This window comes from Frankia sp. R43 (genome assembly GCF_001306465.1).
GTDB classification, from domain to species: Bacteria; Actinomycetota; Actinomycetes; order Frankiales; family Frankiaceae; genus Parafrankia; species Parafrankia irregularis.
In genome coordinates this window covers 576,499-634,169 of the sequence record NZ_LFCW01000007.1, presented here as the reverse complement: position 1 = coordinate 634,169, position 57,671 = coordinate 576,499, and the positions used below count along the sequence as shown (strand labels likewise).

At 68.9% G+C, this 57,671-nt stretch carries 53 protein-coding genes and 3 pseudogenes (2 of these 56 only partly in view); 25 read left to right on the top strand and 31 right to left on the bottom strand.

Annotated elements, in window-relative coordinates; translation table 11 throughout:
• Positions 1–340, top strand: partial view of a PolC-type DNA polymerase III gene (locus tag ACG83_RS30075; protein WP_054569580.1) — the 3' portion only. It extends 329 nt beyond the left edge of the window; the window shows 340 of its 669 coding nt (coding positions 330–669); its start codon lies off the left edge, out of view; it ends in the stop codon at positions 338–340.
• Between the two features lie 11 nt (positions 341–351).
• Here the strand turns inward: ACG83_RS30075 and ACG83_RS30070 are convergent, their stop codons facing one another.
• Positions 352–840, bottom strand: a complete 489-nt coding sequence (locus ACG83_RS30070) for an NUDIX domain-containing protein (RefSeq protein WP_054569579.1) — start codon at positions 838–840, stop codon at positions 352–354.
• 169 nt (positions 841–1,009) lie between these two features.
• On the opposite strand from ACG83_RS30070, the gene ACG83_RS30065 reads away from it, so the two are divergent.
• The 3 genes from ACG83_RS30065 (at position 1,010) to ACG83_RS30055 (ending at position 4,563) form a co-directional block, all read left to right on the top strand.
• On the top strand, positions 1,010–1,894 hold the full coding sequence (locus tag ACG83_RS30065; RefSeq protein ID WP_054569578.1) for a hypothetical protein: 885 nt from the start codon (positions 1,010–1,012) through the stop codon (positions 1,892–1,894).
• Complete coding sequence (locus ACG83_RS30060) at positions 1,881–3,539, top strand: PEP/pyruvate-binding domain-containing protein (protein WP_054569577.1); 1,659 nt, start codon at positions 1,881–1,883, stop codon at positions 3,537–3,539. The genes ACG83_RS30065 and ACG83_RS30060 overlap by 14 nt, the downstream gene beginning before the upstream one ends.
• A gap of 250 nt (positions 3,540–3,789) precedes the next feature.
• The gene (locus ACG83_RS30055; protein ID WP_054564425.1) at positions 3,790–4,563 is read left to right on the top strand and encodes an IS5/IS1182 family transposase; all 774 of its coding nucleotides are present in this window, start codon (positions 3,790–3,792) and stop codon (positions 4,561–4,563) included.
• Between the two features lie 167 nt (positions 4,564–4,730).
• Here the strand turns inward: ACG83_RS30055 and ACG83_RS30050 are convergent, their stop codons facing one another.
• The 8 genes from ACG83_RS30050 to ACG83_RS30015 form a co-directional block, all read right to left on the bottom strand.
• Complete coding sequence (locus ACG83_RS30050; protein WP_200931402.1) at positions 4,731–5,045, bottom strand: 4a-hydroxytetrahydrobiopterin dehydratase; 315 nt, start codon at positions 5,043–5,045, stop codon at positions 4,731–4,733.
• 12 nt (positions 5,046–5,057) lie between these two features.
• Complete coding sequence (locus ACG83_RS30045; RefSeq protein ID WP_054569663.1) at positions 5,058–6,569, bottom strand: helix-turn-helix transcriptional regulator; 1,512 nt, start codon at positions 6,567–6,569, stop codon at positions 5,058–5,060.
• Between the two features lie 372 nt (positions 6,570–6,941).
• A complete protein-coding gene (locus ACG83_RS30040) occupies positions 6,942–7,340 on the bottom strand; it encodes a hypothetical protein (RefSeq protein ID WP_054569576.1) in 399 nt (132 codons plus the stop codon).
• A gap of 128 nt (positions 7,341–7,468) precedes the next feature.
• Entirely contained in the window at positions 7,469–7,816 is a 348-nt protein-coding gene (locus ACG83_RS30035; RefSeq protein WP_054569575.1) for a hypothetical protein, read from the bottom strand.
• Positions 7,809–8,840, bottom strand: coding sequence for an ATP-binding protein (locus ACG83_RS41695; RefSeq protein ID WP_063793238.1), 1,032 nt, complete (start codon positions 8,838–8,840; stop codon positions 7,809–7,811). Before ACG83_RS41695 ends, ACG83_RS30035 begins: the two co-directional genes overlap by 8 nt.
• 161 nt (positions 8,841–9,001) lie before the next feature.
• A complete protein-coding gene (locus ACG83_RS30025; RefSeq protein WP_054569574.1) occupies positions 9,002–10,216 on the bottom strand; it encodes a hypothetical protein in 1,215 nt (404 codons plus the stop codon).
• On the bottom strand, positions 10,213–11,022 hold the full coding sequence (locus ACG83_RS30020) for an SAM-dependent methyltransferase (RefSeq protein WP_054569573.1): 810 nt from the start codon (positions 11,020–11,022) through the stop codon (positions 10,213–10,215). Before ACG83_RS30020 ends, ACG83_RS30025 begins: the two co-directional genes overlap by 4 nt.
• 393 nt (positions 11,023–11,415) lie before the next feature.
• The gene (locus ACG83_RS30015) at positions 11,416–12,306 is read right to left on the bottom strand and encodes a class I SAM-dependent methyltransferase (RefSeq protein WP_083473677.1); all 891 of its coding nucleotides are present in this window, start codon (positions 12,304–12,306) and stop codon (positions 11,416–11,418) included.
• 338 nt (positions 12,307–12,644) lie between these two features.
• Here ACG83_RS30015 and ACG83_RS30010 point away from each other — a divergent pair, with 338 nt between their 5' ends.
• The 4 genes from ACG83_RS30010 to ACG83_RS29995 all read left to right on the top strand — a co-directional run bounded on the left by ACG83_RS30010 (position 12,645) and on the right by ACG83_RS29995 (position 16,422).
• Positions 12,645–13,748, top strand: coding sequence for an IS630 family transposase (locus ACG83_RS30010; RefSeq protein ID WP_054569572.1), 1,104 nt, complete (start codon positions 12,645–12,647; stop codon positions 13,746–13,748).
• A gap of 511 nt (positions 13,749–14,259) precedes the next feature.
• Positions 14,260–14,634 carry a hypothetical protein gene (locus tag ACG83_RS30005; protein ID WP_054569571.1) on the top strand — a complete coding sequence of 125 codons (375 nt, stop codon included), beginning with the start codon at positions 14,260–14,262 and terminating at the stop codon, positions 14,632–14,634.
• On the top strand, positions 14,631–15,011 hold the full coding sequence (locus ACG83_RS30000; RefSeq protein ID WP_054569570.1) for a hypothetical protein: 381 nt from the start codon (positions 14,631–14,633) through the stop codon (positions 15,009–15,011). The genes ACG83_RS30005 and ACG83_RS30000 overlap by 4 nt, the downstream gene beginning before the upstream one ends.
• Positions 15,012–15,309: 298 nt before the next feature.
• Positions 15,310–16,422 (top strand): glycosyltransferase, encoded by a 1,113-nt coding sequence (locus tag ACG83_RS29995; RefSeq protein ID WP_200931401.1) that lies wholly within the window; start codon positions 15,310–15,312, stop codon positions 16,420–16,422.
• Positions 16,423–16,556: 134 nt separating this feature from the next.
• Here ACG83_RS29995 and fxlM read toward each other — a convergent pair whose 3' ends face one another.
• Positions 16,557–17,780 carry a methyltransferase, FxLD system gene (fxlM, locus tag ACG83_RS29990; RefSeq protein ID WP_054569569.1) on the bottom strand — a complete coding sequence of 408 codons (1,224 nt, stop codon included), beginning with the start codon at positions 17,778–17,780 and terminating at the stop codon, positions 16,557–16,559.
• 397 nt (positions 17,781–18,177) lie between these two features.
• Here fxlM and ACG83_RS29985 point away from each other — a divergent pair, with 397 nt between their 5' ends.
• The 6 genes from ACG83_RS29985 to ACG83_RS29960 all read left to right on the top strand — a co-directional run bounded on the left by ACG83_RS29985 (position 18,178) and on the right by ACG83_RS29960 (position 24,582).
• Positions 18,178–19,446, top strand: a complete 1,269-nt coding sequence (locus ACG83_RS29985; protein ID WP_063793237.1) for an MFS transporter — start codon at positions 18,178–18,180, stop codon at positions 19,444–19,446.
• A 266-nt stretch (positions 19,447–19,712) separates the two neighbouring features.
• Positions 19,713–20,201: a hypothetical protein gene (locus tag ACG83_RS43050; RefSeq protein ID WP_083473676.1), complete on the top strand. Its 489-nt coding sequence runs from the start codon at positions 19,713–19,715 to the stop codon at positions 20,199–20,201.
• A gap of 9 nt (positions 20,202–20,210) precedes the next feature.
• Positions 20,211–20,567: a hypothetical protein gene (locus ACG83_RS29975; protein ID WP_054569567.1), complete on the top strand. Its 357-nt coding sequence runs from the start codon at positions 20,211–20,213 to the stop codon at positions 20,565–20,567.
• A gap of 195 nt (positions 20,568–20,762) precedes the next feature.
• Entirely contained in the window at positions 20,763–21,824 is a 1,062-nt protein-coding gene (locus tag ACG83_RS29970; protein ID WP_054569566.1) for a hypothetical protein, read from the top strand.
• Positions 21,821–22,477 carry an ABC-three component system middle component 2 gene (locus ACG83_RS29965; protein WP_054569565.1) on the top strand — a complete coding sequence of 219 codons (657 nt, stop codon included), beginning with the start codon at positions 21,821–21,823 and terminating at the stop codon, positions 22,475–22,477. The genes ACG83_RS29970 and ACG83_RS29965 overlap by 4 nt, the downstream gene beginning before the upstream one ends.
• A complete protein-coding gene (locus ACG83_RS29960; RefSeq protein ID WP_200931400.1) occupies positions 22,474–24,582 on the top strand; it encodes a hypothetical protein in 2,109 nt (702 codons plus the stop codon). Before ACG83_RS29965 ends, ACG83_RS29960 begins: the two co-directional genes overlap by 4 nt.
• A gap of 71 nt (positions 24,583–24,653) precedes the next feature.
• Here the strand turns inward: ACG83_RS29960 and ACG83_RS29955 are convergent, their stop codons facing one another.
• The 3 genes and pseudogenes from ACG83_RS29955 to ACG83_RS48110 all read right to left on the bottom strand — a co-directional run.
• Positions 24,654–25,796 carry a hypothetical protein gene (locus ACG83_RS29955; protein WP_054569564.1) on the bottom strand — a complete coding sequence of 381 codons (1,143 nt, stop codon included), beginning with the start codon at positions 25,794–25,796 and terminating at the stop codon, positions 24,654–24,656.
• Positions 25,797–26,162: 366 nt separating this feature from the next.
• Positions 26,163–27,152: a Gfo/Idh/MocA family protein gene (locus ACG83_RS29950; RefSeq protein ID WP_235498274.1), complete on the bottom strand. Its 990-nt coding sequence runs from the start codon at positions 27,150–27,152 to the stop codon at positions 26,163–26,165.
• 555 nt (positions 27,153–27,707) lie between these two features.
• Positions 27,708–28,262 (bottom strand): annotated as a pseudogene (locus ACG83_RS48110) (hypothetical protein); the annotation flags it as partial.
• 115 nt (positions 28,263–28,377) lie between these two features.
• Here ACG83_RS48110 and ACG83_RS29940 point away from each other — a divergent pair.
• From ACG83_RS29940 to ACG83_RS29925, 4 genes are read left to right on the top strand one after another with little or no spacing between them, the layout of a single operon-like run.
• A complete protein-coding gene (locus ACG83_RS29940; protein WP_054565389.1) occupies positions 28,378–29,484 on the top strand; it encodes a site-specific integrase in 1,107 nt (368 codons plus the stop codon).
• Complete coding sequence (locus ACG83_RS29935; RefSeq protein ID WP_043591750.1) at positions 29,481–29,819, top strand: hypothetical protein; 339 nt, start codon at positions 29,481–29,483, stop codon at positions 29,817–29,819. Before ACG83_RS29940 ends, ACG83_RS29935 begins: the two co-directional genes overlap by 4 nt.
• A complete protein-coding gene (locus tag ACG83_RS29930; RefSeq protein WP_051623938.1) occupies positions 29,816–32,080 on the top strand; it encodes a site-specific integrase in 2,265 nt (754 codons plus the stop codon). The genes ACG83_RS29935 and ACG83_RS29930 overlap by 4 nt, the downstream gene beginning before the upstream one ends.
• Entirely contained in the window at positions 32,070–32,519 is a 450-nt protein-coding gene (locus ACG83_RS29925) for a DUF6262 family protein (RefSeq protein WP_023841883.1), read from the top strand. The genes ACG83_RS29930 and ACG83_RS29925 overlap by 11 nt, the downstream gene beginning before the upstream one ends.
• 91 nt (positions 32,520–32,610) lie before the next feature.
• Here ACG83_RS29925 and ACG83_RS47090 read toward each other — a convergent pair.
• Positions 32,611–32,928, bottom strand: a pseudogene (locus tag ACG83_RS47090) (hypothetical protein); the annotation flags it as partial.
• Positions 32,929–33,685: 757 nt separating this feature from the next.
• Here ACG83_RS47090 and ACG83_RS29920 point away from each other — a divergent pair.
• Positions 33,686–34,324 (top strand): phosphotransferase family protein, encoded by a 639-nt coding sequence (locus ACG83_RS29920; RefSeq protein WP_054569562.1) that lies wholly within the window; start codon positions 33,686–33,688, stop codon positions 34,322–34,324.
• Positions 34,325–34,375: 51 nt separating this feature from the next.
• On the opposite strand, the gene ACG83_RS29915 is transcribed toward ACG83_RS29920, so the two are convergent.
• The 3 genes from ACG83_RS29915 to ACG83_RS29905 all read right to left on the bottom strand — a co-directional run bounded on the left by ACG83_RS29915 (position 34,376) and on the right by ACG83_RS29905 (position 36,416).
• Positions 34,376–35,251, bottom strand: coding sequence for a toll/interleukin-1 receptor domain-containing protein (locus ACG83_RS29915; protein WP_054569561.1), 876 nt, complete (start codon positions 35,249–35,251; stop codon positions 34,376–34,378).
• 93 nt (positions 35,252–35,344) lie between these two features.
• Entirely contained in the window at positions 35,345–35,557 is a 213-nt protein-coding gene (locus ACG83_RS29910; protein ID WP_054569560.1) for a hypothetical protein, read from the bottom strand.
• Positions 35,558–36,071: 514 nt separating this feature from the next.
• The gene (locus ACG83_RS29905) at positions 36,072–36,416 is read right to left on the bottom strand and encodes a hypothetical protein (protein ID WP_083473673.1); all 345 of its coding nucleotides are present in this window, start codon (positions 36,414–36,416) and stop codon (positions 36,072–36,074) included.
• 1,008 nt (positions 36,417–37,424) lie between these two features.
• Here ACG83_RS29905 and ACG83_RS29900 point away from each other — a divergent pair.
• The gene (locus ACG83_RS29900) at positions 37,425–37,760 is read left to right on the top strand and encodes a helix-turn-helix domain-containing protein (protein WP_235498280.1); all 336 of its coding nucleotides are present in this window, start codon (positions 37,425–37,427) and stop codon (positions 37,758–37,760) included.
• Between the two features lie 458 nt (positions 37,761–38,218).
• On the opposite strand, the gene ACG83_RS29895 is transcribed toward ACG83_RS29900, so the two are convergent.
• On the bottom strand, positions 38,219–38,428 hold the full coding sequence (locus ACG83_RS29895; RefSeq protein ID WP_054569558.1) for a PIN domain-containing protein: 210 nt from the start codon (positions 38,426–38,428) through the stop codon (positions 38,219–38,221).
• Entirely contained in the window at positions 38,428–38,685 is a 258-nt protein-coding gene (locus ACG83_RS29890) for a hypothetical protein (protein WP_054569557.1), read from the bottom strand. The genes ACG83_RS29895 and ACG83_RS29890 overlap by 1 nt, the downstream gene beginning before the upstream one ends.
• 338 nt (positions 38,686–39,023) lie before the next feature.
• On the opposite strand from ACG83_RS29890, the gene ACG83_RS29885 reads away from it, so the two are divergent.
• From ACG83_RS29885 to ACG83_RS29875, 3 genes are all read left to right on the top strand, one after another.
• A complete protein-coding gene (locus ACG83_RS29885) occupies positions 39,024–39,614 on the top strand; it encodes a TetR/AcrR family transcriptional regulator (RefSeq protein ID WP_054569556.1) in 591 nt (196 codons plus the stop codon).
• Positions 39,615–39,758: 144 nt separating this feature from the next.
• Positions 39,759–40,469, top strand: coding sequence for a type 1 glutamine amidotransferase domain-containing protein (locus ACG83_RS29880; protein ID WP_054569555.1), 711 nt, complete (start codon positions 39,759–39,761; stop codon positions 40,467–40,469).
• Positions 40,466–40,801: a TfoX/Sxy family protein gene (locus ACG83_RS29875; RefSeq protein WP_054569554.1), complete on the top strand. Its 336-nt coding sequence runs from the start codon at positions 40,466–40,468 to the stop codon at positions 40,799–40,801. Before ACG83_RS29880 ends, ACG83_RS29875 begins: the two co-directional genes overlap by 4 nt.
• Positions 40,802–40,862: 61 nt before the next feature.
• Here ACG83_RS29875 and ACG83_RS29870 read toward each other — a convergent pair whose 3' ends face one another.
• The 4 genes from ACG83_RS29870 to ACG83_RS29855 all read right to left on the bottom strand — a co-directional run bounded on the left by ACG83_RS29870 (position 40,863) and on the right by ACG83_RS29855 (position 45,856).
• Complete coding sequence (locus ACG83_RS29870) at positions 40,863–42,398, bottom strand: MFS transporter (RefSeq protein ID WP_083473672.1); 1,536 nt, start codon at positions 42,396–42,398, stop codon at positions 40,863–40,865.
• An 85-nt stretch (positions 42,399–42,483) separates the two neighbouring features.
• Positions 42,484–43,407 carry an SDR family NAD(P)-dependent oxidoreductase gene (locus tag ACG83_RS29865; RefSeq protein WP_083473671.1) on the bottom strand — a complete coding sequence of 308 codons (924 nt, stop codon included), beginning with the start codon at positions 43,405–43,407 and terminating at the stop codon, positions 42,484–42,486.
• A 46-nt stretch (positions 43,408–43,453) separates the two neighbouring features.
• A complete protein-coding gene (locus tag ACG83_RS29860) occupies positions 43,454–44,701 on the bottom strand; it encodes a pyridoxal phosphate-dependent aminotransferase family protein (RefSeq protein ID WP_054569656.1) in 1,248 nt (415 codons plus the stop codon).
• 27 nt (positions 44,702–44,728) lie between these two features.
• A complete protein-coding gene (locus ACG83_RS29855; RefSeq protein ID WP_054569552.1) occupies positions 44,729–45,856 on the bottom strand; it encodes a sulfotransferase in 1,128 nt (375 codons plus the stop codon).
• Between the two features lie 314 nt (positions 45,857–46,170).
• On the opposite strand from ACG83_RS29855, the pseudogene ACG83_RS29850 reads away from it, so the two are divergent.
• Positions 46,171–46,383 (top strand): annotated as a pseudogene (locus tag ACG83_RS29850) (hypothetical protein); the annotation flags it as partial.
• 162 nt (positions 46,384–46,545) lie between these two features.
• On the opposite strand, the gene ACG83_RS29845 reads toward ACG83_RS29850, so the two are convergent.
• Entirely contained in the window at positions 46,546–50,805 is a 4,260-nt protein-coding gene (locus tag ACG83_RS29845; RefSeq protein ID WP_083473670.1) for a TIR domain-containing protein, read from the bottom strand.
• Between the two features lie 442 nt (positions 50,806–51,247).
• On the opposite strand from ACG83_RS29845, the gene ACG83_RS29840 reads away from it, so the two are divergent.
• Positions 51,248–51,496: a hypothetical protein gene (locus tag ACG83_RS29840; protein ID WP_054569550.1), complete on the top strand. Its 249-nt coding sequence runs from the start codon at positions 51,248–51,250 to the stop codon at positions 51,494–51,496.
• A gap of 113 nt (positions 51,497–51,609) precedes the next feature.
• Here ACG83_RS29840 and ACG83_RS29835 read toward each other — a convergent pair whose 3' ends face one another.
• The 7 genes from ACG83_RS29835 to ACG83_RS29805 form a co-directional block, all read right to left on the bottom strand.
• On the bottom strand, positions 51,610–52,176 hold the full coding sequence (locus ACG83_RS29835; protein ID WP_054569549.1) for a dihydrofolate reductase family protein: 567 nt from the start codon (positions 52,174–52,176) through the stop codon (positions 51,610–51,612).
• Between the two features lie 109 nt (positions 52,177–52,285).
• Positions 52,286–54,142 (bottom strand): WD40 repeat domain-containing protein, encoded by a 1,857-nt coding sequence (locus tag ACG83_RS29830; RefSeq protein ID WP_054569548.1) that lies wholly within the window; start codon positions 54,140–54,142, stop codon positions 52,286–52,288.
• A gap of 167 nt (positions 54,143–54,309) precedes the next feature.
• Entirely contained in the window at positions 54,310–54,600 is a 291-nt protein-coding gene (locus tag ACG83_RS29825) for a hypothetical protein (protein ID WP_083473123.1), read from the bottom strand.
• A 35-nt stretch (positions 54,601–54,635) separates the two neighbouring features.
• Complete coding sequence (locus tag ACG83_RS29820; RefSeq protein WP_054565812.1) at positions 54,636–55,535, bottom strand: IS5 family transposase; 900 nt, start codon at positions 55,533–55,535, stop codon at positions 54,636–54,638.
• Positions 55,536–55,544: 9 nt separating this feature from the next.
• Positions 55,545–56,309 carry an ATP-binding protein gene (locus tag ACG83_RS29815; protein ID WP_054569547.1) on the bottom strand — a complete coding sequence of 255 codons (765 nt, stop codon included), beginning with the start codon at positions 56,307–56,309 and terminating at the stop codon, positions 55,545–55,547.
• A gap of 82 nt (positions 56,310–56,391) precedes the next feature.
• On the bottom strand, positions 56,392–57,090 hold the full coding sequence (locus ACG83_RS29810) for a toll/interleukin-1 receptor domain-containing protein (protein ID WP_063793236.1): 699 nt from the start codon (positions 57,088–57,090) through the stop codon (positions 56,392–56,394).
• 46 nt (positions 57,091–57,136) lie between these two features.
• Positions 57,137–57,671 carry the 3' portion of a cadmium resistance transporter gene (locus ACG83_RS29805; protein ID WP_054569654.1) on the bottom strand. It continues 65 nt past the right edge of the window, so the window shows 535 of its 600 coding nt (coding positions 66–600); the start codon falls outside the window, past its right edge — the gene reads right to left on this strand; the stop codon is at positions 57,137–57,139.

Genomic DNA, 57,671 nt, shown 5'->3' with positions numbered 1-57,671 from the left:
CGAGGCAGGTCTGATCGCACGCCAACACGAGCACTGCCCCCGGCTGGCCGCAACACCGCTGCTGTGCACCGTCCGCCTCGCCCGAGTCGCCTACCCCGAGCTGCGGTCCCACAGCCTGGACACGGTGCTACATCACCTGGGCATCCCACTGCCCGCGAACCGACACCGCGCCCTGCCCGACGTGGAACTGACTGTCGCGCTGTTCGGACGACTGCTCACCGACGGCGCCGCCACCGACCGGTGGTCCACCCTCGCCGACCTCGACCGCCTCGGCGGCATACCACCCAAACGAGCAACGCAGGTACCGGCGGACACCAACACGCAACAGCCGCTGTTCTGACGCGGACTGTGTTAGCTGTGCGCGAGTTCCTCGCCTTCGCTGAAGCGGGCGAACAGTTCCTTGGCCTGCAACCGGGAGTCCTCGGCGATGTCCGCCCCGTCGGCGAGCTCCTGCTCGTCGAACCAGCGCACCCTCGTCTCCGGGGGCTGCACGTCACCGTCCCAGAACGCCACGAAGACATGGTCGACGTGGACGTGCCGTTCGCTGGTGTGACTGTCCGGGCTCGCGGCCATCTCCACGATCCACCAGGGCGCCACTACAGGCGTGTGCGGAAAACCGTCCGGCAGCGGGGTCGCGGGACCGGCAACCAGGCGCACGCGGCATCCCAGCTCCTCGACGACCTCCCGGGTCGCGGCTTCCGCTGGGCTCTCGTCCGCCTCGACGTGACCTCCCGGCGGAATCCACCCCTCAAACCGCGGATGCCACATCATCGCCACCCGCCAGCCCGCCTCCTCGCTCTGGCGGAAGACGAAGACCGTCGCCGTCGCCTCTTTGATCATCGCCTGTGTCTCTCCGCTCCCGCCTTCGCCGGCGCCCTCGCAGGAATGGCGCGAGCCTCCCATACCGCTCCCAACCGAGCCCGACACGACACCCCACACCCACGCCAAGACACCAGTACGTGCCAGCGCCCATAGGGCGTGCGTACCCGGACGAGTACGGGAGGTGGCCATGGAACCCGTCTGGAACGGGGTCCTGACCTGCGACTACGAGCGAACCCGCCCCCAGGCCAGCCACCTGGAGTGGGATCTCTACACCGAGGCCCTCATCCGGTGGCCACTGATCCTCATGGACGACCCCACGCCGTATGGCCAGCTCCGCCGCACGGGCATCGTCGACATCCCCGAGCCAACCCACCGCGACCTGACAAGCACCTGGCACCGCCAGCTCGCCAGCCTGGACTACACCGTCAACCTGATCACCCGCGCCACCCATGACCGGGACGTCGCCGGCGCCGCCCTCGACCGCGTTGACGCCGCCAGGCGGCGAGGCGACGTCGGCGATCTCACGCGAGTGCTCGCGGCAGCGACCGCGGCGTTCACCAGGGTCAACGCGACGCACATCGTGAACTGGCTGCTCCCCGAAGACCACTGGGAACGCCTGCTCACCGACTTGTTCGGCTCCCGCGACGCCGCGCTCACCTGCCTGTCGGCGCTCCAGCTTCCCGCCACGCCCGGACACATCCTGGCCACCCAGATACAGCTCACCCACCAGTCGGAAGAGGCGATCGCCGCGGACATCGAGGCGGTGGCTCGACAGCAGGAACCGAGAACCCCGGCCGCTGACCTGATCGCACAGCGCACGCGGGCCGCCCGCCGGCGCGAAGCGTGGACCACCGCCGCCCTCCTCGCGGCGGCCGGCAACGACCAGGTCGTCACGGAGATCCGCGCCATGGCCTTGCTCCTCGGGTGGGCGGCCGACAGCGAGGAGCGCCGTAAGGAACTACGCGAACGCTTTCTGACCGCCGCACACGCCTGGTGCGACCTCATCGACACCGATCCGAGTCGGATCACCGCAGCCGACCTCCAAGGAGAGGACCGCGATGCACTCCGTTGAGGTCATCAGACTGGCCGACGCCATCGACCCCGCCCTGCATGGCGGTAAGGCCACCGCCCTCGCGACACTGATCCACCACGGGCTACCCGTACCCGACGGACTCGTCCTGCCGGCCGATCTCCCCGACGACCAGCTCACGAGCGCGGTCTCCACCGTGCTGGACTGGGTAACCTCCGTCGACACCCGCTATGGCATCGTCGCCCGCTCCTCAGCACCCGCGGAAGACGGTCCCGAGGCGTCCTTCGCCGGTCTCCACACCTCCCGCTTCACCCCCACGCATCCCGAGGCGCTCCTCGCCGCCGTCCGCGAGGTGCGCGCCTCCGCGATGACGCCGGCACTCGCCGCCTACTCCGCGCGTCGCCACGTACGCCCGACCCCACACCTCGCGGTTCTCGTCCAACCAGCCATCCGTCCGCACGCCGCAGGGGTACTGGCCGCCTCCGCCCGCGACGCCGGCGGCCTTCGGTCGTGGGCCCTCGACGCTGTCCGCGGCCTCGCGCTACCGGTGGTCGACGGAAGCCAGCGCGGCGAACGCCACCACAGCACCCGCGACAACCCGACGCCGGCCGAGCAGGATGTGATCCTTCTACCCGGAACCGCCGACGAGCTCCGCCAGCCACCCGGCGAATGGATCGCGCTGCCCGCAGTCCACGGACAACCACGACAGCACGCCAAGATCCAGACCTCGGCAGCCGGCTTGCTCCACCTCTACACTCCCGCGCCGATCTCTGACGCCCGCCTGCTCACCACCTCGACGCGGAACCGCCTTCTCCGTCTTGCCGGCCGCGCCGCCGCGGTGCTCAACCTCGACCGCATCGACATCGAGTGGGCCGTGACCGCCGACGACACCATCCACATCCTTCAAGCACGCCCGCTCACCAGCCCCGTCCCCGACTCCGCTCCCCATGCGCTACCTGGCGACAGCTCGGTCTGGCACGGCATCCCCGCAGCACCTGGCCGCGGCACCGGCCCCGCCCATCACCAGCATTCCGACGCCATAGCCCCCACCGCCGAAACGCCCGCCGGAGCCGTGCTCATCTGCGACAACATCGGCCCGGAAGCGCTCCCGGCTCTCCTGGCCGGCCCAGCGGCGATCGCCGCGACATCCGGAGGGCCGCTCTCTCACGCCGCCATCGTCGCACGCGAAATCGGTATCCCCTGCGTGACCGCCTTGCCCAGCGAGCTCCTCAAGGTCAAGCCCGGCACCCATCTCACCGTCGACGGAACAGCGGGCACGGTCCGACGCGCCGTCACGGCCGAAGAACGGCCACACCGACAACCACCAGCACTCACCGGCGCAGCCGTCGTCACACCGACACGACCGGCAGCCATCCCCTCCGATGAACGAGCGGCCACTCTCCTTCTCCATCTCCCCGGCGATGAACTACCGCTCCTCCGCGACGAAACCGAAGCCGCCTCACATCCGACAGAACCACCCGTCGGCGTTTTCCAGCCCAGCGAAGAGCCAGCACTCCCGCCACTGCCGACCGGCTACCAGGAACACCACCTTCCGGGACTCGGCAGAATTGCCTGGCCTACCGATGCCGGCCCCCTCCCCGGCCGTCTGGTCGCCCTTGAGGGCCGGCAGACCATTCACGAGCGGCCGACCCGCCCCGTCAAACCCACCCGACCCATCGGCTCATGATCGCGTACAAGGGGGCCGTAGGAAGAGGACTGTGTGGGATTATTGAGCCTTTTCAATCTTGGTTTGTCTGATTCTCCCGGCGGTTAAGGGTCACCAATTGACGAATTGAACGGGAACCGGCTCGGGCCGTTCCATCATCTGGCGACGGCAATAGTTGGTCGGGCGGCGGGCGGAGGGATGCCGTAAATAGAGAAGTCCCCGGTAGATCACAGGGTTCCTACTCCACTGTGCCCTTGACCGAGGACTTCCGTTGCTAACCTACCCCGGTGTCGTCGACCTGCCCGAGTCGACCCTGACCTTCCTCACGGGACTGCTGGCCGAGGACCGCGCCCAGCGCCGGACCTGGCGCAAGCTGCCCCCACGCGAGCAGGCACTCCTGGTGCTCGCCCACCTCCGCAAGGGTGAACGCTACGAGCACCTCGCCGAGGGCTTCCAGGTCAGCGTCGGCACCGTCCACAACTACATCCGCGAGGCCGTCGGCCTGCTCGCCACCCACGGCCGGACCCTGCTCGCCGCGGTCTGGACCTTCGCGTGGACCCAGAGCAACTTCCTCATCCTCGACGGCACCGTCGTGCGTACCAACCGTGTCCGTGCGCACAACAAGCTGTACTACTCGGGCAAGCACAAGTACCACGGCATCAACCTGCAGGGCCTCACCGACCCCTACGGTCGGCTGCTCTGGATCTCCGAAGGACTTCCCGGCTCCGTCCACGACCTCACCGCGGCCCGGATGCACGACGTCCTCCATCTGATCGACCGCTCGGGGCTCTACCTCTACGCGGACAAGGGCTACGTCGGCGGCGAGGGTGACCGCCTCCTCGTCCCGGTCAAGAAACCCAAGAACAGGGAACTCCCCGACCGCGACAAAGAGACCAACTGGACCCACGCCACCACCCGCTCGCAAGGCGAACGAGGATTCGCGGTCCTCAAGAACTGGCACATATTCGACCGTTTCCGCGGCTGCCCACGCCGCGTCGGCATCTTCGCCCAGGCCGTCCTCGTCCTCTCCAGTGAGGGCCTTTAGGAAAATCGACTTTGAAAAGGCTCATTGAAAAGGCTCGCGAGCTGGCCGGAACGCCTCCTGCGGCGGAAGGAGCGCGACGTCTACCCAGAGTTCTGACCTTCAGGGGAATTTGACAGCGACGGGCCCTCGGCAATGCCGGTCACCAAGGCGCGATCCTGGCAGGGGTGTCAAAGCGGTTCTGCGCTGTGGGTTTGGGCGATGGTGTCGATACGTCGCGCGAGATCGAAGTCAGCCGCGGTGATCCGATGCCCGGCGTCGTGGGTGGTGATCCCGAAGCGGATGCTGTCCCAGCGCAGGTCGATATCCGCATGATGGCCGATGAGCCGCTCGATGTCGGCGACGTGCACGATCAGGGCGACTCCGCCGTGGTAGCGGATGCGGAAGGATTTGGTGATCTCCTGGCCGACGCGGGTCCAGCCGGGTAGCTCGCGCAGCCGGGTCTCGATCTCGTCGTCGGCCAAGGGCACGGGAACGTCCGGCACGTCGGGTCTCCTTTAGAGCGCGAAGATCTCGTCGAGGTCGCGGCCGAAGGCCGTGCCCTTCCAGGGTTCTGCGGCTTGCTGTAGGCCGGCGAGCTCACGGCGAATCCGCACCGACCCAGTTTCCACCGCCACGTCCGCCGCGAGCTGTCCGGCCTCGACCGCGCGTCCCAGATCTCCGTTCTGGACACACGCGGTTGCCTGACGGGCGAGATACACGCCGCGATCCCGCCGGGCATGGGCAGGCATCGTTGCGAGGACCTGCTGCCACAGGCCGGCGGCGGCCGTGGCCAGTCCCAAACGTCCGTAGCAGGTCGCGCGTTGTACCTCCAGGTAGGCCGGCGTGCGCCGGCAGGCGTTGCCCCATGGCATGCCGTCGTCGCATCGCTCGACGAGCGGGGCCGCCTGGTCCAAGACGGCGTCGACGGTCGCGCGATCTCCGACGAGCGACGCACCGTGGGCCTGCTGCTGGAGTGCCAGGACCCGCATCTTCGGGCTGAGTCGACCGGCGTCGGCCAGGACCGCGCCACACAGGTCGAGTGCGCCGAGGCCATCGGCGAGATCTGTGCGAACGGATGCGTGGTTGAGCAGCGCGTAGGCGACGAGCTGGTGGTCCCGGGAGCGTTGTGCGGCTTCCAGCGCGACGCCCCGCCAGACGGACGAGCTCGCAAGGTCACCGGCGTCCTGATGGAGCCAGCCGATCAACGAGGCGTAGGCCGCGCTTGCGCCCAGGAGGGGCCGCCGTGTGTCCCCGTGGGCGGTCGCCACCAGATTGCCGATGAGCGTGTGCTGGGCGGTGACGGTGCTGATCAGCTCGCTGGGGCCGAGCATCATGTCCGCTCGGTAGTGGCCTTCCAGCTGCTGGTTGAAGTAGTCGATGAGGGCAGGGTCTACGTTCCGCAGGGCGGGCCTGCCGAATGTGAGCACGGTGGCCGTCGCGGTGACGAAGTCTCGTCGATCGAGGTCGGGCATGACGGCTCCCGTAGCATCTGCGGGCCTCATGACTTGCGGTGTTGGTACGGCTGGCATCGTGATCTGTCTGCCTCTGCGAGGCTGGCCTGAGTCGTCCGCGAGCACAGGAGCCGGTGCTGATCCACGTTGCGGGTCCGCCGCGGGGTTCCCCCGCGCGGTGTTGATGAGGAGCATGTCGGTAGGGGGAAGGTGTTCGCGGTCGTCGAGGTCGATCAGGTTGTGGATGCTGGTGTCGTAGACCTCGGCGAGCAGGGCGAGGAGCTGGGGGGTGGGCCGGCGGCGGTTGTTCGGTAGCGGCCAGTTCTCCAGTTCCGACAGCTTCGGTGCGGTCATGGGCGCGGTGCCCTGGGGGCCGAGGCCGGTGCGGGTGGTATGGGTGTTGATGTGGTTGGCGGCCTGTTGCTGGGTCCAGCCGTGCGCGATCCGGTGGGCCGCTCGGGGGCGCAGCTTGTAGCGGCGGGTGAACTCGATGGCGATCTCGTCGTGCGACATGCCCACGGCGCGCATCCGCGCCCGCAGCTCATCCTGCTCCACGCGCAGACTGTGCCTACTCACGTCACGTCCCTTCCCGATAGGGTCCGGCCGGGCGTCCGTCACCCGAAGCATCAAGATTCATGTGGTGATCCGCCGCTGTCGGGTCAGAACTGATCGTTTACCTGTCGCCCACGGCGCTATCCGCCCCACCGGGTAGCCACGCGACCATGATGATCAGCCTTCTGGTCGCGCCTGTCATTCCCCCCATGACGAACATTTTCTTCGACCGTTCTCAGGCCGCTGACCTGCGGGAATGGTGTGAGACGGTGCGATCCGTTCGACGCGTGGCCTCGCATCGCTTCACGCGGCGGGTGGGAGTACAGGTGCTCGCCGTCGTCGCCGGCAGGCAGCGGGCGTGCGATTTCGTGGTGGTTGGCGCGGTATGCAGGGCGTCTATCTGACCGCTCGGTGCTCGTGGAGGCCGCTGCCCGGTTGGGGGGCATCGCTGTCGTAGCGCAGGTGGAAGATCATGGCGGCGGTGTCGACCTGGTTGCGGGCCTCTTCGGTGCTCAGGCCGAGCTGTGCCGCCTGGTCGTAGGCGTCCAGAGCCGAGCACAGGTCGGTCCACTCCGGGGCGGTCGGCGCGGTCGGCGGGACGAAGGTCGCGAGCAGGCTGGCCAGCTGAGTCGGCGGGAGTGCGTCGCGCATTCTGGCGAGCAGAACGATGGTGCGGAGCGCGGGCGGGACGGTGTAGCTGCGAGGTGGCATGCGGGCCGTTTCGTCGTCGGAGGTCTGCGGTGGTGAGGACGCGTCGCCGGCGGAGGCCAGGGCCTTGATCAGGACCGCCGCCATGCGAAGTTCGGTGAGGCACTGACAGAGGCAAGGCGTGCCCCGCCCGCCCGCACAGCTCGGACCGCACTTGGCCGCCGGAAGAGCCACTACGGGTCCGTCAGGGTCACGCCGCGCGGAGTTACCCGCGGTCATCGTCCTTCGGTGGGCGGCTGTGTCTGGGCGTTGCGGGCGGCGGCGACGGCGCGGGTGAGGGTCGCGGCGAGGGTGTCGGCTTCGTCGAGGGTGAAGGCTTCGCTGTCAGGGTCCTCTTCTCCGGCGCCGAGGGAGATCATCGGCTGGTAGGTGGTCGTCGCGGTGACGTACTGCTCGATCGAGACCTGGATCGCTGTCTGGTCGCGGACCCCGGGGATGGGCGGCAGGTCGATCACGGTGAACTCGGAGACGTGGTAGTCGCCGGGGCCCGCGGGCACGACGTCGAGATGGCCGGCGGGCTGCTCGCACCACGACGGGCAGGAGCTGGTAGCAGGGTCAGGCATGGCGTTCCCCTCTCGGGTCAGGTGGCTGGGGCGTGGCGGCCGGAGCCCGTGGGTGTGGGGCGTGCCGGGTGGTGTCGAGGGTGCGTAGGCCGTCACGGACCCGGTGCAGCAGGTCGAGGTCGAAGACGTCCGGGGCGGGCGTGGTCGCGGCGTGGGCGGCGAAGCGTTCACGCCGCGGCAGGCCGTCGGTCGGGGTGGTCGGAATGCGGTGAGGGAGAGGGGTGTGGTGGGGTAGGGCGGCCCAGACGACCTTGCCTCGCTCCTGGTGGCTGCCGTCGGGGGTGTGGACCCGAGCCTGGTAATAGCCGGTGCGCGGGGTCAGGCTGGTGATCAGGTGCAGGCCGCGGCCGTCCTCGGCGTCGAGGCCGGTGGCCCTGCGGGTCGGGTGGCCCGGTCCTCCGTCCCAGACCTCGACGATCACATGGTGATCGCTGTAGGTCAGGCGCATCGCGATCTGGGACGTCAGGTCGTCGTCGCCGTGCAGGCTTGCGGCGAGCGCGTTGGTGACGAGTTCCGTGGTCAGCAGGGTGATCGTGTCGATCACATGGTCAAGTTTCCACTGGTGGAGTTGCCCGGTGACGTCGCGGCGGGCGGCGCTGGCGGACTGGGGTCTGGTCGGGTAGTGCCAGACGTGGTGCGGGAGCAGGTGAACGGCCGGTTCGGGTGCGCTGGCGGTGGTGATGGCCACGGCGGTGGTCATGCGGCTCTCTCGACGGCAGGGGTCTGGGCTGGTCTCGCCGTCGCGTCGAGGGGGCGCGGGCGGGTGGGACGAGATGCGGATGGCCGCCGCCCGTGGTGTGACGGCCGCGCGGCCGGGGCTGGCGGAGGCGAGTGGGGCGTCGTGGACAAGCGTGAGGTTGTTCTCGGCGAGCACCACCACGCGGCACGGCCAGGCGCATCCACACTTCTCGCACAGACCGTTGCGTTGGACGTGCCGGTCCAGGAGGCGCACCGCGCTGCCGCGCAGCAGCTCGAACGCACGCTCGGGCGGCTGGGCGGTCGCCTTCGGACCGAGAGCGATCAACGGGTCGGTGGATCGGCCGCGAACGGCAAGATCCTGACCGGGCGGAGAAGCGGGGGCGGAAACAGGCGGCGCGGGAGGGGCGGGGTGTGATCGGCTGCCCGGTGGCCGGCTCAGGCTGATAGCCATGGACGTGCACCTTCGGTCTACGAACGGGTGAGTGATCAGTGGTCAGCGGAGTCGAGCTGCCGTGCTGGTCGGTCGGCCGGGCTGTCGGCGAGGGCTGCGAGGGCGGCGTTCAGCGCCGCACCAGCGCCGCGTCGGCGCAGCTCGCGGGTGAGCGCGTCGAGACCGGACAGCGCCGCCAGTGGTGGGGCCGGCGGATCGGCCGCCGTCGGGCCGAGCCGGAGGGCGACCGCTGGCAGCGTCAGTGTGGTGATTGCCTGGTCGTAGACGGTGGCCGCCCAGACGGTCAGGACGGCGTGCAGCCAGTCCCGCCAATGGTCCCGGCTGGCGGCCAGCCGACCGGACAGCCACGCCTCGACACCGTCGACGAGTTCCGCTCGGACCGGTGGCGGGCAGCCGAAGATCAGCAGGTACAGATGGCCGAGCAGTGTTCCGGTGTCCACGAGGTCTCCGCCGGGTTCGAGCGCGGGTGACACCAGGACCGCCCGTGACGATCCTTCCGGATACAGGACGCCGCGTGGGTTGAGGTTCCCGAACGCGATGCCGCCGCGGCTGAGCAGCATTGGGTCCAGCTGGGTGGCCAGCCGGCCGAGCCGCGTTGACAGGCTGCCCGCGAGCGCGCGGAGCTCTCCGATCTCGCCTGCCGTCGTGTCGTCGGCGTGGAGGTGGTCCACCGGATGGCTCAACGCTTCGGCGACGACCCGGGGCAGCACGCGGGTCGTCGCAGCGGCCTCGGACAGTTGCGCGGGTGGATTCCGGTGCAGGTCGCTGAGGTCGTCCATCAGCGCCGTCATCACGCCGGTGAACTCCCTCGGCCGGGCCCGGAGCCGGGCGGCCAGCGTGGCGCCGTCCTCCCAGGGGGTGAACATCACCCCCTGGGCACAGGCGATCGGGGAAGCCACCCAAAGGCGGGTGTAGGCCGCCAGCGCCGTGAGCTGCTCGGCCTGGCCGGCGATCGCGGTCGCCGCGTCGCCGTTGGCGTCGGCGAGCACGGTGGCGAGATCACCACGGTCGCCGCGGACGAGGCGTGACAGCGTCCGGCCTGCCGGACGGACCGTCGCGCACAGTGCCACCCCGCCGGCGCGGACCTGGCGATACAGCGCCCCGCCCGCCGTGGCGATCGGCCCGAACGTCGGCTCGCTGTGGGGCCATCGCTGGGCGGTCGCGGTGGCGATCCACTCGTCCGTGTGGGACAGCAGATCGCGGGCGTCGCCGTCGCCCCAGCAGGTCGAGCAACCCGGACGCGGGCTCACCGGACGCGGCCGACACCGGCGTAGACCGGCAGCCGACCCTCCACCGTCGTCGACCGGCCTCGCCGACGGTCCTGCTCCCAGCCCGGGAGCTGGACCAGGCCGGGGTCGACCAGCGTGCAGTCGTCGAAGAACGACAGCACCTCGGTGCGGTCGCGCAGCTGGAACGGCGCGGTTGTGCGCCGGTACACCTCAGCGGCTTCGGTGACCTGCGGGGACTGTCCGTCGCCGGTGGCGTGGGTCACGACCAGATGACTGCCCGCGGGTAGGGCGTCGCGCAGCTGGGCGACCAGGTGTCGGGGGTCGGTGTCGTCGGGGAAGAAGTGCAGGACCGCGACCAGGAGCAGCGCGACCGGCCGCCCCCGCTCCAGCAGCCGCGACACCTGCGGATGGTCCAGGATCTCGTCCGGCCGTAGCAGATCCGCCTCGATGGCCACGGTCTGCGGGTTGGGCGCGAGCAGGATCTGGCTGTGCGCGACGGCGACCGGGTCGCTGTCCACGTAGACGACCTGGGCGTCCGGGGCTAGCTGCTGGGCGACCTCGTGGACGTTGCCCATCGTCGGCATACCCGACCCGATGTCGAGGAACTGGCGGATACCGACCTCGCCGGCGAGGTGGCGGACCGCCTCACCCAGGAACAGCCGGTTGACCCGGGCGGTGTCGCGGATCTGCGGCCATGCCTGCTCGACCTGCGCCGCCGCTTCCCGGTCGGCCGGGAAGTTGTGCGCGCCGCCGAGGAAGTAGTCGTAGACCCGTGCCACGTTCGGCCCCTCGGCTCCGGCCGCGGTGACGCTGTCCGCCCCCCTCACGGCCGCCCCCGTGACCAGCGCGCCGTGGTGGCGACACCGCTTCGCGGCGGACGCGGCCGGTCCGACCGTGTGACCGGGCCGGGTCTCGTCCCTGGGGGGTGGTCACGATGCGTCGAACAGGCGATCCTCATCATGGGAACGGTCCTTACTGACGGTAGGCAAAACGGAACCGTTACACCTTCGTCCTAGCGGCGTCGGGTGGTCATCCCCCTCACCGCGAAGAAGCCGTTCACCCGTCCGGACCCCGCCTGAGCTGGGAAAACACCGAGGGGAACGGGTATCTCTTCGCTCGTTGCCAGCCCCTATCTCCCCGGAGTGTGATCGTTTCCCTACGGTGGTGCGTGAGGCGTGAGGTCTCGGGAAGCGGTGGCGGCGACCGCGCGGCCGGAGGGTTCAGGGGGAGACGTCCGGTTTGATCGCGGTGATGTAGGCGATGGAGGTATGCAGGAGGATGGGGCGCCGGCGGGCGGTTGAACGCCACGCCTCGGAGTAGCGACGGGCGAACGCGGCGCCCAGGGTCCGGCCGATCACCTGATAGGTCGACTCGCCGGCCGGGCCCGGGGCGTGCAGCGCGGCTTCGGCGGCGCTCACATTCTCCAGCGGGGCGGTAACCGTGTCCTCGGTGTACTCGACCTCGGTGAGCCCCGCGAGGCGCGCGTTGCCGACCGCATGGGCCGGAGTGAACGCGTAGGCGGCCGGCCGGACGGCGGCCATCGCCTTCTCCACACGGCTGACGTCGTGGGCGCTGAGCCCGTCCAGCTCGATGGGCTGACGTCGGGCGAGCACGAGCTCGCAGACCGACAGACGCCCCCCTGGTCTGAGAACCCGCCTGATATCGACCAGCATGCGGCGGGGATGACGCAGCGGCGCCAGGACACTGAAGCCGATGACCGCGTCGAAGCTGGCATCGGGCAGAGGCAGGGGCCGTTCCGCGAGATCCCATACCGATCCCCACGTCTGGCCGTTCTCCGGGGTCGGCCGGATCTGGCTCAGCGCCGCACGGGTCGGGGCCAGGGTCGTGACGCCGCCGCCCGGCACCACGGCCGCGAGCGCCGCGGACGTCAGCCGCGCGCCCAGGCTCAGATCCAGCAGGTCCTGCCCGGGACGCGCAGCGGCACCGTCCAGCACGACGGCCGCCAGCGCGGAGGGTCGCTGACGGGGATCGCGCCGGTCGGCGCGGTGCACGGTCAGCAGATCGGAATCGACATGTTCGCCGGCGGAGCGGCCAGACCGGATCTGGGGCCGGCCGGCGCGTGCGGTCTTGGTCGGATGCTGGGACGTCACGAATCACTCTTCTGGTCGGTGGTGCTACCCACTCAGGTGACGTGCGGGCAGCGGTCGCAACGATCATCACGATCGTCGACCGGGCCGTCATTCCCGCAAGCGGGAACGATTCGTTCACCCTGCCGCGACCGCCGTGAGCTGCGAAGACAGGTTGGCGCCGCCCCCACTCGTTCGGCATTGGGCCTGTCGGATGCTCACAGCCGTCTGTCCCGCCCGGCGATCACGCCACGCCAACCGAACCGCTGCGGGAGTCCGCCAGGCCGCTCGTGCCAGGAGCGGTCTAGTGTCTTGTGATTCTGTTTCCTTTACGTTGGCGGGTTGCCGGATAGAGTGATCTTGTGGAGCTGGGAGAAGCGGAGCACACGGAACTGTCCGTGCTGATCAACGGTCGGGATGTTCCCGCGAACGTGGGCACACGGGCACGGATCGTGCTGTGGCACGCGGAGAACACGCCGAAGGCGCGGATCGCCCAGCTGGCGGGGGTGTCGCGACCCACGGTGGATCTGTGGCTGCGCCGGTACGAGCAGAACGGGGTGGCCGGTCTGGTCGACCGGCCGCGAGGCGCCCCGCGGGAACAGGTCCCCGCCGCGGTACGGGCCCGGATCGTCGCGTTGACCCGCACCACACCACCAGCGGAGACCGGACTGTCGCACTGGTCGAGCAGGGAGATGGCCCGCTACATCGGCCGCACCGGACCGACACCGGTGTCCTGGCACTACGTGGCGAAGGTGTGGCGGGAAGAGGGGCTGCGTCCCCACCGGTCCGGCACGTTCAAGCTGTCTCGGGATCCGGACTTCGCTGTCAGGGTCGCCGACATCGTCGGGCTCTACCTGCACCCACCCGGCGGCGCGGTCGTGCTCTGCGTCGACGAAAAAACCCAGGTCCAAGCCCTGGACCGCACCCAACCGCTGCTCCCGATCAGTTTCGGACGCACCGAGAAACGCACCCACGACTACGTCCGTCACGGCACCACGAACCTGTTCGCCGCCCTCAACGCCGGCACCGGGGAAGTCTTCGCCTCCTGCCATCCCACCCGTAACGGCGCCACGTTCCTCGCCTTCCTGAAGGACGCGGTCGCCCCGCACGGGGGCCGGGAGATCCACGTCATCCTGGACAACCTGTCCACCCACACGACTCCCGACGTACAGGCCTGGCTGGAGGAGAACCCGCACGTCCGCTTCCACTTCACCCCCGTCGGTTCGTCCTGGATCAACCAGATCGAGACCTGGTTCGGGATCATCACCCGTCAGGCGATCCGCCGCGGCACCTTCCCCTCGGTCCACGCCCTGACCCGCCAGATCCGCGACTACATCACCCACTGGAACGCCACCGCCCAGCCGTTCACCTGGACCGCCACCGCCGACGAGATCCTCGCCAAGGTCCGCCTCACCCAGACCAGCATCCGCAAACTCGTCGACAACAACCGAAACCGCAGCCGGTAAGCAAACAGGATCACGGGACACTAGAACGTGGCGGACCGAGCCAGATCAATCGGCAGGGGCGGCCTCCCACAGGCTGTTGTGACACGTCGACCCCGGCGGTCTTCATCGCTACCGACACTCTGGCCGACGACGGTGACGAACAGGGGCCCAGGCACCGCGTGGGCCCTGGGAATGGGCAGTCACCGCCGAAGCGAGAGTCCGCCTCCCGCACATCCGCGCAGGTCAGACGGGCAGCGCACCCCGAACAGATTGTTCGTCAGCGAGGGAATGACGTCCGGCCTCCGTCCAGGCGATGGTGTGACGGTTCCACCTCACCCGCCAGGAAGGACCACCGGCACCCGCAGACATGGACCGGCGCCCCTGCCACGGCGGCACCCCGCTGCTCTCCCACGGAGCCGGCGGAACCCCGACCAGCCCCGGTCTCGGCCCGCGTAGGAACCGTTACCGAAGGTCGACGTGGTCGCACGAGCGCGCCGTCTTCCCAGCACTATCCGGAAAGGAAACGGGCCACATGACCGTTGAGCCCCGTACCCAGCCCGACGATCGTCTCCGGGCTGATCTGGCCTGGCTGGGCGCCATCCAGGACACCCCCGGCGTGCTGGAGACGTTCGTCGCCGGACATGCGCCTCGCGTGTTCGCGCTCGTCGAACAGGACGTCGGCATGTTGGAGGACAGCGTGTTCGGCTGGGGACTCCAGTTCAGCGACCACGCTGTCGTCGTCGCGCGCGGCGGGACGTTCTCCACGGTCTGCTCCCACGCGGACGACGCCGTGAAGATCTTCGCCGTCGCCGGACGGAACCTCCGTCTCGTCTGGCACACCCCTCCCACCCCGACGTCCTCCGCCGGTGGCCGCGACATCCTGAAGCGTCGGCGGGCCATCCGATGACCGCCAGCGACACCTGCCCCGTCTGGTGCCAGCTGCCCGCCGGCCATCTCCGTCCCGAGCCAAACGGCCCTGGCGATCACCACATCGGCGAGATCGCGCAGATCGACCTCCCGGAGCTACCTGGGCTGCGGTCCGCGGTGAGCGGTCCGCTGCGTGTGCGGGTCGAGCAGTATGTGACGGCGTCCACCGTCTACCCAGCGGTCGTCAGCGTCGACTTCGGTGACCGCGTCCCTACCCGCAGCGGCTACGAATACGTCACTTCTGGAGAAGCTCAGGCTCTCGCCTGGATGCTGATCCGCGCCGCAACCGCTCTCGACGCCGAAGACTGGGCCAAGGCGCTCCACCACCAAGAACCCGGCGAAGGAGACCACGCGTAGAAGCGGACCGGTGGCGACAGTCTCCGGTACTCGCCGACGCTCACGCTGGAGCTAGAGGCCGGGCGCTTGCCGGACTCGCCGCTGGAACTGGTATTACGGGCCGGCTCCGACAGGGCCCGAGAGCAGCCGGTCGGTTGTCGAGCGAGGCCGTCAGCACGGGCAGGATGGGCATGCCCCGGCCGCGCTCCCGCGTCGAGCGAGATCCAGCTCGGCGCCGGCCGGGAGCTGTGGTGACTGACGCTATTGGGACGCGATAAACCTCCATCAAATTTCTGTCGGCGGTGAAAGAAAGCTTCCTGTGTTCGCCGTCGATGTTCCAGTCGGGAGCCTCATGAAGATCGACATCGTGCATCCGGGATACTTCTCCGTACAGCCGTCAGACCTAACCATGAAGGGTCTAGGTGGGAATGAGACAGGTATGGTCTTGTCTGCTCGTGGCCTCGCCGTCCGACGGCATGAGGTGCGGGTATATGCCGACTGTCCGCGCGTAGACGATTTCGGAGTGCAGTGGTTGCCTCTCGCGGAGCTGACCGAGGAAGAATATCGGGACGTCATCATATTCTGGGTGCGGACCAAAGGAATAGAACCTGGCCGGTTTAATGCTCCGGTACGAGCAGTGAAGCTAGGGCTGAAGACGCCCAACGGCAGCCTTCTTGGCCAAGTCGCCGCCGGCGACATCAATCTCCTCATCGCCTTCTCTGATTTTCAACGCAACCTCTATATTAACGACTTTGGTTACCCGGCGGACGCCGAATGGGTTGTCACCGCAGACGGTCTTGACACGTCGGACTACGCCGAACAGCCACCCAAGACGGCGGGCCGGTTTCTGCACGCTGCGAACCCGAGACGTGGCCTGGAGTCGCTGCTGGACATGTGGCCAGCGATCCACGATGTGCATCCGGACGCCGAGCTGTTCATCGCATCGAGCCACCTACTGCGAGGCATAACAGTCGAGGAGGACCTGCGCCGTGCTGGCGCACTGTACGAGCAGGCAAAGGCGATGGCATCCGACGGCGTGCACTACCTGGGCCGCTTAGCCAAACCCGACCTCATTAGGCTCCAGCTGACTGCGCAGTTCTACCTGTATCCCACGACGTACCCGGAGACTTGCTGCATCGCGGCAATGGAGGCCGCTGCCGCCGGCGCCGTGATTGTCTGTTCGTCGGCCGGCGCATTGCCGGACCGGGTCATCGACGGCGTCACCGGCAGCCTGATCGCGGGAGACCCAGCAGACGCCGTCGTGGCCCAGACCTTCGTCGAGAGAATCACCGCGTTGAGATCGGACCCGACTCGGCTGCTACGTATGGGACAGGCGGCAAGAGAGCTTGCTGCCACCAGTGACTACACGAAGGTGCTCCCCATTTGGGAGGACGCCTTTGGTCGGGTCCTAGCCTCTACGCCTCCCGGCTGAGCTCAACAGTTCAGGAGTGTTCGAGGGGGTGAGGGTCGAAGGGTGCGCTCTCGCGTGTCCAGCGGCATCCGGGCGAGGCTGCCAGCACCGACAGGGCGGCGTGTCCCCGGCTGGGGTCCCACGTCCCGCGAGATCTAGCTCGGCGCTGGCCGGGAGCCGTGGTAGGTGGCGTCCGGGTCGGTTGGATGGGGCCAGGTGATGGTGATGCGGGTGTGGGCTCGGTCGAGGGTCCGGCCTGGTGGCAGGTCGTGGTCCGGGGTCCCGAGGGGGTGGGCGGTGATGCGGGGGTCGGGGCCGGTGCGGTGGTCGCGTTCCCAGATGCGGACCTGGTCGGCGAGGTCCTCGGCGAGGGTGGTGGCGTTGGGGCCGAAGGCGTGGACGCGGAACTCGTACAACGATTCGGCGATCTTCGGGCAGGTCAGGTAGGCGACGTTGGCATCGTGGACGACGGCGTCGCCGGGTGGGCGTCCGGCGGGCGCGAGGGACTCGGTCGCCGCGTCCTTCGCGACGTCGAGCTGGCAGTAGCCGTCGAACACGGTCGCGAGCCAGAGCTTGAGCGTGTCGAACGGGGTCATGGGCGGGATGTGCACCCCGGTCCAGACATCGACGCGAGGGGTGTCGAGGATGCCGTCGAACAGCTCGGGCTTCGGAGGGTAGTTGCCGTCGAACCGCAGGGCGATCTCGTCGTCGCGCAGTGCGAGGCGTCGCATCGGGTTCGCGCCGGCGCCCTGCATGCGGACGAAGCCGCACATCTGCGTCTCGCGGCTGATGAGCCGGCCGCCGTGACGTTCGAAGGCGACCCCGCGGCTGAGACCGCGCAGCCGAAGCGGGATGACCAGCCGGCCACCGTCGACCAACTGGTCAACCCAGGCTGGTGCGATGTCGACGGCCTGCGCCGTGACGACGATGGCGTCGAACGGGGCGTGTTCGGCCGCGCCGTGCCAGCCGTCGCGGGTCAGGACCCGGACCTGGTCATAGCCCGCCGTCGCGAGGAAGCGCGCGGCCCGGTCGGTGATCTCCGGGTCGATGTCGACCGTGGTCACCTCGCCCGTCGGGCCGACGAGCTCGGCGAGAAGCGCCGCGTTGTATCCACCCGAGCCCAGTTCCAGGCAGCGCATCCCGGGCGCCAGACGTGCCTGCTCGATCATCGTCGCCTGCAACCAGGGCGCGGACACCGAACTGATCGCTACGCCGTCGGCGTCGAACTTCGTCCGCACGACATCGTCGGCGTACGCCGCCTCCAGCGACGCTTCGGGTGTGAACAGATGCCGCGGCACCGCCCGGAACGCCGCCTCCGTCTCTGCTGTCCGTATCCATCCACCCGAGAGCAGGCCGTCGACCAGCCGAGCACGCAGCACGTCCGCTTGCTCCTCGTCGAGGACACCCGCCGCCTTATCCTACTGAACCACATCCACGGGCAACATCCCTACTACAGATCGTGATCGCCGGTTGGTCGCTATCACCATGCCTGATCGCAACGCGCTATACATCCCCCGGATGGCGAACATTCCGTTCACGTCCCCGGACAGCCCTGACCAGCGACGACGACCCGAATCAGGCCCGCGTGTTCGTGTAGCTGGCTGATCAGCTGCCTGGCTCGCTGCCCTCTTCTGCTGCGTGACCGCTGGTGCCGTCGCCCGCCCAGCCGACGCCAGGCGATCATCTGGGCGGGCCGCGTGATCCGCATCGAATTCTGCGTGTTGCACTGCACGGCGGTTCAGGCTGCCGGAGGATCATGGGTGGTACCGTGCGCCGGTGCGGGACCGAGATCGCCGCAACCTGCTCCTCGCGTACGCCGTGAGTGCGGCGGGCAGCGGCGTCGGGTCCGGGGCACTGCCGATCGTCGCCGTCGTCGTCCTACACGCCTCCGCGTTCGAGGTGTCGATGCTGTCCGGCCTGGCCGGGCTCACTGCCGCGGCGGTTCTGCTGCCACTGGGCGCTGGCATTGAGCATCGACGCAAACGCCCCGTGATGATCGCGGCGGATCTGGTGCGGTTCGCCGCGCTCGCCAGCGTGCCCGCCGCTGCCGCGCTGCATCTCCTTACCTACCCGCAGCTGGTCGCGGTCGGGGCGATCTCCACGGTCGCGTCGATCGCGTTTGCCGCCGCTAGCGGGGCGCACCTGAAAGCAATGACGGACCCGGCGGGACGCCTGGCGGCGAACAGCTGGTTCGAGACCGCCGACTGGATGGCGAGTACGGCGGGTCCCCCGGTGGGCGGGCTGCTCATCGGCGGCATCGGGGCCACCGTGACGATGGCCCTCGACGCCGCGTCCTACCTCGGCTCCGCCCTGGGCGTGCGGCGCATCCGCGCGAGCGAACCGTCGCCGCCTGAGCGCTCCGCCGACTCCGGCATCCGACCGGGTTGGCGCTACATCTTCGCCCACCCCGGATTGCGGCCACTGTTCTTCAACGCGATGCTGTTCGGCGGCCCGGTCGTCATGACCTTTCCGCTGCTCGCGGTCCTCATCCTCGACGATCTCGACCTGTCCGCGGCGGCCTACGGGCTGTCGCTGGGCCTGCCGTGTCTCGGCGGGATCGCCGGCTCAAGGCTCGCGCCCGTTCTGGCACGCAGGTTCGGGCAGCGCCGTGTCCTGCTCGTCGCCGGTGTGGCGCGCGCTCCCTGGCTGCTGCTGTACCCGCTCGCACCCCACGGCCTGACCGGACTAGTGATCATCATGCTGGCGGACACGGCCCTGCTGACCTGCGCAGGGGTGTTCAACCCGGTGTTCGCGACCTACCGGATGGACGTCACCGCCGACGCCTACATGGCCCGGGTACGGACTGCCTGGGGGATCAGCGCCAAGACCGTGCAGCCGCTGTTCATCGTCGCCGGCGGCGGACTCGCCGCGCTCACCGGCGTCAGGACCACGCTGCTCATCGCAGGACTCGCCTGCACGGCCAGCGCCGCACTGCTGCCGTACCGGACACCGTCGCGAGAGGCCGCAGCCTTCGGCGCGCCCCTCCCCGAAGCACGGCATGCCCACCAAGGGCCCCAGCGGTCTGACCCTCGGGTGCGGTCATGAGCAGACCATGGGATCACATCATTCGATCTTCACCGCAGCCAGACAAGGGACGAGTCGCCGTCAGGCCGGTGGCAGAAGCGTCTCCACCGTCAGAGCGGGGCGTTGCACCCCTGCGACCGTCGTCATCGGGCCGAGACCGTCGCCACCAACGCAGGATTCACGGTGGAGCCGGCGATATGCGACCGTGGACTACCGATCCCGCCAGACCACTATCGATCTTGACGGATTCTTGTACGTCCGGTCTCGGACCGTGATCCGATGGGGGTGTGACCGACGACCACGAGGCCGCCCGGCACCTCGCCACCCAAGCCCACAAGGTCGGCCGCGTATCCGGGCGAGACCCCTGGCGCGACACCCTCCGGTGGCTCAGCCGCGGACGGTTCGGACGGCGCACCGGCTGGCCCCGCGTCCTCCGGATCGACGCGCCCTGGCAGGACACCCTCTCGGGCGAGCGGGGTGGCTGGCGCGAGCGGGCAGCGAACCTGCACGGCCAGCAGGCGTTCGCCGTCGACTATCAGATCTGCCGCCATTGCAGACTCGGCTGGGTCGAACAGCCCTACACCATGGAGAAATACCAGCGGTGCGGGCTGGCCAGCGCCGGCCTCGCCGCCCTACGGGCCGACCATCCCGGTCTGTCCTGGCACACCCTCGGCGGCCACGCCCGGTCCTCCCAGCCGTTCTGGGCCGCCGTCGCCACCGCCGTTCCTGGCGGCTACCAACAACGCGGGGTCTGCCCCCACGTCACCACGGGCTGAGTAGACACCGTGTCACCCGAGACTGCCGCCGACGGGCAGCGGTGTCCCGCACTGGCCTGGCTTCCCGCCGCGACCCTGAGACGGCTCAGCGCTCTGGAGGACGGCGCCTACGTGGTCGTCAATCCCCATGTCTGCATGCTCCTCACCGGCCACACCGGTGACCATCTGGCCCTCGTCCAGTTCGCGGGCGAGACGGGGCACTGGGCAACCTGGACCATCCCGGCCGGCCCCGTGTCCGTCGAAGCCGCCGAGTTCTGCCCGGCCTGCCTGCCGGCGACCGACGCCGGCGACAACCTCTACTGCCACCTTCCGATCGGGCACAACGGTCCCCACGGCCCCGTGCCCGCGGGCGGGGCGACAGGCTGAGGTCCCTGTCCCTGACACCGTCGGTCAACGATCTCAGTCGTCCAAGGTGACAGGACGAGTCGCGAGCAATGGAACATGGTCGTGACGGCAACGCCATGCCGGTACGCTCACGTACGTCCCGCCTGGGGGTGCGCGGAAGCCGCGCGACACCGTGGGGCACAGGGTTCATCGAAGGGTGGATGGAGGCGGCGGCCGGTGCTACAGGACACCATCCCGGTGGTCGCGCTGCCAGTAGCCGGGGTGTCGGCTGGTGAGGCCCCCATCAACTTCGAGACGCACCGGGTCCGTGCCAACTCCGCCGGCGCCCGTCACGACTTCGAGCTGATGATCGGCCAACTCGTCAGAGCGGTTCTGCCGGGAGTGGCGGTCAGGTCGGTCGACGCGAACCCTGGCGACTGGGGGATCGACGTCTTCATCGGCGACCTCAGTGGCTCGACGAGCATCTGGCAGGCAAAGTACTTCATCGACGGAATCGGCGATAATCAGAAAGGGGATATCCGCGACTCCTTCGCGTCCGTCGTCAAGAACTCCGCTGAGCAGGGCTTCACCGTGGAGCAGTGGGTGCTCTGTATTCCCAGGAGCATGGACGGCCCGACGACCAAGTGGTGGGACGGGTGGAAGCGGAGGAAGACCCGCGAGACCGGCATCTTGATCGAGCTGTGGGACGAGACCGAGCTGCGCGGACTGCTGAACACTCCCGACGCGGACTCCGTGCGCCGCGCTTACTACGGTCCGCGGTCCACCCGATCGGAAGCCGCACTCGTCGATCTTGACGATGGAGACGCAGCGAGGCTGGAGACGGCCCTGTTCGTCCGCCAGCTGCGCGCAGCGGGGCAGGTGGAGGTCACCGCCTCCAAGCACCAGTTCTTCAACGCCGAGCTGATGGCACGCGAGATCGTCGACAAGGGCGTGCCTACCGAGGTCGCGGCTCTCGCGGCAGCCGATGCCGTCGTCCACGGCGTGTGGGAGGAGCACTTCAACGAGGCGTGTGAAGCCCACGAGGGGCCACGCCTCCCCGGCTTGCACCTGACAGTCATGCGGGAGGTGCGCGCCCAACACCCAAACCTGAGTACGAACCTGCCCGCTTCTCCCGTGCACACCTGCGGACTGATGCACCGCGTGGTCGACAACCGCCGGGCAGGCTGGGTACGGAACTGGCGTCAGGTAGCCGTGGAGGACGTCCAGGCTGAAGCAGCCCAGGGTTCAGACGCCGAGAGCGCTGCCTCCGACCCGGCAGCCGAGGCGCGCACAGCATGATCGCCCGACCTCCCCTCGTTCGCGAAGACGGCGATTCGGCGCCTGTCGTCGTGCCGGAGGACGACGTCATCTTCCGCTTGGCGCAGCTCCTCCTCCTCCTCGCGGCCCTCGATCGCCTGGAGCATCCCGGGCTTTCCCTCGAACGCCTGGGCTGCTATGACTTCTTGGTCGCCAACCCGCTGCTGGTTCTCACCGACGAGATCGACCCAGACCGCAAGCGTCTGCTGATGGCAGGCTTTGACGGCCGAGCACTGAGCTATGCGAGTCCCGCGCATCGCTTCACCACCCGACGAGAACGCCTCCGACACGACCTGGCGCTTCTGGTCGCCTACGGACTCGCTGCGCCCACCGTCGACAGAAGCGTCCTGTACGCGGTCACTCCCGCCGGCGTGGAGCTCGCAAGCAGGTTCACGGCGGTCTACGCACGGTCCTACCGCCTCTCGGCGGAGATCGTCGTCCGCCGTCTCCGGCGCCTGTCCGACCAGAAACTTCGCGAGCAGGTCCACGCCTGGACCACAGTGGGACATGGAAGTCCTCGACCCGAGGCACTCGATCTCCTCGACGCCATCGACCTCCTCAAAGCGGACCAGGCCGGCGACCCCTGGCTCGACACGCCACCAGTACCCACGCCACCTGACGGGCAGTCCGTATGAGCCGTGCGGACAAACCGCCCGTCGACTCTTCGCAGGAGCGACCGGCGGAACCTGAGGCCGTTACACCGGCCACGGAAGCGCAGGAGGCGCCCCGGCGGGGCATCCGCATTCTCCGTCTTCGCCTGAAAGGCGTGGATCGAGACTACGAGGTCGACTTCCGGGACAGTCAGGACGAGCGGCCACGCTCGCTGTCTGTCATCGCCGGAGCGTTTAGCACCGGCAAGTCCTCCGTGCTGGAGTTCATTGCCTACTGCCTTGGCGCTGCGAAGCATCCTCGGCACCCCGAGATCCTCCGCAAGGTGCGGATCGCGTTACTCGAAGTCGAACTCGGCGGACAGCAGCATGTGATCGAACGGGCCGTGGGTGAACCCTCGACCGTGGCGTACATCCGTCCGGGTGGTCTCGGGGAGACCGAACCGCCGCCGCTGGAGAGACGCCTGATCAAGCCGCCCGGTGACCCGGCGAGCCTGTCCAGCCTGCTGCTGTCCTACTGCGGTCTGGAGGGGGTGGAGCTCAAGGAGGCCCCGACACAAGCGGAGTCGGGCACCGACCCGTTGAGCATTCGCGACCTGCTGTGGCTGTGCTACATGCCCAACGAGCGTCTCGACGACAAGAACCTTCTGTTCGAGAGCGCGCGGATGAAGCGGCTCAAGCTGGGCCAGGTCGTCGACGTCGTGTTCGGTATCCAGGACGACAGAGCCGTCGATCTTGGCCGGCGGATCAAGGAACTGGAAGGGAGGCTCGCTCGCGCCCGCGCCGAGTACCGTGCGACGCAGGAGTTCCTGGACGAGCAGAATCTCGGAAACCGCATCCAGGTTGAACTCGCACGCGACCAAGCCGAACGAACATCCGCTGAGGCCGACCGAGCGCTGGCAGACCTGAACAACCAGATCCGCGCGACATCGACCTTCGCCGCTGAGTTGCGTAACCGGCACCGTGATGCCGCCCGTCGCGCCCAGCAGGCCGCCGCGCTGCTCCGGGACCGGGAAACCCAGCTCCGCAGATTCATCCCATTGCGCGCCCAGTACGCCGACGACATCACCAAGCTCACGATGCTGGCCGAGGCACGCAGGCTGTTCGATCCTCTCCAGGTCAAGGTCTGCCCAGCGTGCCTGACGACCCTTCGGGAAGCCCCCCACCTCGCCGAGGGTCACTGCACTCTCTGTAACTCTGATGTCACGGATTCGGAGAGGGTGCATCCCGAGCCGGTAAGCACCCGAAACGGCAGCGCCCCCGCCGCGGAATCGGATGGTCCAGCCACCGATGCGACGTTCGACGTCTCGTCCGAGCTGAGAGCGACCAAGGCCCGGCTCGCGGAAATCACCCGGTACGTCGAGGAACTCGACGCCGAGATAGCCCGCCTACGGGCGGCCTCGAAGGAGGCCGACGCGGAGGAGGCCGACCTCGCTCACGCCGTCGACTCTGCTACCAACGAGGCCATCAGCCCCTTCTTGACTCAACGCGACGACGTGATGGGCCGACAGCGCATCGCGGCAACCGAGCTGGAACGAGCCCGCACTGCCATCAAGATGCTCGACAGTCTCGACCGCCGTGGCGCCACGGTGACCCGCGTGGACGCGTCCCTCAAAGCGCTACGCAGCGAACTGACCGAAGCCAGCGCACAGCCAGACCGCGACGCGGTCATCCGCGAGGTCAGCAATCGCTACGCCGCCATCCTCACGGGCTGGCGATACCCCAAGATCGCGGATGCGTCCATCGATAAGAGCCTTGTTCCACAGATGCGCGGTTCCAGCTATATCGAGGCATCCTCGGGCGGGCGCACCCTGATCTCACTTGCCTGGATTCTTGCCATCTTCGAGATTGCCTGGGAGCGCGGCAGCGCCCACCCAGGATTCCTCCTGATCGACAGCCCCCAGAAGAACCTCGGCCAAGGAGGAGACCGCGACGCGGAGTTCGCCGACCGCGTCGCTGTCGCAGACTTCTACAGACACCTCCATGAATGGCTTGCAGGCCAAGGTCAAGGCGCACAGATCATCGTCGTCGACAATGCGCCACCCACATCGGTCGACAGTAACGTGGTAGTGCGCTACTCACGCCGAGTAGGTCAGTCCCCCTACGGTTTGATCGAGGACGAGGTGTCGTGAACGTCGACGACAAAAGCGCGACCATCTCGCAAGTCCGCTTTCCAAACTGCTCACGTGCTCGTGCTACGTGATCAGGGTATGGAGCGCCGCGCGGCATGTAGGACCGCTGCGATGATGCAAGCGGAGATGAGCAGGCTGGTGGCGAGCAGGGCCATCCGGCCGATCGCGTCGCCCAGGGCAGACGTGGTCGTCAGGCCCACGGTGAGGGCCACCATCAGCGCGACGATGACCGGCGCCGCGAGCAGCGGGAGCACCCACCGCGGTGCTGGGCGCTGGTCAGGCGCCGTCCAGGGTCCCCTCGCCGCCATCATGGTCACGATCTGGTCACGTTCACCCAGATAGCGCTCCTGGAGATGCTCATGCGCGGTGCGGGCCCCCTGCGCGGGCAGGCAGCCCAGCGCCGTCTCGATCGAGACCAGCGCGGCGTCGAAATCGCCGCACCGACGCTCACCGCGGGCCCGCCGATACCACCACAGATGCGCCCGCGGACTCGTGGCCACGGCCTCCTCCGCGTAGCGGCGCAGCAGCTCGCTCTGACCGTCGAACGGCGCGGCGACGTCGATCGCGTGCAGACAGATGTCGGTGACTTCCCGGCTGCGCGGCTCGGCCGCCCACGCGGCCTCCACCAGCGCCGTCCCCCGCGCGGTGTTCCTCATACCGCAGGCGGCGAACGCGCGCAGCGCCGTGAACAGCGGACCGTCCCGGTAGGGGCCGGCGGCCACCGCCAGCATCGAGGACGCCACGAACCGGTCCAGATCCTCGAACCAGAAGTCGGCGCGTAGCTTCGCCGCGTGATATAGGGCGGTGAAATACGCCGCCTCAGCCGAGCCGGCACTGTACTGAAGAACTCTGCCCGTGGCTGTGGTGACCTCCGCCGCCGGCTCGACCGTGTCCCGCGTGATGAACCCGTACCCGAGAGCCCACTTCTCGATGATCTCCGGACGGACCGCCGGGTCGGCGTGATCGACCAGCCAGCGGGCACAGTGGGCCGCGACCTCGACGGTCGGTTCGGCCAACAACCGACGGCGCCAGTACCGGTCGGCGCAGATCAGGGTCGCGTCGCCGGCCCAGTCGACCGACTCGATCCGGAACGACGGCTCGACACCGGCGGCCACCAGGTCGGCGGCGACCTCCTCGCACACCCGCTCCAGCTCCCGCGCCCCCGCCGCCGCGCGCAGCCGCGACACCGGATCATCCGGCGGCACCGTCGTCATGAACCCAAGTCTGGCACCGCCCCCGACGCGAACGGGCCCAAAGCCGTATTCGACGCGAACCGTCGGCCGTCTCCTTGCACCCCTGGCGATCGTTTGGCCCCGGGGCCCGGACCGCTCAGCGCTTCGCGACGAACCCAGGTCCACGCGAGGTCCCAGCCGGCGGCGACATCCCGCCCGCGACAGCCGGATGATGTCGCCCACGATCATGACGGGATGGAGCTGCGACGGCGCCCAAGGCCCTCTTACCCGCTGATCCACACGGCCCTACGACCCGGCGGGCGCGGCGCAGTCAGGTGACCACGCCCGCATCCATGGGGTGCCGTCGCGAGCACAGCGTCGAGAAGCTCGCGTGTCACGGCAGGTTGGTCAGGTAGGGCGGGCGCCGATCTGAGCGCGGACGGTATCCAACGTCCGCATGATCGACTGTGATTCGTCGAGTGGCATGATGTCACTGTCGAGATGACCGTCGCGAAGACGCCGGTGGACGTGACGTACCTGATGATGGAACCCGGCGCCAGGGACGGACCTGCCGCCCTCCCGGTCGAACGGCAGGTCCAGTCGGCCGTACCGGTCCCCGCCCTGGACGACCAGCGTGGTCGGCGCGGTGATCAGCCCAGGCACTGTGATCGATCCGCGGGTGCCGCTGATACGGGCGGTGCGGGTGAGGTGCGTGCGTAGCGAGGCCGTGACCGCCGCGGTCGCGCCGCCGCTGTGGCTGGTCAGGACGGCGACGTGCTCATCGATCCCGGTGTCGCCGATCGCTCCCAGCGCGGTCACGCGCTCCGGTGTGCCCAGCAGCATGCTGGCCAGCGAAAGGGGATACACGCCCTGGCGGAGGAGCGCGCCCCCGCCGCGGGCCGGGTCGAGCCACGGGTCATCACGGTCGCGCACCGCGTACCCGTAGTCGCTGGAAAACGCTACGACCTCGCCGATGGCGTCCGACGCCATGACTTCCCGAAGACGGACGTAGACGGGCAGGTTCCGGGCCGAGGTCTCCATGAGAAACCGGCCCTCGGCCCGCGCCGCGGCCACCATCGCGGCTGCCTGGGCTTCGTTCAGCCCGAACGGCGTCTCGCACACGACACCGCGTCCCGCGGTCAGGAACAACACCGTGTGCTCGAAGTGATGAGACGCGGGCGTGGCCACATAGATCAGGTCGACCTCGTCATCCGCGGCCAGCGCCTCGTAGGAGCTGTATCGGCGCGCAGACGGCACCCCGTGTAGGTCGCCCAGTATCCGCAGTTCGTCGTGATGGGACGACGCGATCGCGACCAGCTCCGCCTCGGACATCCACTCCAGCGTGGCAGCGACCGAACTCGCGAACCCGCCCGTCCCCGCGATCCCCCAGCGGATCACCACCGTGCACCTCCGATCGAGCTTTCACCTCGGGAACGCAACAGTCCTGTCGCCCCCGCACTGGCCAGGTCGGTGTGGCCCGGGAACCTTCTGCCAGATCCAGGTCCGATCGGAGGATGCGAGCCCACAAGATCGACCGGCAGCGAGTTCGACTGGCGACAGGAGCAGATCGGCCGCGGATTACCTGCGGGGTCCGTTGGCTCGATCGGGAAAGGGGGCTGGATACCCGCCGTTGTCACCGTGCTGGCGACCGCCTCGCATGTCCGCTCCAGTTCCCGTGCCGCCGCCTCTGCGGTCTCACGCGGCGGCATCGGATCGCTCGGCGGCATGGTCGTCATGATCTGAGTCTGGCACCACCCCTGTCCCATCGGGCAAAGCCAGAGCGGGTGCAGAAGCCCCCCGCCTATCTCGCCGCACCTCCCATGGCTGTCGCTCCTGTTCGCGCGGACCGCCGTGCCATCGAGATCCGGCCCGGCATCAGCCCGGCGACCGAGCACGGGACGGGTCGCGCAGCGCGCTCGATGTCGCATCATCGCCGGCTCAGCAGACTGACTATCACTGCGCCTGGTCAGGCTGGTCAGCGCGGACTCGGGTCACGGAGTCCTGCGTTGCCGCTGGATCGACCTGTCCGTCGAGCGCGGTGTGAGTCTCGCTACGCAAATGGGTCACCAAACCGCGGGCGGTGCCGGTGCCGACGCCCAGCCGTTTGCGGAGTGTCTCGGCGGAGATCGGACGTTGAAGCTCCTGCCAATGCAGGACATCCTCGGCACGGGCTCGATGCAGCAGGTCCTGCCGGCGTGCCTCGCGGGCGGCCTCGCGTGACAACGAGTCCGCGGAGGTGGTTCTGTTCTGCCTCGGCTGGGCACCGGACGCGGGCGTCGATCGCCGACGCGTGATTCTCGTCGGGGGCTGACTGTCGGCAGCCCGCGCTTCGATCGGGCGATGGCCGGCTGCTGCGGCCTGTATAGCGTGGAGAAGCCCGGGGCCCACCTCGGCCCACCCTATAAGGAGCAGCGGTCCGACGGCGTCGAACGCTGCTTTGCCGTAATGGCCAGTGATCAAGGGTTCCGCGATGTTCAATGCCAGTGTTACCAGGCTGGTTATCTGAAGCTGTCGTAGCTCTGTCTTCGGTGTCCGGGACGGGCGTTCGAGGCCCGATGATCTGCCTTGTGGACATGGTTATCTCCACCTCGTCCAGCACGTGGATGAGGTGGAGGAGGAGCGGATGCATGTCCAGCGGGTGGCCTTGCCCGGTTCCCGGGTGGATTCGTGGACTGTCCTGGGTGTCGACGACGCTCCGGTCGAACCGGTCGAGCGGTATCTGGCCTATCTCAGCGATATCGAGCGGTCTCCGAACACGGTCAAGGCCTACGCCCATGATCTGAAGGACTACTGGGTCTTTCTGGGGTGGCGGGGGCTGGACTGGCGGGAGGTGCGGCTGGAGGACATCGGCGAGTTCGTGGCCTGGTTGCGGCTGTCGCCGGCGGGCCGGGACGGGCGGGTGGCGGTGCTGCCGTCGGTGGAGCCGGCGGTGTCGGCGTCGACGGTGAACCGGAAGCTGTCGGCGTTGGCCGCGTTCTACGCCTACCAGGTGCGCCATGGCGTGGATCTGGGCGAGTTGCTGACGACGTGGGGGCCGCCGGGCCGTCGCGGCGGGTGGAAGCCGTTCCTGCATCACATCGGCAAAGGCAGGCCGCAGCCGCGGCGCACGATCGCGTTGAAGACCGCGAAGAAGCTGCCGCGGGTCCTGGCGGCGGCCGAGGTGCAGGCTGTGCTGGACGCCTGCACCCGGCTGCGGGACCGTTTCCTGTTCGCTGTTCTCTACGACACCGGGATACGGGTCGGCGAGGCGCTGGGCCTGCGGCATGACGATATCGACGCGGCTGCCTGCGAGGTTATCGTTGTCCCGCGGGACAACGATAACGGTGCACGGTCGAAATCCCGGGGGCGGCGGGTGGTCCCGGTGAGCGCCGGCCTGGTCCGCCTTTATGCGGACTACCTGCATGGCGAGTACGGGGATCTGGACTCCGACTATGTGTTCGTCAACCTGTTCGCCGAACCGCGTGGGCAGGCATTGTCCTACCCGGCCGCCTACGATCTGGTGAAAAGGCTGCGGAAACGCACCGGGATCGATTTTGACCCGCACTGGTACCGGCATACCTATGCCACCCGGCTGCTTCGCGACGGGGTGCCTGTCGAAGTGGTGTCCACTTTACTTGGCCATGCCAGCGTCACCACCACGCAGACGGTTTACGGGCACCTGACCGTGGAAGACGCTCGGCGGGCGCTTGCGGCGGCGGGCTGGTTCACCGGGACCGAGGTGGCCCTGTGACCGCCTACGAGATCATCCACGCCGAGCAGGCTGGCTGGCAGCGCCGTGCCGCCGCCGAGTTGGGGCGGATCCTGGCCGAGCACCCTGGCCTACCGGCGCTCGCCTGGACCGTGGGGCCGGCCGGGGCGACGCTGTCCGGCCGGGTCGGCGGGCTGGTGCCGGCGGCGCGGGTGCGGGCGGATTTCGATGCCTGGCGGGCCGCGCTGGCGCTCGGCGAGCACCAGCCCGGCACCGGCGCAGGGGTGACCCATCTGCACGCGGCGGCCTACCGCAACCGGGTCCGGGTCACGCTGTCCGCCACCGTCTGCGACGACGACGAAGGCGATGTGCGATGAGCCGCCCCCACGCCGGTTCCAGGCCGGCGGGCGGAGCGCCCGCGGCAGGCCGGGCGGGGCTGTCGGCCACGCTGATGGCCGCGGTCCGCGCGGAGTTCCGGGTCGAGGTCCTCACCATCGACCCGGCCGACCCGGTCTTCGGCGGCCCACCCTGCACGGTCGCCGGCTGCGAACGGACCAGTCGCAGCCAAGGATTGTGCGTCGGCCACAACCAGCGATGGCTGCGCGCGGGAAGGCCCGACCTGACGTCGTTCCTCGTCACCACCGCACCGGCGCTGCGCGGCCGTGCGCCCCTGGCCTCGTGCCGGGTGGAGACCTGCCGTAACGGACGTCATGCCTACGGCCTGTGCACGGCGCACGAGCACGTCTACGCACGGGCCGGCCGCCCGGAGCTTGCGACCTGGCTGGGCCAGCTGCCGTCGGTCGACCCCTCGGTGCCACGCGAGCCCTGCCGGGTGACCTACTGCGACCTGTGGGCGCAGGGCAGCGTCCCGTTGTGTGTCACCCACGCGTCGCGGTGGAGCCAGGCCGGGAAACCCGACGTCGAACAGTTCGCCCGGGATTACGGCGACTGGACACCGCGCGTCGAGCAGATCGATCTGCGCCGGCTCGGCCCCCAGCTGCGGCTGGAGATGCAGTACGTCATCCAGCGGCGCCGCGACGACGCGCAGATCCGCACCACCCCGACTCTGGTCCAGACCGTCGTGCACTTCTTGGCCCGCAGCGGCGCGACGTCCCTGCTCGACCACACGGAGCAGACCTGGCGGGACCGGTTCGGGCCCCGCGGACCGAACTCGGGCACCTCCGCCCGGGCCCTGCTGCTGTTCGGGCACCGCCAGATCGAACAGCTCACCTATGGCAGCGGCTGGGACGTCGAATATCCCCGCGACGTCTGGCGGCTGCACAACCTCGGGATCACCGAGTTCCACCGGCACCTGCGGTTCGACCGGATACCCCAGCCCTGGCTGCGCGGGCTCGCGAAGCGGTGGCTGCGCTGGCGGCTCGGCGGCGGCCTGAGTGAGAACGCGGCCGGGCAGTCGCTGGCGGCCCTGGTGCGTTTCGCCGTGTTCCTCGCCGCGAAGGGCATCGACTCCCTGGCCCAGGTGGACAGGCCGATCCTCGAACGCTATCTCGCCGAGGTGCACAAGGCCTTGGGCGGGAAGTCGTCCCACGGGACGACCATCGGCTACCTGGGCGCCTTCTTCCAGGCCATCCGCCGGCACCGCTGGGACACCTCGCTGCCGGCGAGCGCCGTCTTCTTCACCGAGGACTACCCGGCCCCGCCCCAGCTGCTTCCCCGTGCCCTGGCCGAACACGTCATGGCCCAGGTCGAACACCCCGACAACCTCGCCCGCTGGCACGACCCGGCCAGCCGCGTCGTCACCCTCATCCTCATCCACACTGGCCTACGCATCGGCGACGCACTGCAACTCCCGGTCGACTGCATCGTCCGGGACACCGACGGCGCCCCCTACCTGCGCTATCTCAACCACAAGATGAAACGGGAGGCGCTGGTCCCCATCGACGAAGAACTCGAAGCCGAGATCACCCGGCAGCAGCGCCGCGTCACCGACCGGTGGCCCGACACCACCCCGACGCTGTTTCCCAAGACGAAAGCCAACCCGGACGGCCGGAAACCACTCGCCAGCTCCACCTACCGCACCGCACTCGCCCGCTGGCTGACCCGCTGCGACATCCGCGACGAACACAACCAGCCAGCTCACCTGACCCCACACCAATGGCGCCACACCCTCGGAACCAGACTGATAAACCGAGACGTCCCCCAGGAAGTCGTCCGGAAAATACTCGACCACACCTCCCCAGAAATGACCGCCCACTACGCCCGGCTACACGACACCACCGTGCGCCGCCACTGGGAAAAAGCCCGCAAAGTCAACGCCCACGGTCAGGAAGTGACACTCGACCCGGACGGGCCCCTGGCCGAGGCGGCCTGGGCGAAACAGCGGATCTCCCGCGCCACCCAGGCGCTGCCGAACGGCTACTGCGGCCTACCGGTACAGAAAAACTGCCCGCACGCGAACGCCTGCCTGACCTGCCCGACTTTCCTCACCACCGCGGAATTCCTACCCGAACACCGCCGGCAGCACCAGCAGACCCTGCACATCATATCCGCCGCCGAAGCCCGCGGCCAGCAGCGCCTGGCCGAGATGAACCGCCGCGTCGCCGGAAACCTCGAGAAAATCATCACCGCCCTCACCGAAGACAGCAGGCAGAAAGACACGGTCGCCGATGCGTCCTGACAACACCGCCCCCATCACCGCCGCCGCCCGCCGCCGGCACGACCAGGCCCGCGCCCGCGCTACCCAGGCGCTGCGCGAGCTCGACCGCGCCGGCGCCCCCGTCACCTTCGGGTCCGCGGCAGCCGCAGCCGGCGTCTCCCGGTCCTGGCTCTACACCCAGCCCGACCTGCGCGCCGAGGTCGAACGCCTCCGCGCCGCCACCAGGCAGACACCATCCCCGCCCGTCCCCACCCGCCAGCGCGCCTCCGAGGCCGCGCTGCTCGCCCGGCTGGAAGCAGCCCTGCAACGGAACCGGGAACTCGCCGACGACAACCAGCGGCTACGCCGCCAACTCGCCCACGCCCTCGGCGACCAGCGAAAACCACCCACCGGACACGCGGACAGCCGACCACGCCGGAACATCCCAGAAAACTCTCCCACAACGATCGGACCGTGCTGAACAGCAGGAAACGATCTCGGGTGTTCGCGTCGACGACATCGTCCTCGACGCGAACACCCAGGTCACAGCCTTGATCAATAGTGAAGCTCAAGATAACCAGCGCGAAGATGAGTAGGCGTCGCGCTATACGGATGACGTCTGCGGGTCCGTCGTGCAGGGTGAGGTAGCGCATGCCCAGAAGGAGCCCGACGACGGATAGATCAACTGCGGGTGCCACGAGGAACGCGACGTAGGTCGGGACCCCGAGGCGGATGCCGAGTGTGGCGACGTTGCCCAAGCCGAAGAGGAAGGTGAGCCCGACGACGGTTCCGACGATCACGGTCACCATGCGGGCGGTTCCGTTCGGACCCGCCAGGTCTACGGAACGTGTGTTCGATTCGAGGGGCGAGATTGCTGGCTGGGTGCTCACTGGGCATCACCCCTGGCCAGGGGCCTCGTGGAGACCGGTCGGACAGCGATCTCAGGACCTTGAACCAAGATCAGGCGGTTCTTATTGTGGTGCGTTAGGTCCACCGAAACCCCTGGTAGATGGCCCTTTTCGCGGCTCCCGGACTGACTCTAGAGCAAGGTCATCCCGTACTTACCCCGCACTTTGAGGCGATCTTGACGGTCGCTTTCGGTGTTCATCGGTGCCATTCAAGCTTGCTCGCCACTCCCGCCAAATCGGCCAAAATGTGACCTGCAACACGTGCTTGGCGATGGGGATGCAGGCGCTCCCGGACGTGCTCGGCGGGTCGGTGCGCGATGCTCTCGAACGGGACAACTCGCCCACGTTGACGGTGCGTCGGTCCTAGGGTGGTGGTCACGGAGTGCGCCGAGACGGGAACATCGCCGTGACCCTGAACGTGTACCGGGTGCCCATGGCCCGCTGTTCACGCAGCGTGCACGCCGATCGCTGGAGACCTCGGCGTCTCCTGCTCGCCGGTCGCCTGCGGGACCGGTGACGACGCCGCGGCATGGAAAGAGTCCGACGCTCGGATGGCGGCGTTCGATGCCCTTGCCCGTCTGGGGGTCGATCCGCCCGAACTGGACCTTCTGAGGTTCGGCGAGAACGCGCTGTACGCCTACCCGCCCCGTCGTCTCGTGGTGCGCGTCGCCCGCCCGGGAACCTCGCCGGAGCACGTCGCCCGGACCATCGCGTTCGTGGGCCGATCGCAGAACGGGGGATGGAGGTCTCCGAGCCTGCCACCGTTCCCGGTATCGACCAGCCGATGGTCATGTCGACCGGCGTCGTGAGCCTGCGGATCCTGTACGACGTCGACAGCGACTGTCGGGTGAGCCCGCATGAACTCGGTGGTCCGCTCCGACACTTCCATGACCTGGCCGCGTCGGAACGGGCCCTGGTCGATGAGTGGGACCCGCTCGCGCTGATCCGCCCGCGGCTGGCCGCCGCCCACCGTGACGGCATCACCCGGGAACTCACCGATCCTCTGGAAGCGCCCTTGGCACGCCTTGAATCCGACGTGCCCGCCATGACGTCGGAACTCGGCAACGGCGTGATCCACTGCGACATGCATTACGGCAACGTCATGTGCCTTCCGGGCCGCCGACTGCTGCTCATCGACTTCGATGCGATCGCCCGCGGCCCCCGGGAATGGGACCTCGTCCCCAACCTGGTCACCTATCGGCGGTTCGGCATGTCCGATGCCGAGTACGACGATTTCTCCGGCGCTTACGGCTACGATCTGCGCTCGTCCCCGCACGTCGAAACAAATGAAGAGGTGAGTGTTCCGTTGCTCGCCGATGCCTCCAGCAGCCACAATGACACCTGTCCGGGCGGAGGCGGGCACTTGCTATTTGGGTGATCGCTGTCGTCTCGGATGCCGTTTACCGAGCTGATCTGAGGTCCACCGCAGCTACTCGGCGGTGGTGAGGGTGTCGGGGTGGTCGGGGCCGAGGGTGGTTCGTCGGCGGGTGAGGGTGTCGTCGAGCAGGGTCCGTGCGGCAGCATGCTCCCCAAGCCCATGAAGGCTGACCCCGAGGCTGTTGGCGGTGGTGAGGGTGTCGGGGTGGTCGGGGCCGAGGGTGGTTCGTCGGCGGGTGAGGGTGTCGTCGAGCAGGGTCCGTGCGGCGGCGTGCTCACCAAGCTCGTTCAGGCTGACCCCGAGGTTGTGGGCGGCGGTGAGGGCGTCGGGGTGGTCGGGGCCGAAGGTGGTGCGTTGCGGGTCGAGCAGGTCTTGGAGGTCGTGGGGAACGGGGGAGATGTCCGCAGGAAACGCTGGTTCGTGGGCTTGTGCTGTGAGGCGGCGTACGGGGAAGCCAGGTGGGGTCATGGGTTTGGCGCGTCCGGTGAGCGCATGACGGACGTGGTCGAGGAGGTGCGGGCCGGCTTGGTCTGCGTCGTGGGGGAACAGGTCGATGGACACGACGGCGCCGAGGAGTCCGGGTCGTGGGCAGTCCTCGATGCGGATCGGGAGGAGTTTGCGTTCGAAGCCGTGGGGGTCGGCGGCATGGGCGGCCTGCCATTCGGTCTGGCCGTAGATCGAAGTCAGGTAGGCGTCGGAGAGTACGGCGATGGTGCGTCGTGAGTGTTGGACGCCTTGTTGCATGCGGATCTGCCAGTTCGATCCGGCGACGAAGTCCCAGGCTTGGACCAGCACGCGGTAGCCGGCTTCTTCGAGCTGCCAGGAGATCCACTCCGCCCAGTCGCGGTCAACGGCCGTGTAGGAGACGAAGAAGTCCCAGCCCGGATCAGAACCGGTCGCGCTGTCCGCGTTGCCCCCGTCGGTCACCCGAACAGTGTGCCACCGGTGCAGAACGCATCAGATCGTCCTGCACCCGGATTGAGTGAGGCCCGTTCCGGGCAGGTGCCGCGGCCAGGATGATCAGGTGTCGCCGCGCCATCCGGGGCGGTTGCGGTCTGCCCAGGCTTCGACGTCGGCACGCCACCACAGGCGGATGCGTGGCCTGGTGAAGGCGGGGTCTGGGAAGCCCTTCATGCGGGAGACGGTGTCCGCGCGCGACCGCGAGATGCCGAGCATCCCGGCGAGATCGGTGATGTCGGCAAGATCCCGATCTAGGTCAACGTCGCGAGCCATGATGCCGTGACGCTAAGTGAGTGTACGTCGGCCTGCATGTAGCTGGGTGTATGTCGACCTGGCCACTAGCTAGGTGTACATAGCCTGTTCGCGTTACGCTCATGCCTCCCGGTCGACATCGACCAGGGGCCATAAAGACGAACTCGCCCGAACGCGGCACGTCCCGGCGAGTTCTCGGCGATCGCCTTCTCTCGAAAGGATCACGCCGTGCCCCACAGTCAACCAGTCCCTACGGGCTCCGGGACGCTGCACGCGCACGACGAACACCCGCCCGCACCGTGGAAGCGGAGCACGTCCGGGGGTACCGACACGCGGATATCGGGCCTGGACATCGACAGCTCGTCCGGCGCCGAGGTACCTGCGGATGTTGTCCGGTGAGCACCTCAACGTTCCCGGTCGCGGTGCGGCCGACCGATGCGCAGATGGCCGCAGCGTGGGCCAGGTTGGCGGAGCGGGACGAGGACAGCGACTCGTTCGCCGCGGGTTACCTCAGCGCGGTCGTCCAGAAGATCGCTCACGGTGGGGAACTCGGCGCGTTGGACGTCGACCATGCCGGGGCGGCCGTCGGTCGCCTGACGGCACCGTCGGTCAGCTCCGGCACAGGAAAATCCGAACTGGCCAGGACGAGGGTGGTGGCTGGTCCTCCGATAACGGTGTCCTCGGCTTGGGCGTCGTGGCGCGCAGCGGTTTCGATGGCGGTGAGGCGGTTGTGGACGGCGCCTGCGAAACCGGCGAGCCAGGTCCGTCGTAACGCGCGGATGTCGTCGCCGGGCGAGATGGGGGTGGTGGCGAGGCCGTGGGTGCTTTGGATCAGGAGCGAGGTGTAGAGGATCTGGGTTCGTTCGAGGTCGGCGGTCATGCCGAACAGGCGGCCCTCGATTACGCGGTGGCCGTTCTCGTCGCGGGTGTGTTGGACGAGGAGGCACCCGAGACGGCTGGCGACGGGGGTGAGGAGACCGCCGAGCTGTTCTTGCTCGGGATATTTGGGACTTGCGTGGAATAGGCCAGCGACAGTACGGCGACCCGGGTTACTTCAATTCGGGAATCCAGGGATTGCTTGGGTATTATCGAAAGACAGGAATGATGGGTGGCGCAGAAGGGATTCGGCCCAAGACGACCTCCTGGGTCGCATCCCTTCGTGGGTCGCCGGAGTTGGCGCGCCTCGTGGGTGGTGTGCCCGTGCTTTGCTATGATTATACGATGCGCGATTCCACTGATTTCCTGCGGCGGATAGATGAAGATCAGGAGCTCTCGGCACTCCTGGCGGACGCGTTTGAATTTGACGTCAGACGAAAGGCGTGTCGTGGATCTCCAAGGTTGGCTTCCGGGCTACCACTCGAAGCTATTGCTGGAGATTTTACGGGTGGCAGGTTCTATCTGTGTGGCGTGGTAGGTTCCCCCCGTCCTGTGCTGTACGCGAGCTCGGAAGGTGATGCTGGAATTATCGCGACCGACTTACGTGAGGCACTCGTGCTGGTGGTTGGCTTTCCCTACTGGAGAGACTCCCTAGGGTATTCTGCGGGTGGGGACTTGAGCGCAATGGAGTCGGCGACAGATCTTCTCTGTCGCGACATGCTGGCAGATCGTCCGGCGATAGAGGCTGAGCAATCGTGGGTCGCCGAGTCACTCTGCGTGCCCCTCGAAGCCCCCTCGGTATTGGTGGCCCGTCTTCGTGCGGCCGTGAAGAGTGCAGGTCCAGATTTTTCTTTTTTTGATGACACCGGCGAGTATGGTAGCCTGTTTGGCTCATTTCCGCCTAGCCGTAATCGACGTTGGCAGTAGGCTACTTCCTGGTGTTCCGAGTCTTTAGTTCATTTATGGATCGTAGAATGGCGACACGCCTGGACCGACCGCCGTGCAGATCGTGATGACCGGCGAGGAGCGGCAGGTGCTGGAGAGTTGGGTGCGTCGTCCGAAGACGTCACAGGCGCCCACGCAGCGGTCGCGGATTGTGTTGGCGTGCGCGGAGGGTTGGACGAACGGGCAGGTCGTGGCGGCGGTCGGGGTGCCCCTGTCGACGGTGGCGAAGTGGCGGAAGCGGATCGCCGCCGATCGGCTGGAAGGGCTGTCTGACGAGCCTCGGTCGGGTCGGCTGCGGACTGTGTCCGACCGGACCGATCATGGCGTGGCAGCTGGACTTCTCCGAGTACGAGACCGCATCCGCATCCGGCGCCATAGCCCGGGCCAGAACGGCGTCCGCTAACGTGGCCGTAGGAGCGGGAAGCCGGCGCGGCCGTGCGAGGGGCTACCCGTTCGCAACGGAGGCGTCGGGGACGAAGAGGCCGGGAAAGGCTCCCATGAGGTCGGGATCGACGAGGTCCCGGACCTCGTCCCAGAAGAAAGATCCTCGTTGAGGAGGGCCAGATCCCCTTCGGCTAACCCGGCCGCCACCGCCGTGTCCCGTTCACCGACCTGCTGACCTACCGGGAGCGACGGCGCGCCGAGCGTCGGGCCGCACTGGAGCGGATGACCGACGATGCCACCGAGGCGGGATTTTACGAGGCCAGGATCGAGGACTACAAGGCCGCCCTCATAGCAGCCAGGCGGTGATCTGCCGGCACGACGGCGCCCTGATACCCCCGTCACAGTCGTGCTGGATGCCTGCGTCCTCGTGCCGATCTCGCTCGCCGACACGCTTCTGCGCGCCGCGGAGAAAGGTCTCTACCGGCTGCTGTGGTCCCAGCGCATTCTCGCCGACGCGCGCTTCTCCAGCAGTGTTGGCAGGTAGCGCCGTGCGTCAGCGAATGCGACCTCGGGGGCGAAGAAGCTGACCCGCTCGGAGTGATCGAGGATGATCTGGCGGACACGACGCCCGAGGACGGCCCGGATCAGGATGTTGGCATCCAGAACCAGTCGCCGCTGGATCTCCACTACCGGCTCTCTCCGCGTCGGGCTTCCTTGTAGTCCTCGACGAGTTCATCGATCTCGGTCTCGTCGAGCGCCAGCATCTCGTCGAGTCGCGCCGCCGCGGACCTCAGTGCGGCGATCTCGGCCGTGAGGTCGGTCTTTGTCGGGATGAAGAACCCCACCGTCCGGCCGTGCCGCGTTACCGCGATCGGGTGGTCGGCGGCGATGTAGTCCGCGAGTCCAGCGCGGAACTCACGGATCCCCACCTTCGTCGTGGCCATGGAGCCCTCCTTGTGTACCGGTGTGTACACAACACTACACCGCATGGCTCGCCTTCGTCGTGTCCACGGATGTCGGTGGCCCGGACCAGCCGGCCAAGCCCCACGGATCCTCCTGACTGTTACCAGCACCGTGCCGTCTGGCAGCAGGTAGGTGGATCTTCCGGTGTCGAGCGGAGCGGGTACCCCTGCCCCGTCGGCCCGCCTGCCTGATCCCGACCGTCGGACGGGCGGGCGGGCCGCCCCGCTTCCTGGCCGACCGGCGGCGCCGGGTTGACAGGTCTGGACGCTCCGCTAGATTTGTGGTCGATCGACCAACTATTTGGAAGTGGCGGAGGGCGATGGGGCGGCGGCAGCTGTTCGACTCCGACGAGGTCCTGCTGACGATGATGCAGCTGTTCCGCCGGCAGGGCTTCCACGCCACGTCTCTGCGGGACCTGGAGGCCGCGACCGGGCTGCATCCCGGGAGTCTGCATCGCTCGTTCGGGAACAAGGACGAGATCTTCCGGTCCGTGCTGGACGCCTACGTCGACAGGGTGGTCCGCGGCCGGGTCGCCGAGCACCTCGAACGAGTCGACGATCCGCTCGCCGGCGTCCGCGGCTACTTCACTTCGACGTTCGAGACCGGGCTGGATCGTGACCCCGGCTGTCTGGTGACGAACAGCGCGGTGGAGTCCTACGCGCTCGACGAGCTCACCACCCGCGGCGTGCGGCGCGGGCTGGACGCCATCGAGCAGGGCTTCGCCGGTGCGGTGGAACGTGCCCGCGCGGCTGGGCAGGTCCCGGCAGGCCCGCCCGCTGCCCGTCTCGCGCTGCGGCTGCTGGTCGACTACCAGGGTGTGCTGGTCCTGGTGCGGTCCGGCGCCGCACCATCCCGGCTGCGGCAGGTCACCGACGACATCGTGACCTCGCTGCGCAAACCACCTGGCTGACCAGCCACCCGCTCCGCCGAAGCGGTTCACCCTCGGCCAGGCGCGAAACAGCGCCCGAACCCGGCCCGGGGCACGCCAGCCCTTCGCTGGCTGATCGACCACCTACGTCCGCTTCACCGTGCTCAGATTCTCCTGGAGGCTCCTTTGTCCGGCTCCCGAGCAGTGCTCGTCCTCACCTCGCACGCCCGCTTCGGCGACTCCGACCGTCCCACCGGCTTCTGGTACGAGGAACTCGCCGCCCCGTACCACGCCCTGACCGACGCCGGAATCGAGGTCATCCTCGCCTCGCCCGCCGGCGGGCAGCCTCCTGTCGACCCCGCCAGCCTCGCCCCGGCCGCGGCCACCGACGCGGTGGACCGGTTCCGTGCCGATCCCGACGCCCTTGCCCGCCTCGCGGCGACCGTGCCGCTGGCCGGCCTGGATGGCGGCGCGTTCGACAGCGTGTTCCTGGTCGGCGGGCACGGGACGATGTGGGACTTCCCCGCCAACCCGCCACTCGCCGACCTGCTGACCTCGGTTCTGTCCCGGGGCGGGACGGTCGGGGCGGTCTGCCACGGCGCCGCCGCGCTCGTGGACCTCCATGTCGGTGGACGCCCCGTAGTCAACGGCCGGCAGCTGACCGCGTTCAGCGACAGTGAGGAGGAACTGGTCGCCGCGACCGGCCTCGTACCGTTCTCCTTGGAACAGCGGCTGCGCTCGCTGGGCGCGAACTACCGCGCGGGCCGGCCCTTCGCCCCGCACGTCCTGCGCGACGGCCAGCTCGTCACCGGACAGAACCCGGCCTCCTCGACCCGGGTCGCCGAACTTGTCATCGAGACGGCTCGGCCGGTCCGGACCGCCCCCACCCGGCCGTGAGCGGGCAGCGCGACCTCGCCGAGCACGTTCTCGACCAGGTCGAAGGGCTCGGCGGGATGAGCCTGCGACGGTTCTTCGGCGGCTGGGCGATCTGCCACGCCGGCCGCCAGGTCGCCATGGTCATGGACACCGTCTACGTCAGGGTCCCCGACCGGGAACGGCCGGCGTGGGAGAGCGCGGGCAGTCGGCCGTTCACCTACCAGGCGGCAGGCGGAACCGTGACCGTCCGCGCCTACTACAGCGTCCCCGACGACGCGCTCGACGACCGCGAAGCCCTCACCGATCTCGTCCGCCACGCCATCGGCGGCCTCGCTGGACCGGTGGGGACGTGAGGGCCGTCGCCTTCGTCGATGCCAGCCGAGACCCCGCCGGCCGCGGTGGGACCGGCGGCGTTCACCTGCTCGGCGCGGGCGGTGGCGGGGATGGCGCCTCGGGCTCGGGTGGCGCCGGCCGGGGGGTGAAGAGCGCTGCGGTCCGGGCCGCGGTTTCCCGCGCCCAGCGGCCGGTGGTGAGAACGCCGAGTGCGGCGATGGTCAGTCCGCAGCCGGTCATGATCCACCAGGGTGGTGCGCTGGTTGGGTCGATGGCCGCCGTTCCGGAGCCATCTGCGAAGCGATGGGCGGCCACCGAGCCGAAGACCGCCACACCGAGGGCGATGCCGATCTGCCGGCTGGTACCGGCGATCGCTCCCGCGACGCCTGCCTGGGCGAGCGGCATGCCGGACACCGCGATGTTCGTGGTCGGGGCGCTGACCATTCCGAACCCGACGCCGAACAGCACGTACGCGCAGATGACCGGCGCGAGACCCTCGTAGCTGCTCAGGAAGGACAGGATGACTCCGCTGGCGGGTATCGCGATCCCGGCGATGATCAGCGCCGGTCGAGGGCCGTGGCTGGCCACGAGGCGACCGGAGATCGGCGACGTCAGCGTCGCGACGGCCGCCATCGGGAGTGTCAGCAGGCCGGCGTCCATCGCGGAGTAGCCGCGCACGGCCTGGAGGTAGAGGGTGTTCAGGAAGAGGAACCCGGCCATTGCCGCGTACGCGCAGATCGCGATGGCTGTGGCCCCGGAGAACGGTGCGCTGCGGAAGAACCGCACATCCAACAGGGCGTCCGGGCGCCGCTTCTCCCATGCGACCAGCCCGGCGAGAGCGAGGGCGCTGGCGATGAACATGGCGACTGTCGGTGGGGAGGCCCAGCCGGCCTCCGGCGCCTCGATGATCGCGTAGGTGACCGTACCGAAGGTGACGGCGACGAGCACCTGGCCTGCCGGGTCGAAACGCCGGGCCCGCGGCGCCAGCGACTCGGGTAGATATCGTCCGGCGAGAATCAGTGCGAGGGCGCCGACCGGTACGTTGAGCCAGAAGATCGACCGCCAGCCGATCGTGTCGACCAGCAGCCCGCCGACAACCGGCCCGAGCGCCAGGCTCAGACCGACGATCCCGCCCCACAGGCCGATCGCACGCGCTCGCTCGCGGTGATCGGTGAAGGTGTTGGTGATGATTGCCAGCGCGACGGGGTTGAGCATCGAGCCGCCGACCGCCTGGACCATCCGGAATGCAGTCAGCCAACCGAGCCCGGGCGCCAGGCTGCACAGCAACGAGCCGATCGAGAAGAGTGTCAGTCCGGTTCGGAACACGCGCCTTCGTCCGAACCGGTCACCCATCGAGCCGGAGAACAGCAGCAGGCTTGCCATGACCAGGCTGTAGGCGTCCACGGCCCACTGCAGCCCGGAGTCCGCGGCGTGCAGGTCGCTCCTGATCGACGGCAGGCCGACGTTGAGGATCGTCGCGTCCATCGCGACCACGAACACGCTTGTGCAGCAGATCGCCAGCACCACCCGCCGCCGGCCGGCGGCCAGCCCTCCCGACACCGCGTCGCCAGCACCGCGGACGACGTCGACGCCAGGTGGCTGCGGAATGGACGCCATCAGCGCTCCGATCGTTGTGGGCGGCGAAATGCCAGGCCAGAAGCCTGGAACTACGCGCCGCAGGTGCTCGGCCGCCCGGCGGCGGCTACGGCCGCAGGCCGATCAGCCGGCGGGTCAGCCGCTCGTAGGCCGGCCAGGGGAGCAGGGCGTGCAGCGCAAGCTTGATCCAGGCGTCGGTGCCGATCGGATGACGCAGGCGCGGGCGCCTGCGGGTGGCCAGGGTCGCGACCAGTTCCGCGACCTCGTCGGGGTCACGCAGGTGGTGGGCGATGTACTCGCCGTAGAACGCGCGCAGCCGGACGAAGTCGTCCGCGTAGGGCGACTCGACCGGGACGGGGGCGTCCAGCAGCGGCGTGTCGTAGATCGGCGTCCGGTAGGAGCCCGGTTCGACGAGCACCACGTCGATGCCCGAGTGCCGCAGTTCCAGCCGCAGGGTCTCGGCGTACCCCTCGAGAGCGAACTTCGAGGCGCAGTAGACGCCGAGCAGGGGAGTCGGTGCCCGCCCGCCCACGCTGGAGATCATCACCACCCGGCCCCGGCCCCGTGCCCGCATCGCGGGCAGGACGGCGTTGGTCATCGCGACCTGGCCGAACAGGTTGGTCTCGAACACCGATCGCCACTGCGCCAGCGGTGCCTCCTCGACGAAGTTCGGCGGCGCTGTCCCCGCGTTGTTGACCAGTACGTCGATACGGCCGGTCGCGGCCAGGACGTCGGCGACGGTCTCGTCGATCGTCCGCTGGTCGGTGACGTCCAACCGGAGCACCGTGACGTGCTCGTCGGCGACCTTGTCGAGCGCGCCGCGGCGGCCCAGGTCGCGCAGGGTGGCGACGACGTGGAACCCCCGCCGGACCAGCGCCGGGACGCTGCGCAGGCCGATGCCGCTCGAACACCCGGTGACCAGGGCGACTGGTCGCCCCGCTGGCCGGGCGACCAGCGGGGCGACCAACGGGGTGAGCGGCCGGGGGATCGCCGCGGACGGTGACGCAGGGTCTGGTGACTGGGAATCCATGGTGCCCCTCGCTCGGCCCGGCCCGCGGCAGGTTTGTTGGGCGCTGTCAGAAACCGTGGATCGTGCGGAGCTCGGCCAGCGTTTCGACGAAACCGTCGAGCTGCTCGTCGGACAGCCGATTGTTCACGAGCAGACGGATCACCGCCTCGTTCCTCCGGACCGCCGGATAGACGAACATCGGCACCAGGTAGCCGCGCTCGAGAAAATCCCGCCGTACCCGAACAGCGGTCTCGTTGGAACCGACGGCGATCGAGGTGACGAAGGTCGGCGTGGAATTGATGGTGCATCCGACCGCGATCAGACGTTCCCGCAGCCGGTCAATCCGGTCGAGATATCGCTCCATCACCGACGGGTCGCGCCGCATCCGGTCGAGCACGTGTGTGATGGCCTGCGCGGTGGGCGGCTGGATGTTCGTCGTGAAAATCGACGTGCCTGACAGGAAACGGAACGCGTCGATGGCGTCCGCCGGCCCGACGATGGCGCCGCCGGACAGGCCGACGGCCTTTCCGAACGACACCATCCGGAAAGTGGCGCGGCGCAGTGCCTCGTATTCCGCCGCGAACCGGTGGCCACCGTTGCCGTACGCCATGAACCCGTTGGCGTCGTCGACGAAACTGACCGCCCCGAACTCCTCGCAGGCATCGAGGATCTCGCCCACAGGCGCCATCGAGCCGTCGGACGAGTAGACCGTCTCGAAACCGACCACGACCCGCCGGTCGCCCAGCTCGGCCAGCAGCTTGCGCAGCTCCGCGACGTCGTTGTGCTCGAAGTCGAACAGGTTGCGCCCGTACTTGAACCCGTCGGCGGCCTTCCACATGCTCCAGTGGCTGTCCCGGTCGAGTACGAGGACCATGTCGGCGTTGTTCACCCCGGGTTCGTCGGCGAACGAGAACCGGGCCTTCATCGCGTGGACGAAACCGAAGTTCGCCAGCAGGCCGGTGGCGAAGGTGAGGGCCTTCTCCTGACCGGTGATCTCTGCCACCAGCTTCTCGAGTTCCAGGTGCGGCCGGGAAAGGCCCTGGACCAGCCGCGAACCGCCGACGACCAGGCCGTACTCGGCCGCCGCGGCGGCGAAGACCCTGCGGACCTCCGGGTCATGCTGCCAACCCAGGATGCCGATGCCGGAGAAGTTGACCATAGGGCGGCCGTCGACGCTGATGACCGCGTCGTTGACCCCGTCCAGCTCGGGGGTGTCGATGAACTCGCCGGTCCGCCGGGTCTGCGCGATCCATTCGGAGAAACCCCACCGGGCCAGGGCCGCTTCCGCCGTCCCGGTGGGCGCCGTCGTGGTCATCATGTCTCCGTTCGGTGCGGTGGGCGGTCAGACCACACCGGCGAGGCGGGCGTCGGCCTGCTCGGCGGTGACGCCGAACTCGGCGAGGTCATAACGGTGGGAGCGCAGCCGGTCGTCCTCGGTGAGCACCTCGGCCATGGCGGCGCGGGCATGCTCGGGCACCGGGCGGCCGAGCCGCTCGTAGATTCCGGCGACGACCCCGTGCGGGTCGGCGGTGAACTCGTCGAACTCCACGTCGTGGAAATGGGCCTGGTCGTGGCGGGCCCGGTCCGCCGCGAAGCGGGTCAGGGCCCGGTCGGCCAGCTCGAGCAGGGCCGGGCCGATCGCGTCGCCGTGGAAGCTGGTCGACTTGCCCGCCGCGAGCCGGCTCACCATGCTGCAGGCCGAGCCGAGCACGGTGCTGGCCGGCCGGCGGTGGGTGTGCACGATCAGCGCGTCCGGATAGGTGGCCAGCAGGGCGTCCAGGCACAGCATGTGGCCGGAGTACTTGAGCACCCAGGTCCGGCCGGGCGTGGGCAGCCCGATCAGCTGCAGGTTGCGGCGGTGGCGCTCGTAGGCGGCCGTCCAGTCCTGCCCGGCCAGCCAGCTCGAGTAGGTCGGCACGTGCCCGGTGAACTCGAAGAAGGCCGACATCATCGACTGACGGGTGAGCAGCCAGCATTCCTCGACCTTCGCCGCGTCCCGGTTGTGGATACCGAGATAGCCCGGGTTCCGATCCAGGAATGCCTGGATCGCCCCCTGGACGAGCTGGAAGATCGGGTCGTCGGCCCAGCTCGGGCGCGGCGGACGGGGACGCGGAGCGGCGCCCAGCCACAGTTCCAGGCCCTGATGGGCCGGATCGGCGGTCAGCAGCCGGTGCAGCGTGGTCGTGCCGGTGCGGGGCATTCCGATGATGAACAGCGGCCGTTCGATCGGAACCTCGGCGTACTCGGGATAGCGCTGCCAGCCGGCCTCGCTGAACAGGCGGGCCACCAGAATGTCGCGCAACTCGTCGCGGGCCATCGCGACGCCGAGCGGTGTGAGGTCGGCCTCGTCCTGGTAGGCGGCCAGGATGATCTCAAGCCCCTCATGATAATCGGGCGGACCGAAATCGGTGAGGCCGGTCAGGGCCGTGGCGGCGGCGTGAATGTCGTCAACTGTTCCGACCTTGTCCACTGCGGATGCTCCCGTGATTCGCCGATGGCCGTTTCTCGAGAAGCGGGATCCTTCCAGGGTATGTTCGCAGGCGCTGAGAAACCCCGACAAGTAATGCACCGAACCGATTCGTACCCGCAATCGATCCATCGCCTCGTGCTTCAGTGCGGCCGGATGGTTCGCGTATCATTGCCACTCGATGGATTCTCCTGAATCCCGATCGGCCAACTTTCAGTGGTGGCCGATCCTTGGCCGGAACGGGATATGACCAGCCAAAAGTGCCGACGGTTGTCGGCTGCTGAGCAATGGGCCGCCGACCGACAGGTTGACCGCGGGTGCTCCCAGCAGCGCTGTCGACCAAAACCCCTGATGGAGATCTCGCCGAGCTCTCTGACGAGATGGCGATCAGCGCCGTGATGCTCGCTGAGCTGTCCGCCGGGCCACATGAGGTACGGCGGAGCGGCGAGCGGGACCTGTACGGCGAGCACGAGGAACGCGCGCGGCGGATGGAGACCCATCAGCGCGCCGAGAACGACTCCGACCCGCTGGCCGGATCGCCGTGCGGTCCGTAGAACCCTATCCGGCGGAACTGGGCCGAACACCTGCGCTGTGCGGAATCAGGCTGCGCCGAGGTCGGTGTCGCCGAGCGAGCGGATCGCTGCGATCCAGACGCGGCCTCGGTCAACAGAGCCTGTCAGGCCCGATCGTGGTCAGCCGGCTGGGCGTCGGTTTCCGCACGAGTCACGGTACGGATCAGTGTCCATATCGGAGACAGACTTACGCCATTCAGACTCGGTCAGACCATGATTTACCAGCCGGCACGCCACCTCGAAGGCATGCTCCCGTAGCCATTGCAGCTCCTCGACATCCCACAACCGCACTGTCCCCTCGTAGCCGCTGGTTGCCAGCAGCCCGTCCGGCCCGAACGCCACCGCAGACACCCAGCCGGTGTGGTCGAGGGGCTGGCCGAGGGGGCGGACCTGCTCAGGGTTCGAGGTGTCCCACAGCCGCACTGCCCCGTCGCCGTCGAGGCTGCTGGTTGCCAGCAGCCCGTCCGGCCCGAACGCCACCGCAGACACCCGGCCGGTGTCGTCGAAGGGCTGGCCGAGGGGGCGGACCTGCCCACGATTCGAGGTGTCCCACAGCCGCACTGCCCCGTCGCCGTCGAGGCTGCTGGTTGCCAGCAGCCCGTCCGGCCCGAACGCCATCGCGGACACCCAGCTGGCGTGGCCGGTGAAGGGCTGGCCGAGAGGGCGGACCTGCTCAGGGTTCGAGGTGTCCCACAGCCGCACTGCCCCGTCGCCGTCACTGGTTGCCAGCAGCCCGTCCGGCCCGAACGCCATCGCGGACACCCAGCTGGCGTGGCCGGTGAAGGGCTGGCCGAGAGGGCGGACCTGCTCAGGGTTCGAGGTGTCCCACAATCGCACCGTCCCGTCGTTGCCGCTGGTTGCCAGCAGCCCGTCTGGCCCGAACACCACCGCGTTCACCGGGCCGGTCTGGCCGAGGGGTTGGCCGACAGGGTGAACATGCTCGTGGTTCGAGGTGTCCCACAGCCGCACCGTCCCGCCGCCGCTGCTGCTGTTGCTGCTGCTGGTGGCGAGCAGTCCGTCTGGTCCGAAGGTCACCGCGTAGACCGGGTCGGTGTGGTTGAGGGGTTGGCCGAGGGGGTGGACCTGCTCGTGGTTCGAGGTGTCCCACAGCCGCACCGTCCCGCCGCCGCCGCCGCCGCCGCCGCTGCTGCTGCTGCTGGTGGCGAGCAGTCCGTCCGGTCCGAAGGTCACCGCGTTCACCGGGTCGGTGTGGTTGAGAGGTTGGCCGACGGGGTGAACATGTCCATGGTTCGAGGTGTCCCACAGCCGTATCCCCCCGTGTCCGTCGCTGTCGCTGTTAGTGGCCAGCAACCCGTCCGGCCCGAACGCCACCGCGGGCCCCCAGCCGAAGGGCTGGCCGAGGGGGTGGGCTTTCTCGGGGTTCGAGGTGTCCCACAGCCGCACCGTCCCGCCGCCGCTGCTGTTGCGGCTGCTGGTGGCGAGCAGTCCGTCTGGTCCGAAGGCCACCGCGTTCACCGGGCCGGTCTGGTCGAGGGGTTGGCCGACGGGGTGAACATGCTCGTGGTTCGAGGTGTCCCACAGCCACACCGTCCCGTCGCTGCTGCTGGTGGCGAGCAGTCCGTCTGGTCCGAAGGCCACCGCGTTCACCGGGCCGGTGTGGTCGAGGGGTTGGCCGAGGGGGCGGACCTGCTCAGGGTTCGAGGTGTCCCACAGCCACACCGTCCCGTCGCTGCTGCTGGTGGCGAGCAGTCCGTCTGGTCCGAAGGCCACCGCGTACGCCGTGCCGGTGTCGAGGGGCTGGCCGAGAGGGTGGACCTGCTCAGGGTTCGAGGTGTCCCACAACCGCACCTGCCCGCATCCGTCGCTGTCGCTGCTGCTGGTGGCGAGCAGTCCGTCTGGCCCGAACTCCACCGCGTACACCCTGTCGATGTGGTCGAGGAACTGGCCGAGGGGGCGGGCCTGCTCAGGGTTCGAGGTGTCCCACAACCGCACTTCCCCGTGTCCGTACCTGTCGCCGCCGCCGTCGTCGTCGTCGCTGCCGGTGGCCAGCAGTCCGTCTGGCCCGAACGCCATTGCGGACACCCGGCCGGTGTGGTCGAGGGACTGGCCGAGGGGGCGGGCCTGCTCAGGGTTCGAGGTGTCCCATAACCGCACTTCCCCGTGTCCGTATCCGTCGCCGCCGCCGGTGGCGAGCAGCCCGTCCGACCCGAACGCGACCACGGATGCAGGACCGGTGAGGTCGGAGAGGGCGGCTGGGAGAGCGGGTAATTCAGCAAAGGTGTCGAGGAGGTTGCCGCGAATGCGTGCTGTCGTGTCATCCCCGGGCGCAAGGGAGCCCGCGGCCACCGCGTATCGCAGCGCGGCGGTCGGATCATCCTCACGACTGGTGTCGGCCAGAGTGAGCAGCCGGTCAGCGACCGCAGTGCGCCGGCGATCCTCCGCGATCTGGCTTTGCCGGTTGGCGATCTGGCTCTGCCGGTCAGCGCTCTGACGCTGCAGCTCAGCGACGACACCGAGGCTGGTTGCGACCAGTAGCAGCACGCTGAGGATGCTGAACGCCGCGACCAACCGCTGCCGCCCCCGTCGGCGGCCGGCCTTTAAGAACTCGAGGGTCGTCGGGGTGAGTTCTCCGTCTCCCAAAGCGGTGAGAGCGGCTCCGGCCAGACCGCGGGGCCACAGCCGGTCCGCAACCCGGCCATGGCGTTTCCACTCCGCCGCGGCGGCGTCCGCCTGGCTGCGCTGCCGCAGCCGATCGGAGGCCATCCTGATCGCCCTGGTCAGCGGTGGCCAAGCGATCAGTAGCCGCTCGTGGGCCACCTCGACGGTCGCTGCACCCCCCCGAACGGCGTCCACAGTCAGCAGCCTTTTCGTCACGAACGGCACCAGCGCCGCCCGCACCCCACCCGGCAGATCCTCCAACGGGACACGCCGACGTGCCGGCCGCTCCTCCTCATCCACGGAGACCAGGTGCAGCAGAGCGGCCAGCACCTGATCCCCGTGGTGTCCGGAGGCCGCGGTCGCTTCCGCCAGTGCCGCGGCCGCGTGTGCGACCAGCGCACCCTGAACCCCGCCAACCGCCTTGTACAAGGCCCCCGACAACACCGTGGCCCCACTCTGGCGAGCTCGCGCGTACAGCTGTGACAGCGTGTACGCCAGCAGCGGCAGTCCCTGCCCGTCCCCGGTATCGGCCACCATCCGCGCGACCAACTCATCCTCGACGTCCAGGCCCGCCAACCCCGCCGGCCCAGTGATCACCAGTGGCAGCAGATCCCGTTCCAGCGGCTGCACCAACTCCACCCGCACCCGCAACCCGACCCGCGCAGTCTGCTCGGACAGTCCGTCCAGGTACTCCGACCGAACAGTCGCCACCACCCGCACGGGCCCACCGGCCGCTGCCGCCAGCAACCCGAAGAACCATTCCTGCTGCCCTGTGCTCGTCCCCGGACTCAGCAGTTCCTCGGCCTGATCCACGATCAGCAGCAGCCGCCGTGCTCGGGCCGCCCTCAGCAGTTGCCGGGCCAAGCCCACCACCGCGTCTGGCTCCTCCAGCCGGGCGGCCAGACTGTCCATGGTCCAGTCGAACCCGAGGCCGCGGCCCGCCTCCGCCAGTACTCCCGCCACCGCCGTGATCGGCCCACCGCCGGCCACCAGCGGCGCTGTCACCAGCCAATCGGCGTCCTCCGCCAACGTCGGGGCGAGCCCTGCCGCCACCAGCGACGACTTCCCGCACCCCGACGGGCCCGCCACCGCCAGCAAGCCGCCGGCGTCCGGGCCGCTCAATGCCTCAACCAGCCGGCGGGTGTCCTCCTCCCGGCCTTTGAACACCGCCGCGCGGCTCGCGTCGAACGCGTCCAACCCGGGAAACGGCGACCGGCCCGGCTGCCACACCGCCTCCCACACTCCCGTAAGCCCCGGAAAACCGACGCCGCCAGGAAACGATGGTGGTTCCGTCGGCTTCCCCCGCATCCCACCCGCCGCTGCCAACAGCCGCCGCCGCCCGACTTCCTCCTCGACTCCGAACAAATCCACTCCGACCAGCTGCCCCAACAAACCCGGCCGCGCGCAGTCCTCCACTCGCACTGCCAGCAGCTTCCGCCCCGTCCCCGACGGATCTGCCGCCCATGCCGCCTGCCACTCCGCCTCACCGAACGCACAGGTCAGATAAGCCGCCGAAAGCACTGCCACCGTTCGCTCGGCCTCAATCGCGGCCCGATGCATCTCATGCACAAAGTGTGCACCCGCACCGAAATCCCATGCCTGGACAAGTACCCGGTAACCGGCTGCTTCGAGCTGCCAGGAAATCCACTCGGCCCAGCTCTTATCGCTCTCCGTATAAGAAACGAAGAAATCCAGGTGCCGCCCGGCCGGCCCGCCCGCAGCCGCATCGTCCCCACCCGCTGGTAGGACCCCCGTCCCCATACCCACAGCCTGCCAGCTCGCGACTAACCGTCACAACCCACCTCGCGCGCTGATCCGACGGTGCGTGGACCTCAGGCGCCTCGTCCGAGTTGGCGATGGCGTCGTGGGCACGCGCCGGCCCTCTTCGTCGACCGGCTTGACGTCGACCCCGCCGATGGGACGTCAGAGGCACGGACCGGCAGTTCCCAACCGCGCTGGGCCGCACATCATCCGGCCGCGGACCGGCACCGCACGATATCTACCGTGGAGCGCATCCGCATCTGCGGTTGGACCGGATTTGGCCGCCATCGGTCTGGGATTGGTCTCGCAGGACGACCGCGGCACGCCAGATGCCGGTGCGCTCTGACACCTCGGGAGGCGCGTGGTTCGGGTCGGTGTCGCTGCGAGAGGCTGGCCCTCGTACGAATCGAACAGATCGCTCCCATGCCCCAAGGAGGCTCCCGTGACCGACACGAACACCTACGCGTTCGTCGACGCTGACACCCTCGACGTCCGGATCGTCCGTGGTGAGGCTGACACGGAAGGCACCATCGTCGGCCGCCTCGACGCCGCCGACGTCCCCACCCTCAGCGAGGCCGCCGACAAGCTGCTCGCGACCGTCGGTTTCCGCTCCGTCGGCGACTGGAGCACTGTTGAGGGTGGCCTGTTCACCGTCGTCGAGGAGACCGCGGCGGTGCCGACGGCCGGCTGACCGGCGACCACGAGCGCCCCGGTCTGGGTCCAGGCCGGGGTTTCTCTTTGCCCGGACAGGACGATGAGGGCGGCACCCGCCGAACATCGGCCCGTGACTCCCGGACGGGGCGTTCAGCGCCTCGTCTCGTACCTGGTCAGGACCACGCCGCCGGGAAACGTCCGTGTCTCCAGCAGGTTCAGGTTCGTCCAACTGTCCAGCGCGGTGAAGAACGGGGTGCCCCCGCCCGTCAGAACCGGGTAGGTGGCCAGCGCGTACTCGTCGATCAGCCCGGCCCGCATGGCCGCCCCGGCGAGCATCGCACCGCCGATGGTCATCGGGCCGCCGTCCTCGGCCTTGAGCCGGGTGATCTCGGCGATCGCGTCGCCGGTGACCAGACGGGTGTTCCAGTCGACCTTGTCGATCGTCGAGGAGAACACCACCTTCGGCGTGTCCCGCCAGTTCCGCGCGAACTCGATCTCCGCCGGGGTGGCGCCCGGCACCTGGTCGCCGGTCGGCCAGTAGGAGCTCATCGTCTCCCACAGCTTGCGCCCATACAGGGCCAGGCCGCTCGCCCGGTCCTGGTCGAGCCACCACCCGAACAGCTCGTCGCTCGGCGGCCCGCCCCAGCCGATGTCGTCGCCGGGCGCGGCGATGTAGCCGTCCAGGGTCAGGTTCATGCCGTAGATCAGTTTCCGCATGGCGCCAGCCTTCCGTGAGTCGGTCCCAGACATACAGACCGGCGCGCCGCGAGAAACTCATCGGTGCGCCATCCAGACCGCAGGCCCTGAAGGTCGTTTCCGGTGTTCGTCAATGCCGCTCAAGCTCGCTCGCCACTCCCGCCACTCCCGCCACTCCCGCCATTTCGCCCGCGGCCGGTGTCGTCGGCGTCCAGATGAGGACCGTCCGGTCGTCCGCGGCGGAGGCGAGAGCGGTACGGCCGTCGGGCAGCGGGACAGCCGCGAGTGCGTTCACCCAGCCGGTGTGTCCGATGAGGGGGGTCAGGATCGGCTGGCCGCTGGCGGGGTTCCAGAGCCGGACTGACTCGTCCCAGCCGGCGGAGGCGAGCAGGATGTTCCCACCTGGTAGCGGCACTGTTCCTGGTAGCGGCACTGCTGCCAATGTGTTCACCCAGCCTGTGTGTCCGATGAGTGGCTCGGCGGCTGGTTCGCCGGTTGCCGGGTCCCAGAGTCGGACCGTCGTGTCGGCTCCGGCGGAGGCGAGCAGGGTGCGGCCGTCGGGCAGTGGCACGGCGGTGAGCGCGATGACCGCCCTGGCATGTCCGGCGAGGGGCTCGGTGGCCGGCTCGCCGGTGTTCGGATCCCAGAGCCGGATCGTCCTGTCGGCTCCGGCGGAGGCGACCAGCGTCCGGCCGTCGGCGCCCGGGACCGTCGCCAGCGCGTTCACCCAGCTGGTGTGTCCGATGAGTGGCTCGGCGGCTGGTTCGCCGGTGGCCGGGTCCCAGAGCCGTATGGTCTCGTCGTGTCCGGCGCAGGCCAGCAGGGTGCGGTTGTCCGGCAGAGTGAACGCCGTCAACGCGGTGGACGGGCCGGGAGCCCCGAGCGGGTCGGCGGCCAGCCGTCCGCTGGTCAGGTCCCACAGCCACAGAGGTTCGGACTCTCCGGTGCCGGCGAGCAGAACTCGGCCGTCGGACAGGGTGGTCGTTGCCAGCGTGGTCACCGACCGGCTGGGTCCGGTGAGCGGACCCACTGCTGGCTCACCGGTGGCTACGTCCCACAGCCAGACCGTCAGATCCTCGGTGGCGAGGGCGAGCAGGCTGTGGCCGTCGGGCATGGGGACCGCCGTGAGCGCGGTCACCGAGCCGATGCGGCCGACGTGATCGCGGGCGGAACCGGCCCACATCGCGGTCTGGATCGTCCAACGACTCGTGGTGTGTCGGACGCACGCCTCGGCGAGGTCGTGCGCGCCCGTCTTGCGTGCCCAGACGTGCAGCCACCAGCGGCGTGGGTCGTGCGGGCGGGCCCTCCAGTCGTGCAGCGTCCGCTCGTAGGCGATCAACGCCGCGCGCGCCGCCGTCGACTGCAGGGCCAGCCGGTAGCGCAGAAGACTTTGCGGAGAGCAGGTGGCCAGGAAGACGGGGTCACTTGCCAGGCTCTCGATCAGGCCGGCCAACGCTGCATGCTCGGCGAGATGCGCCATCGCGTAGGCGGGCATCATCGGCGTACCGTGCGTGCCGGCGGTCGCCGAGGCCATCAGGTCGGCGGCGATACGCGCGTGGGCCGCCCGGACGGCGGCGGACAGCTCGTACGACAGATGGCGCAGATCCTCGTTCTCGCTGTCGTCTAGGGCGTCGCCGGCGCAGAAGTCGCGCAGGCTCTGGTGCCGAACCAGGAAACGGTCGGGGTCGCCGTCACGGCGGACCGCGAGGAACGGACGGAACATCCCGCGGACCAGCGCCCGGGCGTCGGCCTCGGCGATGCCCGCCCACAAGGCCAGGGTGCTTGCCGGCTGCGGTTCGCGTATCGCGGCCAGCGTGGCGAGCATCGGCAGTCCTTGGGCCTGCCACCGATCGCCGAGCTCCGCGCGCCCGCGGGCCACATTGTCGGCGTAGTACGCGGCCAGCCCGGCGGGGAGCCGTGCGACATCGGCCGGATCACGGCGCTGGTCACGGATCTCGTCAAGCACGGTCAGCGCGTAGATCCACACCCCGCCGGAACGGTCCAGCAGTGTCCGGCAGAACCGCTCGGCCGCGAGTCCGGACGTGCGCAGCGCCTCGATCAGCTCAGGATCGTTTGCGGTGATCGCGGTGAGATAGTCGAACAGGTCCTGCCGGTTAGGGCCTGTTTTGGAAGTGGGTTGAGCTGGTCGGCGGGTTAGCGGCTGGTCATCCAGGCTGTGAGGTCGCCGGCGATGGCCGCGGGGTTGGTCGTGTGGGTCTTGTTGTGTTCACCGGTGCGGTGGTCGTGGCGTTCGACTTCGTAGGTGAGGGAGTCGAGCAGGACGGCGGAGGTGAACCAGGGCGGGTCGTCGGTGTCGGGCTGGATCACGACGAAGGTGTTGCCGGCCAGGTCCAGGGACGCGATCAGCCTGGTCAGGACCCGTGCGGAAGGGTCATCGACATGGTCGCCGTTCTCGCTGTCGGCGCAGTAGTGTTCGGCGGCCACGGCCCTGCCCTTCTGTTCCGCTGGCGGTTGCGGGTTCAGCATGACAGTCCGGTCCCGGCCGCCGGACGGAGCCATTCGCCGATCACGGCGAGGTGGAGGGTGGCCTCGTAGCGGACCGCGAGTTTGTCGAACCTGGTCGCTACGGCCCGGTGGCGTTTGAGCCGGTTGATCCCGCACTCGACGGCGTGGCGGGCCTTGTAGTCCTCCCGGTCGAACCGGGGTGGGCGTCCACCGGCGGAGCCGCGTCGTTTCCGGTTCGCGATCTGGTCGGCGGGCTCGGGGATCGTCGCGGCGATCCCGTGACGGCGTAGCCAGGTCCGGTTCGCGCGGGAGGAGTAGGCCTTGTCCGCGCGGACCCGCACGGGCCGGGTCCGGGGACGTCCCCGACCTGGGCGTGGTACCCGGATCCGGTCGAGGACGACGGTGAACTGGGGGCTGTCCCCGCGTTGCCCGGCGGTGACCAGCACCGATAGGGGTTTCTGTCCTTGTTCGACCACCAGGTGGATCTTGGTGGTCAGTCCGCCGCGGGACCGGCCGAGCCCGTGGTCGGCCGGTTCGACGGTCACGCCGCCGGGTGGTTCCTTCTGGGTGTCGCCGTCGCGGCGGGCGCCGGCGGCGTGCTGGTGGGCGCGGCAGACCGTGGAGTCGACGTTGACCTCCCAGACGATCAGACCGGCCGCGTCCGCGCGGGTCTGTAACCGGGTCACGATCCGCGCCCAGACGCCTTCCCGTTGCCAGCGGCGGAACAGGCCGTAGACCGTCTGCCAGGGCCCGTACCGGACGGGGAGATCCCGCCATGGTGCGCCTGTCCGGACCCGCCATCGGATCCCGTCGATCAGCCTGCGCTGATACCTCGCTGGACGTCCCCGTCCCGCCACCGGAAGCAACGGCTCCAGCGCTGCCCACTGCTCATCCGAAAGATCCCCACGACCCACAGCGGATCATCACCACGGTGAAGATCCGCCACGAACCGGGGTTCCAAAACAGGCCCTAGCGGTGCTCTGCACCTCGATGCGCTCGACCACCCGTGCCGCGGCCGGGATCGCCACCGACTTCGGCCGGGTCGTCGCGATGATCGCCGTGCCCGGCGGCAGACTCGGCGGCAGGCCCAGCGGCAGCTCACCCACCGCAGGCTGCGGCGCCTCGTCCAGGCCGTCGACGAGCAGGACCACAGGCGTGCCCGGTGCCTCGCGGTCGCGGCGGGCAGCGGCCTCCGACAGCCGGCCGGCCAGCCAGGCTGTAGCTTCAGCACCCTCCGGAAGAATCCCGGCAGGCACAGCCTCCTCGAGCTTCCAACAGGCGATGAGCTGCGCGGCGAGATTTCGGCGTGCGGACTCCGGGGAACGGCCTTCGGCCAGCCGAACGAAATGGGCCGGCCAGACACGGGTGAAGGCCAGATAGGCGGCCAACGCCGACTTGCCCATCCCTGCCTCCGCCTCGACCAGCAGGAATCCGCCCCGGCGCTGCCGGACACAGCGGTCAAGAAATGCGTCGATCCGGCCGATCAGCTCCTCGCGCCCTCGAAACCGGCTCACCGGGTTGTCCGGCTTCGCCGGGTCGACCAGCCGCAGATCACCCGGTAACGGGTCCAACGGGATCACTGCCTGCCGCAACAGGCGAAACGGCCCCGAGAACCAATGCTGCAGAACGTTCCCGTAGTTGACGCCGACCGCCTGCCCACCCGGCGCCGACACGTCGCCGATCGTCACCCGGCTATGCTCCCCGTTCACCCGAGCCCGCTGTCGTGCCGACACCTCCACGACGGTGCAGGAGCTTCCTCCTGCTCACTGGTCACCCAGCCTGACCGTCGTTCCGTGGAGACGGTCGCTCGCCGTCGCTTCGCTGGATGACTCGCCCGTGGTTCACCCCGATGGCCGTCCCGCCGGGCGCGGAGACGGTTCCGATCTGGATGGGACCCGCGGGGTGGGAAGCCGCTGAACGCGGTGCCGGTTCAGGTCGCAGGCCGGTGCCGGGCGGCGCCGGCGCGGGCGATGTCGTCGTGGCAGCTGGGGGAAAGGGTGGCTCGGTGGAGGGCTTGGCGCGGGCGCCGGTGACCGCGAGCTTCGCCGCCTTCAGCAGTTCGTCGCGGGCGTCGTCCTGGGCGAGGCCGAACAGGTCGAACGAGACGACCTGGCCGAGCATCCCCGGGCGGTCGCAGTCCTCGACGCGGGCGACGAGGAGCTTGCGGCGGGCACCGGTGGGGTCGGCACGCCAGGCAGCCTGCCATTCCGCCGACCCGTAGACGGACTTCGTGTACGCCGTCGACAGCACGGCGAGCGTCCGCTCGGAGCGGGTGACACCCTCCTGCATGCCGAAGACCCAGTTGGTGCCGGGCACGAGATCCCATGCCTGCACGAGTACCCGGTAGCCGTCCTCTTCGAGCTTCCAGGAGATCCACTCTGCCCAGGACCTGTCGGCCTGGGTGTAGCTGACGAAGAAGTCCCAGCGCGCATCGCCGTCGATCGCCCCATCCCGATCCACCACGGCCACAGTGTGCCACCGCCCCGGGTCCCGTCACTCGCCCGGCGTGCCGGCGCTACAGGCCGAAGGCGCCCCCCTCGACGAGGATGGACAGGCCGATACCGATCAGGACGACGGGCATCAGGATGTGACCCCATCGGCTGAGTGCTCGGGCAATGACGGGGCGCGTGGCGAAGTAGCGGCCGGCGACGATCCACACGGCCAGTAGGACCAGGAAGACAACCGCGAAGACGCTCATGCCGCCAATGCCCGCGGTGGCGAACACGGGAACGTAGACGCCGATGTTGTCACCGCCGTTGGCGACGGTGACCGCGGCGACTTCCAGGACCTTCGGGCCGCCTCCCTCGGCCTGCTGTCCTTCCCGGTCCGAGTCGTTTCGATGTTTCCAGGCCTGCACGGCTGCCTTGATCCCAAGAACGAGAGGCAGGAGACCGAGGTAGGGAATGGCGTCTTCGGGAAGGAAGGTGGCACCGAACGCAGCTGCCACCGCGACCACGAGGATGGTCACGAACCCCAGGTACTGACCTGCGGCGATGCTGCGGCCCGCCCCCGGGTGGCCGGCGCCCTGGGCGAAGAACAGGGCGAGAACC

Bases quoted from the DNA above. Each gene is read 5' to 3' on its own strand.
- ACG83_RS30070 (WP_054569579.1), bottom strand. From the start codon at position 840: ATGATCAAAGAGGCGACGGCGACGGTCTTCGTCTTCCGCCAGAGCGAG.
- ACG83_RS30065 (WP_054569578.1), top strand. From the start codon at position 1,010: ATGGAACCCGTCTGGAACGGGGTCCTGACCTGCGACTACGAGCGAACC.
- ACG83_RS30060 (WP_054569577.1), top strand. From the start codon at position 1,881: ATGCACTCCGTTGAGGTCATCAGACTGGCCGACGCCATCGACCCCGCC.
- ACG83_RS30040 (WP_054569576.1), bottom strand. From the start codon at position 7,340: ATGGCGGCGGTCCTGATCAAGGCCCTGGCCTCCGCCGGCGACGCGTCC.
- ACG83_RS30035 (WP_054569575.1), bottom strand. From the start codon at position 7,816: ATGCCTGACCCTGCTACCAGCTCCTGCCCGTCGTGGTGCGAGCAGCCC.
- ACG83_RS30005 (WP_054569571.1), top strand. From the start codon at position 14,260: ATGACCGTTGAGCCCCGTACCCAGCCCGACGATCGTCTCCGGGCTGAT.
- ACG83_RS30000 (WP_054569570.1), top strand. From the start codon at position 14,631: ATGACCGCCAGCGACACCTGCCCCGTCTGGTGCCAGCTGCCCGCCGGC.
- ACG83_RS29965 (WP_054569565.1), top strand. From the start codon at position 21,821: ATGATCGCCCGACCTCCCCTCGTTCGCGAAGACGGCGATTCGGCGCCT.
- ACG83_RS29960 (WP_200931400.1), top strand. From the start codon at position 22,474: ATGAGCCGTGCGGACAAACCGCCCGTCGACTCTTCGCAGGAGCGACCG.
- ACG83_RS29955 (WP_054569564.1), bottom strand. From the start codon at position 25,796: ATGACGACGGTGCCGCCGGATGATCCGGTGTCGCGGCTGCGCGCGGCG.
- ACG83_RS29940 (WP_054565389.1), top strand. From the start codon at position 28,378: ATGCATGTCCAGCGGGTGGCCTTGCCCGGTTCCCGGGTGGATTCGTGG.
- ACG83_RS29930 (WP_051623938.1), top strand. From the start codon at position 29,816: ATGAGCCGCCCCCACGCCGGTTCCAGGCCGGCGGGCGGAGCGCCCGCG.
- ACG83_RS29925 (WP_023841883.1), top strand. From the start codon at position 32,070: ATGCGTCCTGACAACACCGCCCCCATCACCGCCGCCGCCCGCCGCCGG.
- ACG83_RS29920 (WP_054569562.1), top strand. From the start codon at position 33,686: ATGGAGGTCTCCGAGCCTGCCACCGTTCCCGGTATCGACCAGCCGATG.
- ACG83_RS29910 (WP_054569560.1), bottom strand. From the start codon at position 35,557: ATGGCTCGCGACGTTGACCTAGATCGGGATCTTGCCGACATCACCGAT.
- ACG83_RS29905 (WP_083473673.1), bottom strand. From the start codon at position 36,416: ATGACCGCCGACCTCGAACGAACCCAGATCCTCTACACCTCGCTCCTG.
- ACG83_RS29900 (WP_235498280.1), top strand. From the start codon at position 37,425: ATGACCGGCGAGGAGCGGCAGGTGCTGGAGAGTTGGGTGCGTCGTCCG.
- ACG83_RS29890 (WP_054569557.1), bottom strand. From the start codon at position 38,685: ATGGCCACGACGAAGGTGGGGATCCGTGAGTTCCGCGCTGGACTCGCG.
- ACG83_RS29885 (WP_054569556.1), top strand. From the start codon at position 39,024: ATGGGGCGGCGGCAGCTGTTCGACTCCGACGAGGTCCTGCTGACGATG.
- ACG83_RS29870 (WP_083473672.1), bottom strand. From the start codon at position 42,398: ATGGCGTCCATTCCGCAGCCACCTGGCGTCGACGTCGTCCGCGGTGCT.
- ACG83_RS29865 (WP_083473671.1), bottom strand. From the start codon at position 43,407: ATGGATTCCCAGTCACCAGACCCTGCGTCACCGTCCGCGGCGATCCCC.
- ACG83_RS29860 (WP_054569656.1), bottom strand. From the start codon at position 44,701: ATGACCACGACGGCGCCCACCGGGACGGCGGAAGCGGCCCTGGCCCGG.
- ACG83_RS29845 (WP_083473670.1), bottom strand. From the start codon at position 50,805: ATGGGGACGGGGGTCCTACCAGCGGGTGGGGACGATGCGGCTGCGGGC.
- ACG83_RS29835 (WP_054569549.1), bottom strand. From the start codon at position 52,176: ATGCGGAAACTGATCTACGGCATGAACCTGACCCTGGACGGCTACATC.